The following is a 53,730-nucleotide window of genomic DNA, read 5'->3' on the forward strand; positions in this document are numbered from 1 at the left end:
AGCAGCAGGCGCACTTCGCTGAGGATGCCGGGAGGAGCGTGCGGGACCCGACGCCGGAAATCGCCGTCACGCCAGGAGAAGAGAGTCTCCAGCACGGGAACGAGATCCGATTCTGTATAGGTCCGCTCCTCCGGGCTTGATGCGGCCTTGGCCGTGGTCATGGGGCCTCCTTCACTCGCGACGGGTCCCGGCGAGTGATTCAAGTCTGTCACGATGAGTAGCTCGTAGTCCTGCCCTTGGATTTACCCCAAGTCAGTGAGAAGTGTGGTAGGCACGATGGGATGACTGGTTCTCCCCACGCGGTCCTGGCCGCGACCTTCGCGCCTGGCGATTCCGCTGTGACGGCTGCGATGAGGTTCACGCGCGAGGTGATGACCGCGTGGGCCACCGTCAGCGTGCTCCATACCGCCGAGCAGGTGGCCGGCGATCTGGCGGAGCAGGTCTCTGACGAGCCGTTTGAGGTGATTTGGAAGCATTACGGGGACTCAGTCCAGGTCGAACTGCGGCAGCGGATCACCGCGCACGGTGACCCGAAGGCTCCTTCCGTGAACGTGGAGGAGTGGGGAGTCACCTTCGCGGGCGATTCCCGTGTCCATTGGGCAAGGCTCACGCTACCCGGCTCCGTGGACCAGGTGGCCGCCGAATGGGCGGAGGAGAGCGCTCGGGGCCCCCACTGGCTCGGCTTCCTGGCCGACGCCAGCGACCTGCTGGCCGGCACCCTCGACCCCGACATGGTCCCGGCGATCATCGCCCAGATCGTCGTGCCCCGCCTGTCGAGCTGGTGCGCGGTCTACACCGCCGGCAACTCGGGCGGCCCGCTGCGGCTGGTCTACCTCTGGCACGCCGACGAGGCCCGCATCGACGGCCTGCGCGAGCAGCTCACGGACATGGACGTCGGCGCGGCCGACACCAGGGCCACGTCCGTCATCCACCTGAACGACTCCCAGGTGCTGGCCGTGCCGCTCACCGCGCGCGGCCGCGGGCTCGGGATGATGTGCCTGGGCCGGTCCGACCGCTTCCCCGACGAGGTCATCCAGTTCGCCGACGACATCGGCAGGCGCGCCGCGCTGGCCATGGACAACGCCCGGCTCTACGCCCAGCAGGCCGCGGCCAACCGGGCGCTGCAGCGCAGCCTCCTGCCGCCCAACGAGCCCGAGGTGCCCGGTCTCGACTACGGCGTCATCTACGAGCCCGCCGGCGAGGCCAACGAGGTCGGCGGCGACTTCTACGACCTGTTCAAGGCGGGCGACGACTCCTGGCGCTTCGCGATCGGCGACGTCTGCGGCACCGGCCCCGAGGCCGCCGCGGTGACCGGCCTGGCCCGCCACACGCTGCGCCTGCTGGCCCGCGAGGGCTACGGCGTCGCCGCGGTGCTCGGCCGGCTCAACCAGGCGATCCTGGAGGAGGGCGAGCGGGCCAGGTTCCTCACGCTGCTCCACGGCGACATCACGCCCGTGGCGTCCGGCCTGGAGGTGCGGCTGGTGTCCGCCGGCCATCCCGAGGCGCTGCGGCTCAGGCCGAGCGGCAAGGTGGAGGCGGTGACCACGCCGCAGTCGCTGCTCGGCGTCTTCCACGAGGTCGTGTTCGAGGCCGACACCATCCATCTCGACCACGGCGACGTGCTGCTGGCGGTGACCGACGGCGTGACCGAGCGGCGCTCGGGCGGGCGGCTGCTCGACGACGACGGCGGCCTGGCCAAGCTGCTGGCCGAGTGCGCCGGGCTGTCGGCCAGGGCGGTGGCCGAGCGCATCCGCAGGGGCGCGGCGGAGTTCGCCGCCGAGCCGAGCGCCGACGACCTCGCCATCGTGGTCCTGCGCGCGCGCTGACCGGCGTGGGAACGCCCCGCAGGAGCGCTCCCACGACGTGCGTGAGAGGTCAGCCGACGTGCACGTGCTTGCGGGCGAACTCCAGTTGCAGGGCCGTCTGCGCGATGCGTTCGGCGACCACGAGCGAGCCGCGGATGGCGCCGTAGGTGTAGAGCTCGTGCTCGCGGCCGTGCTCGGCGAGCTTGGCCACGTACTTCTCGATCTGGCGCAGCGGGCAGCGGGTGTCGTTCTCGCCGGCGAGGATCAGCAGCGGGCTCTTGATCTGGTCCACGTACGTGATCGGCGAGCAGAACGCGTACCGCTCGGGCTGCTCGTCGGGGGAGCCGCCGAGCAGGGCGCGCTGGTAGGCGCGCAGGCTCTCGGCCTCGTCCTCGTAGCAGGTCTGGTGGCAGGCGATGGGCACCGCGGCGATGCCCGCGGCCCACAGGCCGGGCTGGACGCCCAGGCCGAGCAGCGAGAGGTAACCGCCCCAGGCGGTGCCGGCCAGGATCAGCCGGGCGGGGTCGATCGTGCCCCGGTCCACCAGCGCCTGACGCACGGCGGCGATGTCGGCCAGCTCGATGTGCCCGACGTCGCCGTGCAGCGCGTCCCGCCAGGCGGAGCCGTAGCCGGTCGAGCCGCGGTAGTTGACGCGGACGACGGCGAAGCCCGCGTCGACCCAGGCCGCGACCTCGGGGGAGAAGGCGTCGCGGTCGTGGTCGGTCGGGCCGCCGTGCATGAGGAAGACCGCCGGGTGGGGCGCCGCGCCGGTCTCGGGCTTGGACACCAGCGCGTGGATGCGCCCGCCGGGCCCTTCGACGTCGAGGTCCTCGACGGGGACGCTCGGCGGCGCCGGCGGGCCGCCCGCGTTGAGCACGACCTGGCCGTTGCTCGACCGGATGACCGGCGGGCGCGAGCCGCTGGACCAGGAGTACTCGATGTGGCCGCCGGGCCGCGGCGCGGCCTCGTCGATCACGCCGTGCGGCGTGTCGATGAGGGTCAGGACGCCGCCCGCCAGGTCGTAGCGGTGCAGGTAGCTGCGGGCGCGGTGGTCGCGCACGATCAGCAGGCCGCGGCCGTCGTCGAACCACTCGGCGGCCAGGTCGCCGGGGTCCTTCAGCCAGATCTCGCGCTGCTCGTCGGTGACCGGGTCCCAGACCAGGGGCTCGTGGCGCTGGCGGCGCTCGTGCAGGGTCAGCAGGCGGCGGTCGCCGAGCACCGGGGCGAAGCGGAGGCCGTGCACGCCCTTGTCGGGGCCGTCGTAGAGCTCGCCGACGGTCTCGCCGTGCTGGTCGACGACGCGCAGCGCCGGACGCCGGAAGTCGCCGTACTCGCCGTGGTTGATGGCGATGAGGGAGCCGTCGAGGGACATGTCGGTCACCCAGGCGGCCTCGGCGTGCTCGTACAGCAGTTCGGCCGGCGCGCCGGGGCGTACCAGGTGGATCCGGAACGTGCCCTCGCTGGCCAGGCTGATGGCGGCCAGGCCGGTGGCCGACAGCGCGATGCCGCCCGGCTGGCCCGGCGGCAGGCCGGGCGCGGCCGGCTCGCTCGGACCGCCCGCGAACGGCTGGCGCCACCAGGCGCCGAACTCGTCGCCGTCGGTGTCGGCGAACCAGTAGATCCACTGTCCCGCCGGGTCGATCGCCGCGTACGCGGTGCCCTTGGGCCGGTCGGTGACCTGGCGCACGGCGCCGGTCGCCCGGTCCCAGGCGTAGACCTCCCACGTCCCGGTGGCGTTGGAGCGGTAGATGGAGCGGTTCGGGGCCTGGCGGGCCCAGGCCGGCAGCGTCATGCGCGACGCGCGGAACCTGGCCTGCCAGCGTTCCTCCGCCTTCATCCGGCGCGCCCCCTCCCATCGATGGCCCACGCCCTCTGGGTGCGGGATGCCGTCCAGTATTGCGCCTGAGTCGGGGAAATACTCGGGGAATGTGGGGGAATTTCGGACTAAATGCCCCATCAGTAACACCAGTCGCAGATGCCCGTCAAGGAACAGGTCTTGAACGGGGCTCAGGCTCGAAGATAGACAGATGAAACGCGGCTCTGACCGTAACTTTCTTCTGGCCATTCTTGGCATGTCGGCTGAAATAACCGGATATGCGGGCGGCCAGCTCGGCGGAATCAGTGTGCCACGCGCTCGGGCCCATTCCCACGACCTGGACCAGCTCGTCCGGTCCGAGCTCCATGTCGAACTCGATCGCGCGCCGTCCGGTCATGGTGAACCCCTGCATGCTGCGGGCGACCCGGAGATCCTTCTCCTCGTCCACCGAGAGCAGCCCCAGCTCCCCGACCAGCGGGCTCAGGTGCGCCGCCGCGGGGGTCGCGACGACCGCGGCCCCTCCAGGGCGCAGGATCCGCCGGAACTCGGGCCCGTTCCTGGGCGCGAACACATCGATCACCACATCGGCCACCCCATGCCGGATCGGGAGCGGCCGCCACACGTCCGCCACGAACGCCCCCAGCCTCGGATGCGCCCGCGCCGCCCGCCGTACGGCGTGCTTGGAGACGTCGAACGCCATCCCGATGCCATCGTCCACCGCATTGAGCACGGCCGCCAGGTAGTGCCCGGTGCCCGTGCCGGCGTCGACGATCAGCGGTGCGACCCTGCCCGCCGCGCCGAGACCTTCGACGGTCACCGGCCCACCGTGCGGACCGGCCTCCACTCCCGCCCCACCGTACGCTCCCGGCCCGGTTTCGTCATTCGATTCAGTAGAAGATTCACGTTTTTCTCCGGCCGCCACCCGTACGCGTACGGTTTCCGCCAGCGCCTGCGCCAGCGGGGCATAGTGCCCGGCCGCCAGGAACTCGGCCCGCGCGGCCACCATCGCGGCGCTGTCGGCGGTGCCGGGCGGGCGTGACCCGGTGAGCAGGCTGACGTACCCCTGCTTGGCCACGTCGAAGGAGTGCCCGCGCGCGCACCGCAGTGCGCCGTCGGCGAGCTCCACGTCCGCGTGGCAGACGGGGCAGATCAGGTGTTCGACGATGTCGGCCAGCATGCGCCCATTCTCCAGCGGCCTCACGCCGCCGCGCGCAGCGCCTCCAGCAGGAACGCGGCGTTGGACGGCGTCGCGCGCAGCTTGCCGACGAGCGTCTCCAGGGCCTGCTGCCGGTCCAGCCCGGCCAGCGTGCGGCGCAGCCGCCAGATCACCTGCCGCTCCTGCGGGTGCAGCAGCATCTCCTCGCGCCTGGTGCCGGAGGCCTCCAGGTCGACCGCCGGGAACAGGCGTCGCTCGGCCAGGTCGCGGGCGAGGTGGAGCTCCATGTTGCCGGTGCCCTTGAACTCCTCGTACAGGCTGTTGTCCATGCGGGAGCCGGTGTCCACGAGGGCGCTGGCGAGGATGGTCAGCGAGCCGCCGCCCTCGACGTTGCGGGCCGCGCCGAAGAAGCGTTTGGGCGGGTAGAGGGCGCGGGCGTCGATGCCGCCGGTGAGCACCCGGCCGCCGCCGGGCGCGAGGTTGTTGTAGGCCCGGCCGAGCCGGGTCAGCGAGTCGAGCAGCAGCACGACGTCGCGGCCGCCCTCCACCAGGCGCTTGGCGCGTTCGAGGGCCAGCTCCGCGACGGCGGCGTGGTCGCGGTCGGGATGGTCGAAGGTGGAGGCGAAGATCTCCCCCTGGACGGAGGCCCGCATCTCGGTCACCTCCTCGGGCCGCTCGCCCACGAGCACGACCATGAGGTGCACCTCGGGATGGTTGCGGGTGACCGCGGCGGCCAGCGCCTGCAGCACCATCGTCTTGCCGGCCTTGGGCGGCGCCACGATGAGACCGCGCTGTCCCTTGCCGATGGGCGCGACCAGGTCGATGACCCGGGTGCTGAGCGACCCGGTCTCGATGACCAGCCGCTCGTCCGGGTGGACGGGCGTCAGCTCCTCGAAACGCGGCCGGTCCCGCCACTCGGCCAGGCCGTTGACGGACTGGACGCCGGCCAGCTTGTTCCCGGCCACGGTGGCCACGACGCGGTCGCCGCGCCGCAGCCCGAGCTGCCTGACCCGCTCGGGCGGCACGCGTACGTCGCCCGGCCCGGGAAGGTGTTCCGCGCGGATGAAGGCGGACTTCTCCTGTACGTCGAGGAGGCCGCTCACCTGCCCTGCGGGCGTTTCCGCGCGCTGTTGCGGAATGGTGTGAACAGACATGATGAGCCCCTTTGGGGGAGATGCGCCGACCGGAGATCGGCGAGTGCGATGAAGAAGCCGGGCCCGGAGAAACCTGGGCGGGGCTGGAGCAGAACCAGCGGAGCGGAAGCTCAACGCTTGTGGGGAAGATACCACACGTTCCGCCCCATCAAACGCCTAGCCCTCTTGGACTATTCCCGGACGGTTCTGGTGTGTTCTGCCGCGTGTCCCGGCCCGTACGCGTGACAATGTTCTTCATCGCACCACGCCGTGAGGAAGACGCCCGGCCGGCGGTGCGACGAAGGCACACAAACCCCCATCAGCGCAGCGGCACCGTGTCAAGTGACATGCAGGACCCCTGCAACTCGGCGGGGGTTCCATGGACACATCCGAGCTCCTTGGGGGAACACCATGAACACCGTCCACTGCCCGCAGTGCCAGCACACGCTCGACGAGGGCCCGATCATGTACCGGTGCGCCCACTGCTGCCGCGCGGTCTACGCCGCCGACCTGGAGAACGAGTACGTTCCGCGGCAGCCCGTCGCCGCCTAACCTAGGCGGGATGAAGCACAGCCCCATCACCGTCTCCGGCGTCGAGGTGACGCCGCTCTGCGACGCGGTGGGCCCGATGGGCCCCGCGATCCGCCTCCCGCTCGCCGAGATGTTCCCCGGATCCGGTCCGGCGGACGATCCGTGGGTCCTGCACTTCCACTGCTACCTGCTGCGCGACGGCGCAGGCCGCCTCACCCTCGTCGACACCGGCATCGGCGGGGAGGACTCCCCGGCGGCCGGCTGGGCGCCCGTGCCCGGCGTCCTGACGGACGAGCTGGCGGCGGTGGGCGTCGCGCCCGCCGACATCGGCACCGTCGTCCTCACCCACCTGCACAGCGACCACGCGAGCGGCGCGGTCACAGGCGGCCGGCCGGTGTTCGAGAACGCGCGCCACGTGCTCCAGCGGGCCGAGGTGGACGCGGCCTCCGGAGCCATGTCCGACCTGCTGACCTCGCTCAAGGACCAGCTCCACGTGGTCGAGGGGCAGGCCGAGATCGCGCCGGGCGTCCACGTCCAGCACACGCCCGGCCACACCCCCGGCCACCAGATCGCCAGGGTCGGCGACCTGGCCATCACCGGAGATCTCGTGCTCCACCCGGTGCAACTGGCCGACCCGGGCATCCACTACGTCTACGACGACGACCAGGAGACGGCCGCGCGCACGCGCACCGAGGTCCTGGCGGCGTTGCGGGCCGAGCGGGCGACGATCGCCACCGCGCACTTCAGCGAGCCGTTCATGCGTCTTTGATCCGTTACGGCACCATTGGCTGTCATGAAGATTCGTGTTGTGGCCGGGATCGCCCTCGGCGTTGCGCTGCTGGCCCCCGCCCCTGCGTCGGCGGCCACCGCGCCCGAGCTCTCGGGCGCCGCCGTCTACGCCGACGACGGCCACCGGCTCGCCCGCTACGAAGGCGGGGAGTGGAGCACCCTCGCCAAGATCGGCGCGCTGCCGCAGTTCGCCGTCTCGCCGGACGGCAGGAAGGCCGCCTGGGTGACCGACGGCGGCGACCTCCAGGTCAAGGACGGCGCCAGGACCGTCACCGCGGCCACGAAGCTCCAGGGCGGCACGCCGTGCCTGACCCCCGTCTGGTCGCCCGACTCGACGCAGGTCGCCTACGTCGGCAAGGGCGAGACCGTCATGGCGGTCAAGGCCGACGGCACCGGCAGGCGCAGGCTCGGCACGTCCAAGGGCGTGTGCCATCTGGCGTGGGCGGCGGGCGGCCGTTACCTCGCGGGCTACACCGGCGAGGCCGACGCCGTCTACCGGCTCGACGTCAGGACCGGGAAGGCCGCCAGGGCCAAGGGCGTCAAGCTCGTCACCCACGTGCAGAGCCTGTCGCCGAACGGCCGCAACGCGGTCGTCGCGGTCCCGGCCGATCCCGCCGCGCTCGGCGACGGGAGCTGGCCGGCGGCCTTCAAGCCCGCCGTGGTCGACCTGGTGACGGGCCGGAAGCTCACCCCGGCCGTCAAGGGCCGGCTGATCGGCGCGTTCTACCTGGCCGACGGGCGGCTCGTGGTCCGCGTGGCGGGCGGCGCGCACAACACGCTGGTCGTGCTGGACGCGGCGGGCAAGGAGAGCCAGCGGATCGAGGAACCGGCCAGGGCCAGGACCCAGGCGCTGCTGCAGGTGCTGCCGTAACGTCGGCCCGGTGAACGATTTCTGGTCCACCGTCAACCGGGCCGTCACCGGAGCCGCGGCCGCCCGCCTGTTGCCCGCTCACGGCCACCGGCGGCTGCTGGCGGCCGCGCGGGCGCGGGCCTCGGGCGGGACGGCCTACCTAGCTCCCGGCGAGGACCGGCTGGTCGGCCAGGAGGGCTGAGGGCAGGAAGACCATCGCGGTCAGGCCGCCGTAGGGCGAGGGCGCGAGGGTGACCTTGATGTCGTGCCGGGCGGCCAGCCGGCCGACCACGAACAGGCCCAGCCGGTCGCTCTGCGCCAGGTCGAACTCCGGCATCTTGGCCAGCCGGTCGTTGAGCTCGTCCAGCTCGACGCGGGGCAGGCCGAGGCCGCGGTCCTCGATCTCGATCATCAGGCCGTTCGGGGTGCTCGAACTGCGCACGTCCACCCTGGTCTGCGGGGGTGAGAAGAGGGTGGCGTTCTCGACCAGCTCGGCCAGCAGGTGGGCCACGTCCGTGACGGTCGCGCCGAGCAGCGCGGTCTGCGGCGGCGGAAGGATCTCGACGCGCTCGTACTCCTCGACCTCGGCGACGGCCGCGCGCAGCACGTCGAGGATGGCCACCGGGTTGCGCCAGCCGCGCCCGGGGGCCTGGTCGGACAGGATGATCAGGCTCTCCGCGTGCCTGCGCATGCGGGTGGTGAGGTGGTCCAGCTTGAACAGGTCGGACAGCAGGTCGGGCTCCTCGGTGGCCCGCTCCATGCTGTCGAGCTGGAGCAACTGGCGGTGCAGCAGCGACTGGTTGCGCCGGGCCAGGTTCACGAAGACCTGGCTGACGCCGTGCCGCAGCCTGGCCTGGTCGACGGCGGCCTCCACAGCCGTGGACTGCACGTGGTTGAAGGCCCGCACGATGTCGGCGACCTCGGAGGTCTCCGTCCTGACCTCCAGCGGCGCGACCTCGGCGGCCGTGGGCGGCCGGGTGTTCGTGCGCAGCCGCTCGATCAGCCCGGTCAGCCGCACCTCGGCCAGTTCGGTGGCCGCGTCGCGCAGCCCGGCCAGCTCGCGGACCAGCCGCCGGCGGAAGCGCAGCGACAGCAGGATCGAGGCGAGCACGGCGAGCAGGCCCACGCCGCCGGCCACGCCGATCTTGATCAGGATGCTCCCGGCGGCCGGCGTCACCCGGGCCACGATGCCCTCCACGGCCTGGCCCTGGTCGCGTTCGAGCACCGCCCACAGGTTCTGGCCGTCCACCTCCCAGGTGGCGGCGGTGGCGGGCAGGCCGTTCATCGCGGCCTGGCCCCGGATGGCGTCCTCGGCGTCGAGGAACTCCTTGTAGACGGGCGAGGTGGCCAGCTGCGCGTACGGGCCGCGCAGGCCGCCGTCCAGGTGCGAGAGCGCCTGTGAGTACAGCAGCCGCCGGGTCGCCACCATCCCGGTGAACGCCTCCCGCTCGACGGCCTCCACCCGCCCTCTGGCCAGCACCACGACGATCATCGCGCGCTCGCGCGAGACCAGGTCCTTGGCCTCGCCGAGCATGGTGACGGCCCGCGCCTGCCGGTACAGCGACATGTCGGGAACCAGCACCATCGCGTCGTACATGCGGAAGGAGGCGTCCACGATCTGGCTGTAGCCGTCGATCACGGCCAGCGGCGCGACCGTGTCGCCGTCCACCTCGGCGCGGATGCCGGACAGCAGGTCGAGCTTGGCGTTGAGGGCGTCGAGCTGCGTGCGCATCTCGGGCGACATCCCGCGCTGGTCCTTGGCCAGCTTGCGGAAGGCCGCCACGGCCCGGTCGGTCTGCCCGCGCTGCCTGGCCAGCTTGTCCGCGCCGCGGTGGGTGGCCAGGAACTCGACCGAGGCCAGCCGCTCGTCCTGGAGCTCGGCGTTGATCCGCTCCGACGGCGTGGCCAGGTTGGAGGCCAGTTTGTTGATCTCCAGCAGGCGCAGGCCGTCGCCGCCGGTCAGGCCCGCCGCGAACGCCCACAGCCCGACCAGGGACAGCAGCGGCACGAGCAGGAGGATCAGGAGCTTCAGAGCAATGGGACGGCCACGCGTGGGGGGCATGCGACCTCCGGGTGCATGATGAGATCGCCTCGCAGATTACACCCCCCTTTGGAAGGATTTCTGTGCGTCTTCCGCGTTCCGCCGCCGGCTGGACCATCGGCGTCTTCGGCGTGCTCGCCTTCGCGCTCGGGCTCGTCGGGCTGCTGTCGCCGGACTCCCTGCTGGTCCTGCTGGGTTTCGAGGTGCTCGACGTACGCCCGTCCGGCGACTACACGCTGGTCTACATGGCGGCTTCGTCGATGGCGGCGGTGAACATGGGGGTCTATTACGTTTTCGCGGCATCCGCCGACTACACGCCGTTCTTCCGGTGGACCGTGCCGTTCCGGCTGGTGACGTTCGCGGTGTTCACGACGCTGGTGCTGACGGGGGCGGCGCCGGGCGAGTTCTTCGGCGTGGGGCTCTGGGAAGGCGTGGGAGCGCTGGTCACGGGGTTCGCGCTCGGGCGCGAGGGCAAGCTGCTGCCCTCGCGCCCATGAGCTCACGGCCTGGTGTCGTCGGGGCGGCCGCCGGCCACCAGCCGGTCGCCGTCCACCGGTTCGTGCGCGGCCCGCTCGCTCGCGACCCGTTCGTGCGCGACGCGGCCGTCCGTTCCGCCGCCGCCGCCGCCGTCGTGCGCGGCGCGGTTGCGGTCGCGTTCGAGCCGCCGTTCGAGGTCGCGCTTCTCGTCCTCCAGGCGGGAGACCCGGTCGGACGCCTCGGCGCGGACGGCCCGCAGCCTGCGGCGCTTCCTGGCGGTCCTGCGCGACCCGGCGCCGATCAGCCAGATCCCCGCCAGCAGGGCGGCCGCGACGACCGCTCCGGCGATGAACATCTGGACGTGGTCGAGCTGGTAGGTGTTGCCGAACAGGATGTACCTGGAGCTCTCCTCCGTCGCCACCAAGGCGACGGCGCCGCCGGCGAGCAGGACCAGGATCAGACCCAATAAGACCATCCGAACTCACCCCTTGTCGTCAGAGCGCGTTTCTTCTGCCCTGACGCAGACGGGGTATGCGCATGATGGCGGGTATGAGACCCGAGCCCGGCCAGGTGCTGCACTTCTCCGAGGACCCGACCATCGAGCGGTTCGTGCCCCAGGTCGCGGTGACGTCCTCGCTCGGCGAGCCGTACGTGTGGGCGGTCGGCCACGACCGCTGCCCCGACCACTGGTTTCCCCGCGCCTGCCCGCGGGCGATGGCCTGGCGCGGGCCGGACACCACCGACGAGGACGTGGCCAGGATCGCCGGCGCGGGCTGCGGCGACCGCGTGCACGCCGTCGAGTACGCCTGGCTCAAGGCCATCATGGACGTCCGCCTGTACGCCTACCGCCTGCCCGCGGCCGGGTTCGCGCCGATCGGCGACCCGCCGCACGCCGTGGTGTCGAGGGAGCCGGTCGTCCCGATCGGCCCGCCCGAGCCGGTGGGCGACCTGTTCGAGCTGCACGAGCAGGCCGGGATCCAGCTGCGCGTGCTGGACAACCTGTGGCCGTTCTGGCACGAGGTGACCGGCAGCAGCATGTGCTTCAGCGGGATCAGGCTGCGGAACGCGCGTCGATGAGCGCGGTCAGCTCGGCCACCGGCATCGAGGCGGGCGGCAGCTTCTCGCGGGCGACCCGGTTGGCCTCGCGGCGCAGCACTTCGTTGACCGGCGTGGGCAGGCCGTGCTCGCGGCCGAGCAGGACGATCTCGCCGTTGAGGTAGTCGGCCTCGATCGAGCCGCTGCCCCTGGCCAGGCTCTGCCAGGACGATCCGCCGCCACGCCGGACGCCTTCGATCGGCACGACGTCCACCTGGTGGCCGCGGACCCGGCGCTCGTCCTCGGCGGTGGAGTAGGGGATGCCCGCGTGCTCGAACACGCTGACGGCCTCGGCGCGGGCCCGGTCGGCGAGGTCGGCCATGCCGTCGGCGTGCCCGACGAGGGCTTCGACGGCGTTGCCGAGGTTGTTGAGCAGCTTGCCGTGCTTCCAGCGCATGACGTCGGGGGTGGCGCGGGCGAGCAGCCCGTGTTTGCCGAGGTCGTCGGCGATCTGCCCGGCGAGGTCGTCCACACCCCGGGGGTAGCGCCCGACGTGCAGCAGGCCCGAGTACGGCCGGCCGTAGGCGGCCACGACGCCGGGTTCGAGGTGCTGGGACGGCAGCCACACGCACATGCCGTAGACCCGCTCGGACCTGCGCAGGACGGTGCGCTCGTTGGCCACGCCGTTCTGCGCGCACACGACCGGCAGGTCCGTCGGCCAGGGATCGAGGGCGGCCAGGGTGTCCTGGGACTTGGTGGCCAGGATCAGCACGTCGTCGTCGCGGGTGGGGATCGGGCCGGAGGCCGCGGGGATGCGCAGGGTCTCGTCGGAATCGGGGGTGATCAGGCGGAGTCCGTCACGCTTGAGCGCCTCGTGGTGCGCGCCTCTCGCGACGAGCACGACCTCGTGCCCGCCCTGGTGGAGGCGGGCGCCGATGGTGCCGCCGACTGCTCCTGCTCCGATCACTATGTAGCGCATTGTCCGAGAATGTCACTTCCTACTTCGCGAGCGCCACCTCGGTCTGCGGCATCAGGGCGGTCCCGCGCGTACGCTCGCGCATGATCGTCTTCAGCACGCGCCAGCCGTCGCGCACCGCGTGCAGGTTGCTCGCGCCGTGGATCCGGGAGCGCTCGTGGCTGGGCACCTCGTGGATGACCAGGCCGGCCTGGGCGGCCCGGACGTTCATCAGGGTCTCGATCTCGAAGCCGTCGCAGTCGAGCTCCATGACGTCCAGGTGGTCACGCCAGAAGGCGTTGTAGCCGTAGCACAGGTCGGTGAAGCGGGTGCCGTACAGCATGTTGGTCAGGCCGGTGAGGAACTTGTTGCCCAGCGACCGGATGGGGCTGAGGTCGTCGGAGCCGCCGCCGGGGGCGTACCGGGAGCCCTTGGCGAAGTCGGCGCCGTCGATGAGGGTCTCGACGAACGAGCGGATCTCCTTGCCGTCGGTGGAACCGTCGGCGTCGATCATGACGATGATGTCGCCCCGGGCGGCCTGGAAGCCCTCGATGAGGGCGTTGCCCTTGCCGCGCCGGCTCTGCACGACGACCCGGAGGTCGGGGCGCAGCCTGCGCGCGACGGCGACGGTGTCGTCGGTCGAGTTGCCGTCGACCAGGATCACCTCGTCGATCCAGTCGGGCAGCGTGGCGAAGACGTGGGGAAGGTTCTCGGCTTCGTTCATCGCGGGGACGATGACACTGACACTGGCGGCGAAGGGCTGCTTGTTCATGGGTACAAGGTGCACCTGCACACATGCAGCCCACTTGACACTGCCTTGCAGTGATCCTACTTATATGCGATCTCCACCGACCAATGCCTCGTCCGCCCGCGCGAGGATCTCCTCGACGGTCTCGGCGGGGGACTGGGCGGAGGTGTCCAGCCACAGGCCGATGCGCGGCGTTTCGGCCCGCAGGGCGGCGTCGAGCTGGGCGATCGTCCAGGCGCCGTAGCCGGTCTTGGCGCGTTCGCGCTCGCGGCGCTCGACGGCGGCGGCGTCGGGGGCGAGCACGACCACCCGGAGCGGACGGGTGCGGATCCACCCGGTGAACCGCTCCAAGTCCTCGCCAAGCACCACATCTTGCACAATTGCTGTAAATCCGGCTTCGAAATACAAGTCCGCCGTTTGGGCCGCGAGCCGGTAGCGCAGCTGCAACTGGCGCACCGCCTCCTCCGACCCGGGCGTCATCTCGGCCCGGCCGCCCACGACCATGCGGCGGAAGGCGTCGCCCCGGACGTGGGCCGACCGCGGCAGGCGCTCGGCCAGCGCCTGGGCGACCGTGGACTTGCCGGCGGCCGAGATCCCGGTGACCAGGACGACGCCGTTCACCCGCGGCCGCCCCTCACCCGCCGACCAGCTTCCGCACCCGGTCGGCGCCCACCGCCATGAGCAGCGTGGGCAGCCGCGGCCCGGTGTCGCGGCCCACCAGCAGCCGGTAGAGCAGGACGAAGAACGCGCGCTGGGCCGCCTTCAGCTCCGGCGTGGGCTTGGCGTCGGCGTCGAGGCCGGCCTGGAGCTTCGGCACGCCGTAGACCAGGCTGGTGAGGCCGTCGAGCGTCCAGTCGTCGAGGCCGTCGGCCAGCAGCCGCAACGACTCGCGCTCGGTCTGGCCGAGGGAGTCGAGCAACTCCTGGTCGGGCGTCTCGCGCACGTGGGTGCGCTGGTCGGCGGGCAGGTGGTCGGTCACCCAGCGCTGCGCCCGGTCGAGCCGGGGGCGGGCCTGGTCGAGCCGCTCGACGGCGTCGAGGTCGCGCAGGATGCGCAGCGCCTGCTCGTCGTGGCCGGTGGTGATGTCGAGGATCGAGGCCAGCGTGCGGTAGGGCACCGGGACCGGCGTGGCCGGCAGCGGCCCTGCGGCGGTGCCCACGGCGCGGGCGTGGGCGGCCAGCTCGGCGGGCTGGGCCTGGCCGGAGTCGACCTTGCGGGCCAGGGCGTCCCACTCGTCGTAGAGGCGCTGGATCTCCTGGTCGAAGGCGATCTTGAAGGACTGGGCGGGCTTGCGGCGGGCGTACAGCCAGCGCAGCACGGGCGCCTCCATGATCCCCAGCGCGTCGGCCGGGGTCGGCACGTCGCCCTTGGAGCTGCTCATCTTGGCCATGCCGGTGATGCCGACGAAGGCGTACATCGGGCCGATCGGCTGCTCGCCGCCGAACACCTCGCCGACGATCTGGCCGCCGACGACCCAGGCCGAGCCGGGGGAGTGGTGGTCGACGCCCGACGGCTCGAAGACCACGCCCTCATGCGCCCACCGCATCGGCCAGTCGACCTTCCACACCAGCTTGCCGCGGTCGTGCTCGGCCAGGCGCACGGTCTCGCCGAACCCGCACTCGCAGGTGTAGGCCAGCTCGGTCGTCTCGTCGTCGTACGCGGTGACCTTCGTGAGGTCGCGCTCGCACAGCTCGCAGTACGGCTTGTACGGGAAGTAGTCGGCCACCTCCCGGCCGCCGTCCTTGGTCCGGTACGCCGCCAGGATCGCGTCGATCCGCGACCGCTCGCGCACGGCCAGCAGGATCTGCTCCCGGTAGGCGCCCGAGGTGTACTGCTCGGTCTGGCTGATGCCCCGGTAGTCGACGCCCAGCTCGGCCAGCGCGGCGGTCATCGGCGCCTTGAAGTGCTCGGCCCAATTGGCGTGCGGGCTGCCCGGCGGGGCGGGCACCGAGGTCAGCGGTTTGCCGATGTGCTCGGCCCAGGACGGGTCGACGCCCGCGGGCACCCTGCGGAAACGGTCGTAGTCGTCCCAGGACAGCAGGTGGACGCAGTCGAGGCCGCGCCGCCTGATCTCGTCGGCGACGAGGTGGGGGGTCATGACCTCGCGCAGGTTGCCCAGGTGGATGGGGCCCGAGGGGCTGAGCCCGGAGGCGCAGACGATCGGTTTGCCCGGGGCACGACGCTCCGCCTCGGAGATCACCTCGTCCGCGAACCTGGAGACCCAGTCGGCCTCTGCACTTTCCGCCATCGAGCCATTGTCGCGGCTCGCCCGGGTCATACGCGAACCGGCCGAAAATCCGGTGCGTCGCCGGCGAGCCCTGCAGTAGCCTCCCGCGCATGACGCCACCCCGTGTACGTCCGCCCTTCGTGGCCGACGAACGTACCCAGCTCGTCGGCTGGCTGGACATGCAGCGCTCGATCGTCCACTGGAAGTGCGAGGGGTTGTCCGAGGCCGACGCCCACCGGCCGGTCCTGCCGACCTCGCCCCTGATGACGGTGGCCGGTCTGGTCGCCCACATGCGCTGGACCGAGCACTGCTGGTTCGAGGTGCTCTTCCTGGGCGGCAGCGCCGAGGGCAACCCGCAGTTCCTGGAGGAGCCCGAAGACGCCGACATGCTGGTCGAGGGCGTCACGCTGGCCCAGCTCCTCGACGACTACGCCAAGCAGTGCGAGCGCTCCAACGAGATCGTCGCCGCCCACTCGCTCGACGACGTCGGCAAGCACCCCGACTTCCGGTCGGCGGCGTCCTCGCTGCGCTGGGTGCTGATCCACATGGTCGAGGAGACCGCCAGGCACGCCGGCCACCTCGACATCGTCAGAGAGCTGGTCGACGGGAACAAGGGCTACTACTGACCCGTCACACGCCCAGCACGCCCGCCGGGTCGGCGACGATCCGCTGGATGATCAGCCCGGCCGCCCCCAGCACCGCCGCGTCGGCGCCGTTGGCCGAGACGACCAGGGCGGGCGGCGTGCCGCGCATCTGCCCCAGCCGGGCCGCCAGCACGTCCCGGGCCGGGGTCTCCAGCCACGGGAACAGCGGGGCGAAGACGCCGCCGAGCACGATCCGGCCGGGGTCCAGCAGATGCACGGCCGACGTGAGCGCCACCCCGAGCGCCTCCCCGGCCCGCGCGCAGGCGGCCAGCGCGCGCCGGTCGCCCGCGGCCAGCGCGTCGGCCAGGGCGGCGACCGAGTCCAGGTCGCCGAGCAGGGCGTCCTGGCCCGCGTACACCTCCAGGCAGCCGCGGCCGCCGCAGCGGCAGGCGGGGCCGTCAGGGGTCACGACGACATGGCCCAGCTCGCCGGCCAGCCCGTACGTCCCCCGGAACACGGTCCCGTCCACAACCAGGCCGGCGCCGACGCCGATCTCGCCGGAGACGTAGAGGAAGTCCGTCGCCCGCGAGCCGAACCACAACTCGCCCAGCGCCGCCAGGTTCGCCTCGTTGTCGACCGCGCACGGCAGGTCGAGCAGGTCGGCCACCCGTACGTCGCGCCAGCCCAGGTGGGGGGCGTTGCGCAGCAGGCCGTCCTCGACCGTGCCGGGCACGGCCAGGGCGGCGCCGATGATCCGCAGCCCGGCCGCCTCGGCCTCCGCGGTGACCTCCTTCACCAGGTAGCGCAGCAGTTGCAGCACGTCGGCCGGGTCGGAGCCGCGGTTGTCGGCCGGACGGATGCGGCGCAGGCGTACGGACCGGGTCAGGTCGACCACGCAGGCGGCCAGATAGTCGATGTTGACCTCCAGCCCGAGCGCGGCCACCCGGTGCCCGCTCAGCCGCACGGCCACGCCGGGCCGCCCGCGCTCGCCGTCGCGCACCGCGCCCGACTCGCTCACCGCGCCGGCCTCCAGCAAGGCCGCGACCAGGCTGGACACGGTGGTCTTGGTCAGCCCGGTGAGCTCGGCCAGCGCCGCCCTGGTGAGCGGGCCATGCGCGTGGACGGCCTGGAGTACCACGGCCAGATTGCGGGCACGCATGGAATCATGCCGGACCCCCCTTGACGCCACCATGCATGCCTCCTCAGGATTATGTACAGATTATGGACTAAAGGTAAGGGACGTCAGCAAATGTCATCCTTCACTCCGACACCTGCCGATCGCTTCACCTTCGGACTCTGGACCGTGGGCTGGCAGGCCCGTGACCCGTTCGGCGACGCGAGCCGTCCCGCGCTCGACCCCGTCGAGAGCGTGCACCGGCTGGCCGAGCTCGGCGCGTACGGCGTCACCTTCCACGACGACGACCTGCTGGCCGTCGAGCCCGACCGGGACAAGGCGATCGCCGCCTTCCGCAAGGCCCTGGACGAGACCGGGATGAAGGTCCCGATGGCCACCACGAACCTGTTCACCCACCCGGTGTTCAAGGACGGCGCGTTCACCAGCAACGACCGCGACGTGCGCCGGTACGCCCTGCGCAAGGTCATGCGCAACATCGACCTGGCCGCCTCGCTCGGCGCGACCACGTACGTGTGCTGGGGCGGCCGCGAGGGCGCCGAGTCCGACGCGGCCAAGGACGTCAAGGCGGCCCTCGACCGCTACAAGGAGGGCCTGGACCTGCTCTGCCAGTACGTCCTCGACCGCGGCTACGACCTGCGCTTCGCCCTGGAGCCCAAGCCCAACGAGCCGCGCGGCGACATCCTGCTGCCGACCATCGGCCACGCCCTGGCGCTCATCAACGACCTGGCGCACCCGGAGATGGTGGGCCTCAACCCCGAGGTCGGCCACGAGCAGATGGCGGGGCTCAACTTCGTCCACGGCATCGCCCAGGCGCTGTGGCACGGCAAGCTGTTCCACATCGACCTCAACGGCCAGCACGGCCCGAAGTACGACCAGGACCTGATCTTCGGCCACGGCGACCTCAAGAGCGCCTTCTTCCTGGTCGACCTGCTGGAGAACGGCGGCTACGACGGCCCCCGCCACTTCGACTACAAGCCGCTGCGCACCGAGGACCCCGACGACGTGTGGGACTCGGCCGCCGCGAACATGCGCACGTACCTGATCATGAAGGAGAAGTCGCGCGCCTTCCGCGCCGACCCCGAGGTCCAGGAGGCCCTGCGCGCCTCCCGCGTGGACGAGCTGGCCCGGCCCACCCTCGCCGCGGGCGAGACCTGGCAGGACCTGGCCGCCGACGACTTCGACCCCGAGGCGGCGGCCCGGCGCGGCTTCCACTTCACCCGGCTCAACCAGCTCGCCCTTGAGCACCTCATGGGGGTCCGTGGATGACCAGGCCGCTCAGCGTCCAGCTCTACACCGTCAGGGAACAGCTCGCCGCCGACCGCGACGGCACCCTTGAGCGCATCGCCGGCATCGGTTACGGCGCCGTCGAGCCCTTCGACCCGACCGCCGACCCCAAGGGCTTCCGCCAGGTGATCGACGACCTGGGGCTCACGGTGAGCAGCACGCACGCGTACGCGCTGCTCAGCCAGGAGCCCGCCGAGGTCTTCGACGCCGTCGCCACGGTCGGCGCCGACCTGGTGATCATCCCCGGCGGCGTCCCCGAGGCCGAGTTCACCACCCGCGACGGCCTCTCGCGCACCGCCGACCTGCTGAACGGCCTGGCCGAGCAGGCGGCCGGGCACGGCATGCGCATCGGCTACCACAACCACTGGTGGGAGATCGAGCCCAGGATCGACGGCCGGCACGCCATCGAGGCGCTGGCCGACCTGTTAGCCCCCGAGGTGTTCCTGGAGATCGACACGTACTGGGCGGCCGTGGGCGGCGCCGACGTGCCCGCCCTGCTCGGCCGCCTGGCCGGGCGCACGCTCGCGCTGCACGTCAAGGACGGGCCGATGGTGAAGGGCGAGCCGCACACGGCGGTGGGGGCGGGCGCGATGCCGGTGCCCGAGATCCTGGCCGCCGCGCCGGACGCCTGGCGGATCGTCGAGCTGGACACGTGCGCGACCGACCTGTTCACCGCCCTGGCCGACAGCCACGCCCACCTGACCGGCCTGGAGGGCTCATGAGCAGCGGGCCGGTCGGCGTCGCGGTCGTCGGCGCCGGGGTGATCAGCGCCCAGTACCTGCGCAACCTCACCGCCTTCCCCGACGTGCGGGTGCTCGGCGTGGCCGACCTCGACACCGGCCGGGCCGCCGCGGCGGCCCGCGAGCACGGCGTGCCCGCCTCGGGCAGCCTGGCCGAGATCCTCGCCCTGCCCGAGGTCGAGATCGTGGTCAACCTGACGGTCCCGGCCGCGCACGCGGCCGTCGCGCTGGAGTCCCTGCGCGCCGGCAAGCACGTGTACGGCGAGAAGCCGCTCGCCCTGGACATGGACCAGGCGGCCAAGGTCATGGCCGAGGCCGCCAACCTGGGCCTGCGCGTCGGCGGCGCCCCCGACACCTTCCTCGGCCCCGGGCTTCAGGCCGCGGCGCACGCCCTGCGCTCCGGCCTGATCGGCGAGCCGGTCGGGATCACCGTCGCCTTCCAGAACCTGGGCCCGGAGTCCTGGCACCCCGATCCCGAGTTCTACTACCGGCCCGGCGGCGGCCCCCTGTTCGACATGGGCCCCTACTACCTCACCGCGCTGGTCTCCCTGCTCGGCCCGGTCGCCCGGGTCGCGGGCGGCACGCGCAGGGCCCGCGCCGAGCGGGTCGTCGGCTCCGGCCCCAAGGCCGGCACCCTGTTCCCCGTGGACGTGCCCACCCACGTCAACGCCCTGCTGGACTTCCCCGGCACGGCCACCGCCACCGCCACCTTCAGCTTCGACTCGCCCGTCAGCCGCAAGCTGATCGAGGTGATCGGCACGGAAGGAGCCCTGCTGCTGCCCGACCCCAACACCTTCGGCGGCCCGCTGCTGGTCCGCGGCCCGCACGACCCCGACTGGCGGGAGCTGCCCGTCGCCGCCGACCAGGCCGGGCGCGGCATCGGCGTGCTCGACCTGGCCCGGTCGCTGCGCGCGGGCACGCCGCACCGGGCCTCGGGCGAGCTGACGCTGCACGTGCTGGAGCTCATGACGGCCATCACCGAGTCGGGCGAACGCGCCGAGTTCCGCCCGATCACCTCGGCCGTGACGGCCCCCGAGCCCCTGCCCGCCGGCTGGGACCCGTACGCGAGCACGTTGTCCTGACGGGACGGCTCAGAAGAGCGGCTTGGCCAGCCGGATCGTCAGGATCCGGCTGGTCACGCCCGAGTCCACCAGGCGGCCGTCGGCGTCGAAGGTGCCGAGGCCGAAGTCGTTGTCGTTGGCCACGGCGAGCGTCACCGGGTCGAGCAGGGCGACGCCCTCGATCTTGCCGGGCAGGCCGGGGATCGCCGCCAGGTCCACGGCCAGTGCCTTGGTGGCGACGGTGACGTTCGACGGCAGCGACGCCTCCAGCGAGGGCGTGGTGGCCGGGTCGTCGTGCCGGCCGCCGAGCAGGTTCGTCGCCCGGCGCAGGTCGACGGTGTAGAGGCGGGCCACGGCGTCGGTGCGCTCCTGGAGCAGCAGGCGGCCGGGGCTCAGCACGTTGAGGGCGGAGATCTTCATGTCGCCCTGCTCGGCCGCCGGGTCGAAGCCGGCCACGTTCTCCATCGTGTAGGCCCACTCGCCGGTCGGGCGGCCGGTACGCAGGTCCACCCGCAGGATGCGGGCCGTGCTCGACGCCTTGCCGGTCTTCTTGTCGGGGTTGGCGAGCGGGCTCTGCACGGCCAGGTACAGGGCGCGCTCGGCCTGCGAGACGCCGAGCGCCTCGATGCCGCGGTTCTGCTGCCGGGTCGCCAGGATCGCGGGCAGCGTCTCGTGGACCGGGTAGCCGGCGCCGGTGAGCTTCAGGCCCTTGGGGACGTACCTGGCCAGGACGCGGCCGTCGCTCGCCACGTGCAGCAGCGAGGGGGAGTACTCGTCCACCAGCCAGAAGCCGCCGCGGCCGTCGGTGACGATGTCCTCGGTGTCCAGGCCGTTCGGGTCGTAGGGGAGCTGCGTCAGACCGTCCCAGGTGTAGGGGATCTCGTCGTGGCCGGACTGGTTGGACAGGCCGGTGATCGGGGTGCCGTCGGAGGTCTTCAGCGGGATGCTCTCCACGATGCGCGCGGTGTCGTGCCGTACGGCCACGCGGACGATCGCCGGCGCGAACTCCGGCACCGGGAACGTGCGCCGCTTCTCCCCGTTGATCTTGGGCTCGCCGTTCGGGCCGCGGTCGGTGACCATCCAGTACTCGCCCGCGCGCCTGGCCGGGAACAGGCCGCTGCCGAGGCCGCCCAGCTTGACGCCGCGGGAGTCCTTGACGATGTCCGGCTCGAAGGCGGCCAGGTCGGGGGCGGGCAGCGTCACGTCGGACAGGACGCGCGGCTGCCGTCCCGAGGCGGCGTCGGCGGGCGCGGCGACGGTGGTGGCGAGGGCCGCGCCGACGGCCAGCATGGCGATGAACGAACGAGACATGACGCTTCCCTTGGCAGCAAATCTACAGATAAGGGTCGAAAGGTATCCGCGCTGGATGTCCTGCCGCTGAAGGGCGCGTGAATTCGTCATACGACATCCCGCGAAATTTCACGACGATCGGTGACATGTCGTACTAGGCGGCCTTCGGGGGGCTTCCTACCGTGGAGCCGTGACCCTCATCCGGCGTACGGCCGTCGTCGCGGCGGCCGCGCTCATCTGCTCGCCGCTGCCCGCGCAGGCCGCCCGCGCCGACGGCGCCTACACCTGCTTCCTCGGCCGGATCGACCACGGCACGATCTCCGGCCAGGACTGCGAGGGCGTCGGCTACGTGAACGTCAACGTCACGATCACGGCCGGCCCCGACCCCGGCACGTACCTGTGCCGCACGGCCTTCTCCTGGAACGGCTCCCTGTCGGGCGAGGGCTGCACGGGCTGAGCCCGTCCTGGTTCCTTGCCGGCCGGTGAGGTCCCCGGTCCGGCCGTTCCCTTCCCTTCGTTCGGGGCAGGAGGGTGCTCATGACCCAAGACCCCTTCGAACCTCCCGGAACCGGGCTCATCACCTCCTGGATCGCGCTCCTCGACAACGCCCGCCACGAGAACCGGGTCATCTCGGTACGCCTGCTGAGCGGCGACTCCTTCACCGGCCACGTCACCCGCCGGGGCGACTCCGTCGTCACCGTCGAGTCCTCGGAGCGGACCTCCGGCGTACGGGAGCACAACCTGGCTATCAGCGCCATCGTGTCGATCACCTTCGAGTCGCCGCCCGGTCCCGGCGGGGCCTCGCCCGTCTGAGCACCCGCCGGAAAGCCCGGCTGTGTGCCGGAAGCGCCGGACGCGCCGGCCTGTCGCACGGGAACGCGTCGTCCCGTATCGTCCGCAGCAGCGACCCCGTCCACGTGAGGAATGATCAACATGTCCCGCGATGTGGTACGACGCGTTTTCCAGGTGGTCGACTCGTTCGACCCCGACAAGTTCGCCGAGCTGCTGGCCGAGGACGCCACCCTGGTGTTCGGCAACGCCGAGCCCATGGTGGGACGCGACGCCGTCGCCGCCGGCCTGCGGACGTTCTACTCGACCATCGGCGGCCTGCGGCACCGGATCGTCCGCGACTGGCGGGCGGGGGCCGACACGATCGCCGAGACCGAGGTGACGTACCGGCGGCTCGACGGCAAGGACGCCGCGGTGGTGGCCGTGTCGATCTGGCGCACCCGGGACGACGGCCTGATCTCGGACTACCGCATCTTCGCCGATCTAGCCCCCGTATACGAGCCGTAGCCCCTGCCCTGTATTCCTGTCGGTATTGTGGACAAACTCTCGTGCGCCGCCGGCGGCCACGTACCGACAGGAGAACCGCCATGCCCACCTACGAGCCGCCCACCCCCACCCCGACCGGCACCCCCGCCCCGAGCCCCACGCCTCCGACCCCCAGCGAGCCCCCGACCCCCAGCCCCACGACCCCGTACCCCACCCCCACCCCGACCTCCACGGCAACCCCGTCACCCACGGCGACCCCGACCCCGACCGGGACCCCGACTCCAACCGGGACCCCGACTCCAACCGGGACCCCGACTCCAACCGGGACCTCAACCCCAAGTGGGACACCCACCCAGACCCCGACCGGGACCCCGACCCCCACCGGGACCCCGGCCCCGGCCACCACCCCCAGTGCGACGCCGAGCCCTTCAGGGGTGGCTCCGGCCCCGAGCGCCACCCCCTCGGCCCCCGCCCCGGCCGCGCTCGCCCCCCAGGGCTCCGGGATGCCGACCACCGAGGTGCACGGCACCGCCTTCACCAAGGCCGCCGGCGCCTTCCTCGCCGAGCGCACCGAATACGCGACCGACACCCGCCGCATCCTCGACGCCCTCGACGCGCTGGGCGACTTCGCCGGCACCGACGAGACCGCGAACACCTTCAAGAAGAACTACTTGACGGCCCTGGAGAAGGCCGAGACCTACGTCGACGCCCTGCGCGACGTCTATCCGGCGGTGGCCGACCGCCTGGCCGACATGCGGACCAGCTTCGACGTCGCCAACTGGGCCACCATCGCCTCCCTGCCCGAAGTGTCCGACCCGCCCAAGCTCGCCCCCGACGGACAGTTCGCCTGACACCCCTGGAGCCCCCGATGACCACCCCCGAAGACCCCACCCCCTACCTCGACGACGAGATGCGCCGGCTCCTCGGCCAGTTCCAGGCCGACATCCGCCCGCTGGAGGAGTTGCAGGAGAGCCTCGACGCCGTCCGCGGCCGTGGCGAGGCCGCCGACGGCCAGGTGAGGGCCGAGGTGCTGCCGACCGGCGCGCTCGGCGGCCTGCGCATCGATCCGCGGGCCATGCGACTGGGCGCGGACGCCCTGGCCGAGGCCGTCCTGGCCGCCGCGAACGCCGCCGCCGAGGACCTCGCCGCCCAGATGACCGGCCTGATGACGACCGGTCTGACCCCTTTCGCCGACGAGGTCCGTCGCTTCACCCGGGACTGACGACGTGACCGGCACTCAGTACCGGCGCCACCGCCTGAACTGGTCCTGGCCCGCGGCGACCCCCAGCTTGGCGAGCATCTGCTGCCAGGTCGGCAACAGGCTGACCGGGTCGTCCACGACGTCGCCCGGCCGGTTGAGCGCGTTGGCGGTGGTGCTGAAGATGGTGGACCCGGTCAGGAACACGACCGCGTTACGCGCCGCCGGGTTCTTCGGCAGCACGTTCGCGGCCTTGCCGAAGTTGGCCGGGTCCACGTGGTAGAAGACCATGGCCGCCGCGAAGTTCTTCAGCATGTACTCGCCGCGGTCCCCCCAGGAGCCGGTGTCCTCGCCGCGCGCCAGCTTGAGCCCGTCGACGACCGCCTGGTCGAGCACGGTGTAGGCCAGGCTGCCCCCGACGGCGTAGATGAACCGTTTCCCCACGGCGTTCTCGAACATCTTGAGCAGCAGCCGCGCCTGCGACCTGCGCATCGCCCAGTTGATCAGCACCTGGACCTTTTTGTCGATCGCCGGCCAGCAGAAGAACATCAGCAGTTCGATCCACTGGATCATGGCCATCGTGCGCAACGTGTGCTGGGTCCGTTCCAGCAATTCCGCGTAATCCTCGACCGCGTCCGCCAGTCCGCGGATGTAGGCGGAGACGCGCGGCGGATAGGGCGCGATCTCCTGGTTGAAATACGTCCGGAACGCGTCGATGCCCGCTCCGCTGTTCGGCGGCAGCCAGACCCGGGCCGCGACCTCCTCCACGTCGTCAAGGCTGGCGTCCACGCGTCCGGCCAGTTGGCGCAGCAACTCCGCGGCCGCCCGCGCCTTCGCCGGATCGCCGTCGGGATAGGCCACGCTCAACATCTGCAGAACCACACCGCCCACCCCGACGGCGGAGAACATGAACCCCGCCATCGGCAGCGCCCGGGAAGAAGGACTCATTCGACAACCCCATTCTCCTGATATCGGCAATGATCATAGGATCATCCCACCAATGCTCTTGATGACGCCAGTCCCGGCCGGAACAAGGCGACGGAACTGAGCCTTGAACCGGCGCGCAATTGCTCAATAGCCTCAATACGGCTCATGTTCTGCATCGGAGGCACGGTGACCCCCGAATTCGCTCACATCTCCGCCGGATACCACCCCGATCCCGCACTGTCGATGTCCCTGCACGCCGACGCCTATACCGACCCGAAATGGCGCGACATCGACCAGCGGGCCATCTTCGCCCGTTCCTGGCAGTGGCTGTGTCACGTGGAACGCCTGCGGACGCCGGGCAGCTACGTGACGGGGACGGTGGCCGGCCTGCCGATCGTCGCCGTACGGGACGAGTCCGGCACCCTGCGCGCCTTCTACAACGTGTGCAAGCACCGCGCCCACGAACTGCTGACCGGTTCCGGCGTCCGGCGCGGCATCGTGTGCCCGTACCACGCCTGGAACTTCGACCTGACCGGCCGCCTGAGACGAGCGCGCAACACCGGCGGCATGCCCGGCTTCGACCCCTCCACGGTGCGCCTCGACCGGATCCAGGTCACCGAGTTCGCCGGCATGGTCTACGTCAACCTGGCCCCCGACGCGCCTCCGCTGGCGGAGCAGGCCGGGAACCTGGAGGCGGAGATCGCGGCACGGGCCCCCGACGTGGCCGGGCTGACCCTGGCCCGCCGGCTCACCTACGACATCGCCGCCGACTGGAAGAACGTCGTCGACAACTTCCTGGAGTGTTACCACTGCCACGTGGCGCACAAGGACTTCGTGTCCCTGGTGGACATGGACACGTACAAGGTCACCACGTACGGCATCTACTCCAGCCACATGGCCCAGGCGGGCAGGTCGGAGAACTCCGCCTATGACGTGTCGGGCGCGACGGTCACCGAGCACGCCGTCTGGTGGCTCTGGCCCAACACGTGCCTGCTGCGCTACCCCGGCCGGGGGAACTTCATGGTCCTGCAGATCGTCCCCGACGGCCCCGGACGCACCCGCGAGACCTGGGATTTCTACCTGGAGACCGCCGAGCCCGACGAGGCCGAGCTGGACGGCATCCGCTACATCGACGAGGTGCTCCAGGCGGAGGACATCGCCCTGGTGGAGAGCGTCCAGCGGGGGATGCGCACCCCGGCGTTCACGCAGGGAAAGATCGTCTACGATCCCGGCGGCTCGGGCCTGTCGGAACACGCCGTCCACCACTTCCACGGCCTGGTCCTGGACGCCTACCGCCGCCACCTCGAACAACGGTCATAGGACTCACACAGCCCCGACCAGAAGGCCGCTTAAGGCCGCTTCCGGAGCCGGAGGCGTCCTTCTCCGTGTTCGTCTGTCACGCCTGGAACCATCCGGACACCTGCTTGTTGTGACATACCCCTACGGAAGGGACGAGCGCGTGGGCCCACCGGACCCCCGGCAACGCTTCGAGGAGCTCTACACCGAGCACTACGCGACCGTCTCCGGCTACGTGCGGCGGCGCAGCGACGATCCTCACGACGTCGCCGACGTCATAGCCGAGACGTTCACGACCGCGTGGCGGCGCCTCGGCGAGGTGCCGCCCGGCGACCGCGCCCGGCTCTGGCTGTACGGCGTGGCCCGGCGCACCCTGGCCAACCACCGCCGCGGCGAGTCCCGCAGGGCGGCCCTCACCACGCGCCTGCGCGCCGAGCTCGCGGAATGGACCGGCCCGGCGGCGGACCCGGTGGCGGACCCGGTGGCGGACCCGGCGGCGGACGCCGTGCCCGAGACCGCCCGCGCGGCCTTCATGCGGCTGTCCGCCGACGACCGCGAGGTGCTCTCGCTCGTCGCCTGGGAGGGGCTCGGCAACGCCGAGCTGGCGCAGGTGCTCGGCTGCTCGAGCCTCGCCGTCCGGCAGCGCCTGCACCGCGCGCGCAAGCGCCTGGCCGTCGAGCTCGCCGCCGACGACCCCGATCTCGCCCGGTACGGCCCGCGGGCCGTCCGTCTCGCCCAGGAGACCTCATGAACCCGCAGCTCGACGACATCGTCAGGCGGCTCGCCCCGCCCGCCGGGCCGGGGCTGACGCCCGGCGCCAGGGAGACGATGTTCAAGATCATGGACGAGGAGCCGGCTCCGTCCCTGCCCGCGCGCGGGAGGCGGCGCGCCCTGCTCGCGCTGCCGGCCGCGCTGGGCGCCCTCGCGGCGTCGCTGGCCGTCGTCGTCACCCTCGGGCCCGCCTCGGCCTCGGCCCTCGACGTCAAGGACGAGGGCGGCTACTTCGTCATCGAGGTCAAGGACATGTTCGCCAAGCCGGAGGCGTACCAGCAGCAGCTGCGCGACGCCGGGCTCGACATCAAGCTGCGGCTGTTGCCCTCCACGCCCAGCAACGTCGGCTCGGTCGCCCCGAGCACGGTGGAACCGGACGGGATCAAGGTGATCGACCGTCAGGAAGGCTGCGAGACGGCGGGCGGCTGCCCGATCAGCATCAAGGTCCGCCGGGACTTCAAGGGCTCGGCCGAGCTCGTCCTCGGCCGGGAGGCGCGTCCCGGCGAGGAATACCAGATCATCACCGGCTTCGACGTGCCCGGCGAGCCCATGCACTGCGCGCCGTACTACAACAGGCCCGTCAGCGAGGTGCGCACCCTGCTCAGGGACCGGGGGGTGGACATCCAGGCGTTCGACGTCCTCGGTCCCGCCTTCTGGACGAAGGAGGGCAAGGAGACCGAGCCGGTGACCAAGGCGTCGGTCCCGGAGTCCATGCACGTCGTCGGCGGCTACCTGACGATGGCCGGCAAGGCGGCAGTCCAGGTCAGCGACTCGGACCTGCCCGCCGACCTCGTGCGCACGCTGAAGGAGAAGGCCGGATGCCCGCCTGAGACGTGATCGTCATCGCGCTACCCGGAGCCGACCTTGTCGTCGGAGGCCGGCGGGACGGCGGAGAACTCCGGCCTGCCGGCCGCGCGATAGAGCACGACGACCAGGGCGACGAGCACGATGAACCACCCGACGAGCAGGACGGGTGACAACTCGCTGTAGCCGTGACCGGCCAGCAGACCGGCCGTGCCCAGACCCGCCACCGCCCAGCGCAACACGTCCAGCAGGGGGACCTGTGAGCCGCCGCCCCCCGAGCGCATCCGGGTCATGAGCGCGTCCGCGATCAACCAGACGGTGACCAGGCCGCCGACCGTGGCGGCGGTGCCGATCACGTACCTGATCGGCTCGTACGTAGGCGTGCCGCCCGTGAAGACGGCCACCAGTGAGACGGGGATCATGCCGACCGCCCACGCTTGGGCCCTGGCGAAGTCGTCGCCCGGCCGCTGCAGACGCAGCAGCCCGTCGGCGCACAGTCCCCAGCCGACGGGGTCGAACAGCAGGTCGAGGCCGTTGAACCGGAGGGCGCCGAAGGTGATGACCAGCCCGGTGGTGATCTTCGTGACGGGACGCACGCGCAGTGCCCTTCTCGTGTGGGGCGGCGGTCAGAACTCGCCGCTCACCGCCTTGTTGCACGCCATCGTGGCCAGGCCGCGTTGCCAGGCGACGGGAACACGGTCCGTCCTCCCTGTCTTCTCCCACCAAGCCGGCGTCACATCCGACGAACCCGACCCCAGCCAGGTCCGGTAGGTGAATCGGATCGGCTGCGGCTCGTGCGGCGCCGCCCCACAGTCGGTGATGACGATGCGCCGGCTCACCGTGCCGAATCCGTCGCCCTCAACAGTGATCTCGGCCGATTCGCCCAGCGATTTCTCGGGAGGGAGCAGGCGCAGGCCCGGTATGGACAGTGAGATATCCGTGATGGTGAATGGGGAAATCGCCTCGTTCTCAAGCTCGATCTCGGCCCTGGTGGACATCACGCCATTGTCGTCCACCTGAGCCCCGACAAAGAAGTCGTCGATTAGCCAGTTGGTCTGCGGCGTTATCGCCCCCGCCCACGACAAACCCCCCGCCACACACGCCAGCACGAGACAACAGGACACCATGAGCGGCAATCGTCGCGTACGCGGGGCAACGCCGAATTGCTGCCATATATCCGCTGAACTCACGAGACGGAACCATATATCGTGGCGCCTTGTGACGATACCCCCGGTGATTTTCTGGGTGGCGGTGCTGGTCACCGTACTGGCCGCAGCCGTGCCCCTCAGTCAGGGGCGCCTCGACCGGTTCGCCGTCCTGACGGGCCTCACCGTCACCAGCGCCAATGGCCGCCGGATCGTCGCCTATTTCGCCGGGCTGCGCCGGTGGCGGCTGGTGGCCGTGGTCCTCGCCGCCCCTGTGGCGGGGCTGACTGCGGATCCGTTCTATCTCGTCCTGGGCTGGTGCGCGGTTCCGGTTCCCGGTGTCGTACGGCCGCCGGCCGCTGACGCCCTTTATCGACGAGCTTGGCTGCTCGCCGTGTGCGGTTCCGCCGTGACAGGTTGCTACCTTCTGATATCGCGCGGATTAACCTCGACCCGGCTGGCTCATGCTGCCCTCGTGGTCGCGGTGGTGACGGTGATATCGCGCGGCGAGCGAAAGGCCCGGCCGGAAATCCCGGACCAGACGGAGTCGGCCATTCGCCAATGGTCTGTTCGCACCGGCTATTTGGCGGGAATCGCGACAGTGCTCGCCGGCGCGCTCATCGCGCCCCGGCAGGAGCCGGCGAGCGAACCGCAGCAGTACACGATGCCCCGGCAGTTCCCGGAGCAGCAGGCTTCCTTCCGGAAAATCGGCAAGGTGAAAGGACCCACCTGCCCATGGTCCGACCAGATGGACGACCCGTGCCGCTACTGGCTGGTGGACGGCGACCCGTTCCCGCAGGCCGCGCCATACGTCCTCATGAAGGGCGGGGCGCCGAGGGCGGCGCCGTTCGTGGTGAGCCCCGATCGGCGAACCGCCGTCTACCTGGACCGGACCTCGCGCCGCATGGTTCACGAACACGCGGGGAACCGGCATGATCTCAGCGGCCGGCTCGCCGACGCGGACGTGCCCGAGGTGAGCATCAGCGACCGCGGCCGGTACGTCGCCCTGACCAAGAACGGCACCCGCGTCATCGACACCGAGTCGTGGAACGAGATCACGCTTCCCGGCGCGCTCCAAGTGCTTGAGGTCAACTCCGCGGGCGTGGTGACCACGACGGATTCCCGCCTGGTGGCCCACGACCATCGCGGCAAGGAACTGCTGAACATCGCCATCCGCGACGTGCTACTGGACTCCCACACCGCCTTCCTCAAGCCGGACCGCAGCCGGCTCGTGGTCATCAGCGATTACGGCGAACTCGTCGAGACCTACGACCTCGCCACCCGCAAGCGCATCCACCGTGTGCGTCCCCGACTCCCAGGCGGGGATGCGATCGAAGCAGGCGAGGGCTGGTCGACCAAGGGCCCCTTCCAGGTTCTCCGGGAGAACGCGGGGGCGGGGGAGCGCAGAACCTTCTTCCTCGACCTGGCAACCGGCAAGACCCGGTACGTCAAGAACGGCCTGCCGGACGGCTACCAACCCGCGAACCAGTAGAAGAACCCGACACAGACCGTCCTGCCTGGCTCCCCTTCACCGCGGCACCCACCGAACTCGCCACCTCACCCGTGCAGTGAGCCCCCCGGCGCCGCGAGTGAGATCTGATCTGGCGATGTACGCGTAGGCAGGTGGTCACACCGAGTTCTCGGGCGGCGTCCTTCGCTTTGTTCACCATGGGGACGGCGGAAACCGCAAGGTCTATGTTGAAGGCGTGGAGCTCATAGAAGAACGTGAGTGGAATGCCGGCGCGCACGGCACCGAGAGTCCAGCGCGGCGAGGCGAATGCACGTGGGGAGCACCTTGCCCGAATCAGGCGACCCGAAGCGTCCTGGTGCGTGATGCCCGCGGAGAGAGTTGGTGGGCGGTGTGCGACCGGCACTTCGCTGACTCTCCGGTCTTTCGGTAGGCGTAACACCTCGACATGTAGGCCGGGAGTGGAAGGCAGAGCGGCATGAGCGACGCCGATGTGAAGCAGATTGCCGCGTTGCTGAGGGAGCGGAACGGTGTCGATGAGAAGATCGCAGCGACTATCCAGCGTCCCATGACCGCGGGCCATCTGGGCGAGTGGATCGCAGCGCAAGTCTTCGGAATCGAGTTGGAGACGTCCGCCGTGGCCGCCGCAGTCGATGGCCAATTCACGTCCGGTCCGTTGCGTGGCCGCACTGTCAATGTGAAGTGGTATCTCAAGCGCGAGGGACTACTGGACGTCACCGAGTGGACAGTGCTCGACTACTACCTCGTGCTGACGGGGCCTGCATCACCGGCGGCCTCGTCGCGAGGCGGCACTCGTCCTTGGTGTATCGAGTCGGTGTACTTGTTCGACTCCAAGCAGTTGCTGGCGGAGCTTCGTGCGCGCGGTGTCAAGATCGGAGCCGCCTCCAGCGTTCGAGCAGCGCAGTGGGCAGCAGCTGAGATTTACCCGAGCGCAAATAGCCCGGTACTTTCAGTAACCCCCGAGCAAGCAGACCTGTTGCGACTTTTCGCACTTCGATGAGGCTGCCTGACAGTGCGATCCTGCATGGCCAACGCTCTCGACAGGCCACCACCACCAGGTCCATGATGGCCTGCCGGGTGCTACGCAGCCTGTCGCCTGGGGCGCATGTCGAACATGTAGAAGATGAGCAGCAACACGTAGAACACGAGCGCGCCAATCGCGCTGAGCGCGCCGATGACGGTCGCGACGAGATAGAGCACCGGCCCCATGCCCCAGCGAAATCGCAGCGAGCGCGCCTCGGCCGGAGTGATGTGCCCGCCGAGGTGACGGTGCCCTGACGAGGCGTACCACCACACGGCGTTGTAGAAGATGCCGCCGATCACCAGCACGATTCCATAGAAGACGGCGGCCGTCTGGGTGTCGTGGTCGGCGTGCAGCGCCTCGGCCAGCACATGCGTGGGAAACGGCAAGGAGGCGACATCCATCAGAAGGAGCACGTTGAGGGCCAGCAGCAGGCCGTCAGTCCTCTGGATGAAGTGGAACATCCGATGGTGGTTCATCCAGATCATCCCCACCAGCAGGAACGTCACCATGTAGGTGAGGTAGGACGGCCACAGGCCGATCAGGGCGCCCCCGAGGTCCTCTTCCCAGCCTTCGGGCAGCCGGATCTCAAGCACCAGCAGAGTGATTGCGATGGCGAAAACGCCGTCGCTGAACGCCTCCAGGCGCCCGGTGCTCATCACGGAAGAGTCATCGCTCACGCCGCGTATCGTAGCGAGAGGGCCAAGTCGCCCGATGACGGGCAGTTCGGTGAATTTCTACTGCTAGGCGGGACTCGGTGCCGTCTCGGCGGCACGGCGAGGCTGAACCTCGTAAGCACACCGAAGAATCTCAACCTTGGCCATCCCGTGCGGCGCGGTCAAGCAATGCGAATCGGAACCGGCTGGACACCTCGCGAACTGCGTCACTCGTTCGTCTCCACCATGAGTGACCAGGGCGTCCCCAGCGAGACCATCGCCGATCTCGCCGGGCACGCCGGCACCAGCGGTCACCGAAACGGTCTACCGGCACCAGCTCAAGCCGATGATCACCAAGGGAGCCCACACCGTGAACACGACCTTCGGTGACAAGCCAACGGGTTGGGTCCGAACGAGATGGCTCCCATCGACTTCCGGAAACGGAAAAGGGCCTGACCCGCGTTGCGGATCAAGCCCTCTACCTGGTCAAACTGTGTCGGGGTGGCGGGATTTGAACCCACGACCTCTTCGTCCCGAACGAAGCGCGCTGCCAAGCTGCGCTACACCCCGGTGCACGCCCGTCTTGCGCGTGCTTGAGAAAGTCTAGCGGACTTCGCGGGTACTCGTGACCGCCTCAGCGTCGCGGAACCAGCGTGAGCAACGTCGCCTCCGGGAAACACGCGAAACGGGCCGGTGCGTACGGCGAGGTGCCGAGGCCGGCGGACACGTGCAGCCAGGCGTTCTCGTGCCGGCTCAGGCCCTTCACGCGGGCACGGTCGATGCCGCAGTTGGTGACCAGGGCGCCGTAGAAGGGGACGCAGAGCTGGCCGCCGTGGGTGTGGCCGGCGAGCAGGAGCTGGTAGCCGTCTTCGGCGAAGCGGGTCATGTTGCGCGGCTCGGGGGAGTGCATGACGCCGAGGCGGAGGTCGGCGTCGGCGGGGGCCGGGCCGGCGACCAGGTCGTAGCGGTCGCGGGAGATGTGGGAGTCGTGGATGCCCGCCACCGCGACGTCGAGGTCGCCGATCTTGACGCGGGCGGTGGTGTTGTTCATGTCCAGCCAGCCCTCGGCGGCCATGCCGGCGCCCAGTTCCTCCCACGGGAGGTTGGGGATGTGCTGGCGGCGGTCGTTCTTCGAGGTACGCCAGAGGTAGCGGGCCGGGTTCTTCGGCTGGGGGGCGTAGAGGTCGTTGGACCCGTAGACGAACAGACCGGGACGGGACAGCAGCGGCTCCAGGGCGTGCAGGAGCGCGGGGACCGCTTCGGGGTGGGCGATCGAGTCGCCGGTGTTGACCACCAGGTCGGGCTCCAGGGCGCCCAGGGAACGCACCCAGTTGATGAGCATCGTGCGCCTGGGGGTCAGGTGCAGGTCGGACAGGTGCAGCACGCGTACGGGACGCCGCCCGCGCTCCAGCACCGGCACGTCGAAGCGGCGCAGGCGGAACCAGTTGCGCTCCACGACTGAGGCGTAGCCCAGCCCGGCCAGGCCGAGACCGATCATGGACAGGGGCACTGCGACGGCTTTCCTCACGTACTCATGATGCCTGACAACGGGCACGAGCCGTCCCGGCAGACGGCAAGATGGACCGCATGAGCGCAATGAAGGACAAGCTGAAGGCCGATCTCACGGCCTCGATGAAGAGCCGGGACGAAGTCCGTCTCCGGACGATTCGCATGGCTCTGGCGGCCGTGAACGTCGAGGAGGTGGCGGGCAAGGCGGCCAGGGAGCTCAGCGATGACGAGGTCATCAAGGTGCTGACCAAGGAGGCCAAGAAGCGGCGCGAGGCCGCCGAGGCGTTCCAGAACGCCGGACGCACCGAGCAGGCCCAGGCCGAGCTGGACGAGCAGGCGGTGCTGGAGGAGTACCTGCCGGCGCAGCTCTCCGACGAGGAGCTGGCCCAGATCGTCGACGCGGCCGTGGCCGAGACCGGCGCGTCGGGGCCGCAGGCCATGGGGCAGGTCATGAAGGTGGTCAACCCCAAGGTCGCGGGCAGGGCCGAAGGCGGCCGCGTCGCCGCCGCCGTCCGCGCCCGCCTCACCGCCTGACCCCGGTCCCTCCCCCCACCGATCGCCACACTCGCGCCGCCTTCGCACGGGACGCCTTCGCGTGGGACGCCGCCCCCGCGAGGCCCCCGCGACCCGAGCCTCGGGACACCGCCCTCGGGACACCAGCCTTGGGGGCGGTAGCGGCCCCACAGGACGACGGCAGTGGTCCACGGTGGCGGCGCTCCGGGAGAGTGGCGCTGCCGGTTCGCCGGGGGCCGCGGCGACCGGGCCGCGGCGACCGGGCCGCGGCGTCTGGCTGAGGGGCGTTGTGGGAGGTGGTCGGGGACGACCGGCTGAGGGCGTCCCCACGAAGCCTCTGAAGGCGTTGTGCGAGGGGCTGGGCGGCCATAGAGGGGCAATCGGTGGCCAAGGCCGTTCGGGGCCGCCCAGTGTCTCTCAGCGGCGGGTTCGGGCCGCCGGGGCTGTGGGCCCGAGGTTGGCCTGGCCGCCGAGCCCGTCGCCGAGCCCCCCGCCGAGCCCTCCGCCGCCGAACCCGTTGCCCGGCCGCTGCCAGTCGCCCGGCCCGCGCCCGTCCCCGCCGCCGTCGCCACGGTCGTTGTGGTCGCCGAAGAAGTTGTCGAACGGATCGCCGTCCCCGGGCCCCTCGTCGCCGCCGCGCTTCTTCTTCTTGGGCTTCGGCGCGCACTTGTCGGAGCAGCCGCCGAACCGCGAGTGGTCCACCGGCGTGAACTCCACCGGCTCCACCCCCTTGAGCGCCTGCATCATCGCCTGCTTCCAGATGGGCCCGGAGATGGAGGCGCCGTACACGTACGGGAAGTACTGGCCCCCGATCGTGACCCCGATCAGCTTGTGGGTGGAGGCGCCGCGCGGGTCGCCGAGGCTCACGGCCGAGGACAGGTTCGGGGTGTAACCGGCGAACCAGGCGGACATGTAGTCGTCGGTCGTTCCGGTCTTGCCGGCCGCGTCACGACCGATGCCGCCCACGCCGCTCATCGTGCCCTTGGTGAACACGCCCGACAGGATGCCGCTGACCGCGTCGGCGACCTCCTCCTCCATGACCTGCGAGCACTTCGGCTTGTACTGCTTGGCGGCGCCGTTCCTGTCCTTGATCTCGGTGATGGCCAGCGGCTTGCAGTACTGGCCGCGCGAGGCGAACACGGCGTAGGAGTTGGCGATCGTCACGGGGTCGACCTCGTTGACGCCCAGCGTGAACGTCTCGACCTCGCGCAGCTTGCCGCCGTCGGCCCGCTTGACGCCGAGGCGCTTGGCGAGCTTGACGACCTTGCAGAGCCCGACCTCCTGCTCCAGCTTGAGGAAGAACGTGTTCACCGAGCCCCACGTGCCGGTCTGGAGGGTCTTGAAACCGCCGCCGCCCTCGCTGGAGTTGTGCGCGGTGTGCGAGGGGTCGCCGACGTTGTCGCCCTTGCAGTCCTTGAACGAGTTGTAGCCGCTCGCGGTGAACCCGGCCGGCGAGGGGAAGCCGTCGCCGTACTTCAGGCCCTCCTCCAGGGCGGTGGCCAGCGTGTACGCCTTGGCCGTCGAGCCCTGCTGCAACCCGCGCCCGCCGCCGTGCGCGGCGTCGGCGACGACGTTGTAGCTCATCTCGTTCTTCTTCTTGCTGCCGCCGAACTTGCGCGAGGCCGCCATCGCCTTGATCTCGCCGGTGCCGGGCACGACCATGGCCTGCGCGGCCACGGGCTTGTCCTTGGGGCTGACGTACTTCTTGATGGCCTTCTCGGCGGCCTTCTGCATCTTGGGGTCGAGCGTGGTCTTGATCGTCATGCCGCCGCGCTGGAGCAGCTTCCTGCGCTCGTCCTGGTTCTTGCCGAAGTCGTCGTTGTTGAGGATCTCGTACTGGACGTAGAGGCAGAAGTACGGGAACTTGCTGGCCTCGCAGCCGCCGGGGAACTTGACGTCCTTGTAGCCGAGCTTCTCGGCCTTGGCCGCGTCGGCCTCCGCCCGCGTGATCTTGTGGATCTCGGCCATCCGGTCGAGCACGGTGTTGCGGCGCATCAGCAGCCGTTCGCGCGACTCGGGGCCGACGTTGGGGTCGGTGCGGGCCGGGTTCTGGACGGCGCCGGCCAGCGTGGCGGCCTCCGACAGGTCGAGCTCGGAGGCGGGCTTGTCGAAGAAACGCCTGGCCGCGGCCTGGATGCCGTGCGCGCCCGCGCCGAAGTAGGCGATGTTGAGGTACTTCTCCAGGATCTGCTGCTTGCTGTACTTGCGCTCGATCGCCATGGCGTACCGCAGCTCCTGGAGCTTGCGGGACATCGTCGGGGCGATGGCCGCCTGCTGCTCCTCCGGCGTCTCGGCCTTGTTGACCAGCACCTGCTTGACGTACTGCTGGGTGATCGAGGAGCCGCCCTGCATGACGCCGCCGCCGGTGAGGTTCTTCACCAGGGCGCGGGCGGTGCCCTCGACGTCGATCGGGCCGTGCTCGAAGAAGCGGAAGTCCTCGATCGCGATCAGCGCCGTCTGCATGATGGGCGCGACCTTGTCGAGGGTCACGGACTGCCGGTTCTCGTAGTAGAACTGGGCGATCTGCTTGCCGTTGGCGTCGACCAGCTTCGTGCGTTCCGGCAGCGGGGGTTCGTCGAGTTCCCTGGGCTTGAGTTCGAGTCCGTCCATGGCGGTCTTGGCCGACACGCCCGCCCCGCCGACCGCCGGCAGCGCCACCGCCGCCGCCAGCACACCCGCCGCCGTCCCGGCGATGATCAGACGCAGGACGCTGAGGAGCGGGTGGGAGCGGTCTTTGCCCTTCGCTTGCACGCTCCCAAGGGTACGTCGAAACACTGTCCTTATCGGTAACACGACACCATTTCGCCTTGACTGGGAGGGGTGACTAGTCATTCCCGGTCAACAGTCCGGCGAGAAATTGGTCCTCTGGGGTCTGTCGGCCCGAACGTGAAGTTGCGTACGTTCATCCTCTGCGGCAACTGAATACGGAGGCTCGGCGCCCGCGCCCGTCGGCCCCAAATGACGACTGACCACCTAAGGGGAGTGGGGTCGAAAAATGTGGATCACGGATTGGACCTCCCGTGCCGCCTGTAAGGGTGCGGACCCGGACGCGCTGTTCGTCCAGGGCGCCGCACAGAACAGGGCGAAGCTGATCTGTCGAGGATGCCCGGTCCGTACCGAATGCCTCGCCGATGCGCTGGACAACCGCATCGAGTTCGGGGTGTGGGGCGGTATGACCGAACGCGAACGCCGTGCGCTGCTCAGGCGCCGGCCCGACGTGGACTCGTGGCGCGACCTGCTCGAGTCCGCGAAGGAAGAGTACGAACGGACCAATGAGCTGATCGCGGGCTGATCTGGCCCGCGGCGGGAGAGCACGGCCGGCGCCGCCCGTCGGCCGTGCTTTCTCTACGCGCTCGCCAACAGGTTCCCGATCTGCCGCAGTCCGGCTAGATCGTGGACATCTCCGGACATCGCACGTACCTGTGCCACGGGCACCGTGGGATGAGCCGAGACGAAATGCTCCTGCTCGCGGCTCTCGCGAGTGGCGAGTTGCATCCGGCCGGTGTGCAGCCGCAGCACAGCGGCCGTCAACTCGTGTTCGCCCTTCGACTCCAGGTCCTCGGCCGCGGCGGCGCTGCGTGCCGCCGAGAGCGCCGAGCCGGGCGAGACGTGCACCCGGTTCACCACGAGCCCGGCGAGGGGCATGCGCTCCTCGGCGAGCCGTTCCACGAAGTACGACGCCTCCCTCATCGCGTCGCGCTCCGGCGCGGCCACCACGAGGAAGGCCGTGCCTGGCGCCTGCAACAGCTGGTACGTCATCTCGGCCCGCTGCCTGAACCCGCCGAACACGGCGTCCAGGGCGGACACGAACGTCTGCAGGTCCTTGATCACCTGTGCGCCGAGCAGCTTGGTCATCGCTCCGGCCATCAACCCGAACCCGGCGTTGAGCAGCCGGAACGCGCTGCGTCCGCCCGCCTTGGCGGGGGCGGTGAGCAGCCGGATGAACCGCCCGTCGAGGAAGCGGCCGAGCCGCTCCGGCGCGTCCAGGAAGTCCAGCGCCGACCGCGAGGGCGGCGTGTCCACGATGATCAGGTCCCACTCGTCGGAGCGGCGGAGCTGGCCGAGCTTCTCCATCGCCATGTACTCCTGCGTGCCCGAGAAGCTGGAGGACAGCGACTGGTAGAAGGGGTTCGACAGGATCTGGCGGGCCCGCTCGGGGTCGGCGTGCGCCTCGATGATCTCGTCGAACGTGCGCTTCATGTCGAGCATCATGGCGAAGAGCTGGCCGCCGCCCTCGGGCGAGCTGACCAGGCGCGGGGTGTTGTCCAGCTCGGTCAGGCCCATCGACTGGGCCAGGCGGCGCGCCGGGTCGACGGTCAGCACCACCGCGCACCGGCCGCGTTCGGCGGCGCGCAGGCCGAGGGCCGCGGCGGTCGTGGTCTTGCCGACGCCGCCGGAGCCGCAGCAGACGATGATCCGGGTGCCCTTGTCGTCGAGGATCGCGTCGACGTCGAGGGGGATGGGCTTCTTCACGCTGCTCCCCGGTGGGTGCGGAGGACTTCGGCCAGCTCGTACAGGCCGGCCAGGTCGACGCCGTCGGCCAGCAGCGGCAGCTCGACGCGCGGCAGGCCGGCCTCGGCCAGCGACTCGCGCTCGGCGTGTTCCAGCTCGGTGCGGCGGGCGTGCTCGACGACCTCCTCGGCGAGCGCCTCGGCCATCGCGGCGGCGTCGGAGGTGTCGGCGAGACCGGCCGCCTTGAGCCCGAGCGCCAGCTCGCCCACGTCGAATCGGCCCTTGACAGCCATGTCAAGAGCGGCCGGTGGAAGCAGTGATTCACGGACCATGTTGATGAAAACGCAACCTGCGGGAAGCCCGGCCGAGCGCAATTCGGCGACCCCGTCGAGGGTCTCCTGCACCGGCATCTCCTCCAGGAGGGTGACGAAGTGCACCATCGTCTCCCTGGACTTCACGACGCCGTTCACGAGTTCCGAGTGATTCTTGATCGGTCCGACCTTGGCCAGGCCGGCGACCTCCTGGGTGACGTTCAGGAAGCGCGTGATGCGGCCGGTGGGCGGCGCGTCGAGGACGACGGCGTCATAGACCCGGCGCCCGTTCTTGCCCCGCCTGCGCACGGCCTCGGTCGTCTTGCCGGTGACCAGGACGTCGCGGAACCCGGGGGCCACGGTGGTGGCGAAGTCGACGATGCCCATCTTGGTCAGCGCGCGCCCGGCTCTGCGCATGCCGTAGAACATCTCCATGTATTCGAGCATGGCCTCTTCGGGATCGATGGCCAGCGCGTACACGTCGCCGCCGGAGGGCGCGACGGCGATCTTGCGCTCCTCGTAGGGCAGCGGCGGCAGGTCGAAGATCTGGGCGATGCCCTGCCTGCCCTCCACCTCGACGAGCAGCACCTTGCGCCCGCCCGCGGCCAGTGCGAGGGCGAGGGCGGCGGCGACGGTCGTCTTGCCGGTGCCGCCCTTGCCGGTGACGACGTGCAGCCGCACGTCGCCCCAATCCGTGTCCGGAGAGTCCACGTTTCGAGGCTACCGAACGGTTACTTGTCGAAACCCGACGGCCACCGTTTGATTGCTCACATTGTGGTCACCGCCCCCCGTATGGGTGGGGTGACAGGCCGGGAAGCGGCTTTCCATGAGATCGTCATGCCATGAAGAAATGGGAGTACCTCACCGCTCCGGTGCTGATCCACAACACGAAGATGATCCTCGACAACTTCGGGTCCGACGGCTGGGAGCTCGTCCAGATCGTCCAGGGCGCCTCGCCCGAGCAGCTCGTCGCCTACTTCAAGCGGGAGAAGGCGTGAGCCCCGAGGAGCGGATCGCCGAGCTCGGGTACGAGCTGCCCCAGCCGGTGACGCCGCTGGCCGCGTACGTGCCGACCGTCCGTACCGGTGACCTCGTCTACACCTCCGGCCAGGTGCCCATGCTGGAGGGCAAGCTGCACCAGACCGGCAAGCTCGGCGTCGACCTCGGCGTCGACGAGGGCAAGGCGCAGGCGCGCATCTGCGTGCTCAACGCGCTGGCCGCGCTCAAGGCCGAGCTGGGCGAGCTGTCCCGGGTGCGGCGGATCGTCAAGGTCGTGGTCTTCGTGGCCAGCGCGCCGGGCTTCACCGAGCAGCCCCAGGTGGCCAACGGCGCCAGCGACTTCCTGGCCGAGGTGTTCGGCGAGGCGGGCAAGCACGCCCGCAGCGCCGTGGGCGTGGCCGCGCTGCCGCTGGACGCCCCCGTGGAAGTGGAGCTGATCGCGGAGGTCTCCTGACCATCAGGATGTGTCACCATGACCGAGTGATGTTCTAGTAGGAGGTCAGGTGGCCGGTCTTCCCCTTCCCGACGAGCTCGCCGCGCGAGCCAGAGAGATCATCGCCGGGCGGCTCGCCCCCGTCCCGGCGCGCGACGCCGCCACGGTGGTGATCCTGCGCGGCTCGGGCCCGCGCGGCGGGCCCGAGGTCTACCTGCTCCGGCGGAAGTCCACGATGGCCTTCGCGGCGGGCGCCTACGTCTTCCCCGGCGGCTCCGTCGATCCCCGCGACACCGACCAGGCGGTGGCCTGGGCCGGGCCGTCCCCCAAGGAGTGGGGCGAGGTCTTCCACGCCAGTGAGAACGTCGCGCGCGGGCTGGTGTGCGCGGCCGTGCGGGAGACGTTCGAGGAGTCCGGCGTGCTGCTGGCGGGGCCGGGGCCGGACAGCGTGGTCGAGGACACCACGGGCGACGACTGGGAGGCCGACCGGCTGGCGCTGATCGACCGGAGTCTGGCCTTCGCCGACTTCCTGGCCAAGCGGGGCCTGGTGCTGCGGTCCGACCTGCTCAAGCCGTGGGCCCACTGGATCACGCCGGAGATCGAGCAGCGCAGGTTCGACACCCGGTTCTTCGTGGCGGTGCTGCCCGAGGGCCAGCGCACGCGCGACGTCGGGGGCGAGGCCGACCACGTGGTGTGGCGGCGGCCGGCCGAGGCGATCGAGCTGTGGCGCGCGGGGGAGATCTTCCTGATGCCGCCCACCTCCCACACGCTCACCGAGCTGGCCGGGCACGACAGCGTGGCGTCCGTGCTGGCCGAGGAGCGGCGGATCACCGCGATCCTGCCGGCGGCCGTGGAGGTCGAGGGGGAGATGAGGTTGATGACGCCGTGAGCGGCCTGCACATCCCGCTCGGCACGCCCGACGGCTCCCGTACCGAGCACGCCGAGAACCTGCTGGCGCCCAACCCGTCCGCGATGACGCTCGACGGCACCAACACCTGGGTCATCGGCACCCGCGACGCGGTCGTGGTCGATCCCGGGCCCGACGACGAGGCGCACCTGCTGCGCGTACGCGACCATCTGGGCGAACGGCGGGTCACCCAGATCCTGCTCACGCACGGCCACGCCGACCACAGCGGCGGCGCGAAACGGTTCGCCGAGCTGGTCGACGCCCCCGTACGCGCCCTCGACCCGCGCCACCGGCTCGGCGACGAAGGGCTAGGCGACGGCGACGTGATCACGGTCGACGGCCTGGAGCTGCACGTCTACGCCACGCCCGGCCACTCGTTCGACTCGCTGTGCTTCTGGCTGCCCCAGGACCGGGCCATGCTGACCGGCGACACCGTACTCGGCCGGGGCACCACGATCATCGCCCAGGACGGCGGCCTCGGCGACTACCTGCGCAGCCTCGACCGGCTGCGGGCGGCGGCCGAGGGCCTGGGGGCGCGGGCGCTGCTGCCCGGCCACGGCCCGGTGCTGCCCGACCCGATCGCGGCCCTCGACGGCTACATCGCCCACCGGCGGCAGCGGCTCGACCAGATCAGGGCGGCGCAGGCGCAGGGCGCGCGCACGCCGCGGGAGGTCGTCGAGATCGTGTACGCCGACGTCGACAGGTCGCTCTGGCCCGCCGCGGAGGTCTCCGTGCGGGCCCAGCTCGACTACCTGGAACGGTTGTAGAGCCGGTCCATGTCGAGGATGACCACGGCCTTGGCCTCGATGCGCAGCCAGCCGCGCTGGGCGAAGTCGGCCAGGGCCTTGTTCACCGTCTCGCGCGAGGCCCCGACGAGCTGGGCCAGCTCCTCCTGGGTGAGGTCGTGGTGCACGCGCATGCCGTCGTCGGTCTTGGTGCCGAACCGCTCGGCCAGGTCGAGGAGCTGCTTGGCGACCCGGCCGGGCACGTCGGTGAAGACCAGGTCGGCCAGCACGTCGTTGGTGCGGCGCAGCCGCTGGGCCAGCGCGCGCAGCAGGTGCAGCGCCACCTCGGGGCGGCCGGTCAGCCACGGGCGCAGGTCGTCGTGGCCCAGCCCGGCCAGGCGCACGTCGGTCAGCGCCGTCGCCGTGGCGGTGCGCGGACGCGGGTCGAACAGCGACAGCTCGCCGAACATCTCGCTCGGGCCGAGCACGCTCAGCAGGTTCTCGCGGCCGTCGGGCGAGGTGCGGGAAAGCTTGATCTTGCCTTCGAGCACGACGTAGAGCCGGTCGCCGGTCTCGTTCTCGTGGAAGAGGGTCTGTCCCTTGGACAGCTGGACCTCGGTGATGCTCGTCCGCAGCGCCGCGGCGCTCTCGCGGTCGAGCGCGGCGAACAGGGGGGCCTTGCCCAGCACATCTTCGGTGTTCACTCTGCCTCCTCTGCTGCCATTGTGACTCACCCCACTCCGGGCGGCACACACAGGCTATGGGAATGCCCGGGTTAGCCCGGGATTGCCCTGTTGTGTTGCGCACTGAAGTGTATGAACAAATCGGGTGACCTGCTTACTTCCGCAGGAGGTCGTCCACGGAGGCGACCGCCGTCGCCATCGTGTGGCCCAGCAGGACGCGTACGACATGGGCCGCCGAAGGGCGGCCGGCCGGCTCCGGACGGCGGCACCGCTCGACGATCCCGCGCAGCGGCTGCGGCAGCGCGCCGGACCCGCTCGCGAACCTCACCAGCTCGGCCCAGTCCCGCACGTCGGCGGCCTGGCCGCCGCGGCCGGGCGAGCCCTGCACGCCCACCAGCACCTGGCCGCGCGTGCCGAGCGCGACGTTGTCCGGAGTGAGCCGCAGGCCGGTCACGCCATGGGCGTGCATCCTGGCCATGGCCGCCGCGCTGCCCAGCGCCAGCCGGTGCAGCGCCGCGCCGCGCAACGGTCCGCCCGCGCGGACGAACTCGGTCAGTGACTCGCCCTTGTGCCGATCGCCCATGGTCGCCGCCCTCCAAGCCGCCAGGTTGTACGCGAACGCGGCGTAGAAGGTTCAACCGTTCCCATAGTCTTGCGGCATGGCCACGAACGCGGCGGGGCGCAAGCCGGAGACCCAGCTCGCCCTGGTACGGCGGGCACGCAAGATGAACCGCATCCTCGCCGAGACCTACCCCGACGCCCACTGTGAGCTCGACTTCCGCAACCCGCTGGAGCTCCTGGTCGCCACCATCCTGTCGGCCCAGTGCACCGACAAGCGGGTGAACATGGTGACCCCCACCCTGTTCGCCAAATACCCCACCGTCGAGGACTACGCCGCCGCCGACCGTGCCGAGATGGAAGACATCATCCGCTCGACCGGCTTCTTCCGCGCGAAGACCAACAGCATCATCGGCATGGCCCAGGCCGTGTGCGAGCGTTACCGCGGCGAGGTGCCCGGCCGGCTCAAAGACCTGGTCACCCTGCCCGGCGTGGGCCGCAAGACCGCGAACGTGGTGCTCGGCAACGCGTTCGGCGTGCCGGGGCTGACCGTCGACACGCACTTCCAGCGGCTCGTGCGCCGCTTCGGCTGGACCGAGGAGACCGACCCGGTCAAGATCGAGCACATCGTGGCCGAGCTGCTGCCCCGCCGCGAGTGGACGATCTTCTCCCACCGGGTGATCTGGCACGGCCGCCGCATCTGCCACGCCCGCCGCCCGGCCTGCGGCGTGTGCCCGCTGGCGAACCTTTGCCCCTCCTTCGGCACCGGGCCCACCGGCGAGGCGGAGGCCGAGAAGCTGGTCAGGCCCGGCCCCTTCTCCTGATCCCCGGGCCGCGGGAAGTGATCGAGGCCGTGCCGTGTTGGAGGTTGGCGTGACAGAAGTGCCCGACTGGCTCGAACGGCTGGCGGCGCAGGCCGCGCGCATCACGGTCCCCCGATACCTGCGTCCCCCGGCTGACGGCGGGCGCCTGGCCGCGGTGCTGATGTTGTTCGGCGAGGGCCCGCTCGGCCCCGACGTGCTGCTCATCCAGCGCAGCTCACGCGGGCGCAGGCACGCGGGCCAGCCCGCCTTCCCCGGCGGCGGCGTCGATCCCAGCGACGGCGGCCCGGTCGGCGCGGCCCTGCGCGAGGCGGAGGAGGAGACCGGCGTCGATCCGCGCGGCGTCCGCGTGCTCGGCACGATGCCCGAGCTCTACCTCGACCACAGTGACAACCGGGTCACCCCGGTGTTCGGCTGGTGGCACACGCCGTCCGCCGTGCACGCGGCCTCGCCCGACGAGGTGGAGTCCGTGGAGCGGGTGCCGGTCGCGGAGCTGGTCGATCCGGGCAACCGGGTCATGTTGCGGCATCCCAGCGGGCTCGCCGGCCCGGCCTTCCGCGTGCGGGGCATGCTGGTGTGGGGGTTCACCGCGATGGTGCTCGACGTCGTGCTGCGCGAGGGCGGCCTCGAACGTCCCTGGGACCAGGCGCGGCTGGAGGACCTGCCGGCCGAGGTCGTCCGGCTGGGCCTGCGCGAGCGGACCACTCCGGCGCCCTGACGCAGGACGCCGGGGTCATTCCGGGGTCATTCCGGGGCTCTGAGCGAGACGCCCAGGGAGGCCCAGTCGGCCACGTCGGCGTCGTCGTCGGCGGCCAGGGTGCGCAGCATCTCCAGGCCGGCCCGGTCGGGCGGATCGCCGAGCACGTGCTGCAGCGCGTACGCCGCCCCGTACCGCACCCTCGCGTCGCCGTGACAGGCCAGGTCGATCACCGAAGGCAGCGAGCGGGGGTCGGCCAGGTGGCCGAAGGCGATCAGCACCGAGTACAGGACCATGGCGTCGTCCTCGCTGGCGGCCAGGTAGCGCAGCACCGGCAGCGTACGGTCCACGAACGGCCGCAACATGCCCATGATGTCCACCCCGAGCAGGCGCTCGGCCACGTTGTCCGCAGCGCACAGGCGGCGTGCCTCGATGAACGACTCCAGGTCGGCCCGCTGGCGCAGCTGACAGATCACGTGCCAGCGCAGCGGGCCGTCCGGATCGGTGTCGCTGAGAGCGGCCTGGATGAGATCGCGCACTGTTCCCTCGGCCGGCGGCATACCGCTCAAGATAGCCAGGCGGGTGACGCCGTCCTGGCGGAAGACGTGCACACTTGACCGTATCGCTGGTTACCTTTGAAGCGTGCGCGGTGATCTGCTTGACCTCATATTGATCGGCCTCGTGATCGCCTTCGGCGTATCCGGCTACCGACAGGGCTTCATCATCGGCGCGATGAGCTTCGTGGGGTTCGTGGGCGGCGCCGTGCTCGGCATCTTCATCGCTCCGCCGGTCGCCAAGGCCGTCGTCGACGGCGACACCCCGCAGGCGCTGCTCGCGATCGTGATCGTCTTCCTGGCCGCCACGATCGGCCAGTTCGCCTCCTCCACGGTCGGCGCGGTCGTGCGCAGCCACGTGACGTGGGAGCCGGCCAAGATGGCCGACGCGGTGGGCGGCACGTTCGCCAGTGCGCTGTCCGTGCTGGTGATCGCCTGGCTGATCGGGTCGCTGATCGTCTCCACGACGTTCACCCCGCTGGTCGACCAGGTCAAGAACTCCGCGCTGCTGACCACCGTCGACGACGCGATCCCGCAGGCCGCGCGCAACTGGCAGCAGCCGTTCAAGAAGTTCGTCGACCGGTCGGAGTTCCCGCCCGTCTTCGACGCGATCGGCGCCGACACGCTGATCGACGTGCCGCCGCCCGCGCAGAGCATCCTCCAGGGCGCCAAGCTGGGCCGGGCCCAGCGGGCCATCGTCAAGGTGCAGGGCAACGCCGAGAGCTGCAACAAGCACATCGAGGGCACCGGCTTCGTCTACGCCGACGGCCGGATCATGACGAACGCCCACGTCGTCGCCGGCGTCACCCGCGACCTTGAGGTCATCGACTACAAGAACGTGCGCCACCCGGCCAAGGTCGTGCGCTACAACCCCCAGCGCGACATCGCGATCCTCCACGTGCCCGGCCTCGACCTGCCGCAGCTCAGCTTCGAGGCCGACGGCAAGCGCGGCGCCAACGCGATCATCGCCGGCTTCCCCAGGGGCAAGGGCTTCACCGCCGAGCCGGCCCGCATCGGCGGCCGCCTCGACGCCGAGGGCCCCGACATCTACCACGGCAGCAACGTCCGGCGGAAGGTCTACGCGATCCGCGGCAAGGTGCTGCCGGGCAACTCCGGCGGCCCGCTGCTCACCGTCGACGGCCGCGTCTACGGCGTGATCTTCGCCGCCGCGGTCAGCGAGAAGGACACCGGTTACGTGCTGACCGCCGAGGAGGTCGCGCCCGACGCCGGCCAGGGCAGGAACGACACCACCGCGGCCAGCACCCAGGAGTGCGACTAGCCGGGCAGCTCGCCCAGGACGAGGGCGATCGCCTCGACGGGGTCGCTGTCCTGGGTCAGGCCGGTGACCGCCCTGCCGACGGCGTCGTAGTCGCCGCCGTACGCCTGGGCCCTGGCCGCGCCGCGGCTGAACAGGGTGACCGCGCCGCGGCCGTTGCCGCGCTGGAGGTGCGTCAGGCCGACGCAGATCTGCGCGAGCCCCTGCCACAGCTCGCGCTCCTCCTCGGGCGCGCACTTCCAGCGGCCCTCGAAGACCTCGTGCGCGTTGAACGGCAGCCCCTCGGCCAGGAAACGCCGCGCGTCGGCGAGCGCCTGGTCGGCGGTGGGGGCGTAGTCGTCGGGGACCCGGTCCACGCCGGGCGAGCCGTAGGGGAGCGGCCTGCCGTACGCGTCGCGTGGCCTGGCGTTGCGCGGCTTGCCCTGGGGGTCGCGGTCTCTCATCGCTCGCGGGGCTTCCTATCGGTCGGGCTCGGGGTCGGCCAGCCAGCCGAGCAGCTCGGTGTCGAACACGTCGGGGATCTCTTCGTGGGGGAAATGGCCCGCGCCCTCGAACAGCCGCCAGCGGTAGGGGGCGGCGACGTACCGGCTGGAGCCCTGGGCGGTGCGGGGCAGCACGCACGGGTCGAGCGCGCCGTGCAGGTGCAGCGTCGGCGCCTCGATCTCGGTACGCATGACCCTGGCGTAGCGGCGGCCGTCGGGCCGGAGCTGGGAACGGCCGAACCAGCGGTGGTACTCCAGCGCCGAGTGGGCCACGGCGGGGATCCGGAACGCCTCCCGGTAGGTGCGCGCGGTCTCGGCGTCGGGCCAGCCGGGCGCCGACCAGCCCGCCAGGATCCGGCCGACCAGGGCGGCGTCGTGCCGGGTGAGCCGGCGTTCGGGCAGCAGCGGGAGCTGGTAGCCGAGCGCGTGCCGGCCGGCCCTGAACTGGGCGGGGTCGGTCACCAGCGCGTTGCGCAGCCGCAGCGGGTGCGGCGCCGAGACCACGACCAGCCGGCGCACGCACTTGGGGTCGAGCACGGCCATCGTCCAGGCCAGCAGGCCGCCCCAGTCGTGCCCGACGACGACCGCGCCGGTCTCGCCCAGCGCGCGGATCAGCCCGGTGGCGTCGGCGGCCAGGGTGGGCAGGTCGTAGCCGCGCGGCGGCTTGTCGCTGCCGCCGTAGCCGCGCAGGTCGGCGGCGACCGCCCGGAAACCGGCCCGGGCGAGGGAGGTGAGCTGGTTGCGCCAGGTCCACCAGAACTGCGGGAACCCGTGCAGCAGCAGGACCAGCGGCCCCTCACCGGCCTCCACGACGTGGAAGCGGGTGCCGCCGGCGTGCACGGCCCGGTGTGTCCACGGGCCGTCGATCTGGACGACCGACTCGTCAGGTGCCATCACGACTCACCGGCTGGCCCTCGGGACTGGGCACGGGAAGCGGCTGCTCCTCCGGCGTCGCGATCTCCTTGAGGCCCTTGATCGACCTGGCGGTGCGCTTCATCCCGGCCAGGCCCTTCAGCCTGCGCACGCCGACCAGCACCAGCAGGCCCGCGGCCACCAGGTAGAAGACGGTCACGATGAGGAAGGCCAGCCAGTTGGGCAGCCACTGGGCCAGCACGTACGCGATGGTGAACGAGGCCAGGATCAGGCACAGGTGCGCCATGAACGCGGCGGCGGCGAACAGGCCCGCGGCCATGCCCACCCGCTTGGCGTCGAACTTGAACTCGGCCTTGGCCAGCTCGATCTCGGAGCGGACGAGGTCGGAGATATGGCTGCTGGCCTGGGCGACCAGCGAGCCCAGGGATTCTTCCTCGGGAGTCTGCGGCATGAACGTCTCCTATCGAGGCCTGGTGGCCGTGTCAAACATCCCGTACGGACGGCTGGGCGCCACCGAACACGCCGAGGACGCTGCTACTCACAGAACTACCCGATCGCCCACGATAACGCCGTCCGGTGGAGACGGCTGAGGCGCATGCCCGGTTCGGGCATGCGCCTCAGCTGACCTGCGGCCTGATCAGTCCTCGGACTTGGCCGCGGGCAGCTTCTCGGAGATGAGGTTCATCACCGTGCTGTCGGCCAGCGTGGTGACGTCGCCGATGCTGCGGTTCTCGGCCACGTCGCGCAGGAGGCGGCGCATGATCTTGCCGGAGCGGGTCTTCGGCAGCTCGGGCACGACCAGGATCTGCCGCGGCTTGGCGATCGGGCCGAGCGTCTTGGCCACGTGGTCACGCAGCTCTGCGGCGATGTCGTCGCTCTCCTCGGCGCTGCCGCGCAGGATCACGAACGACACGATGGCCTGGCCGGTCACCGGGTCGGTGGCGCCGACCACGGCCGCCTCGGCGACCTTGGGGTGGCTGACCAGCGCGCTCTCCACCTCGGTGGTGGAGATGTTGTGGCCGGAGACGAGCATGACGTCGTCGACGCGGCCGAGCAGCCACAGGTCGCCGTCCTCGTCCTTCTTCGCGCCGTCGCCGGGGAAGTACATGCCCTCGAAACGCGACCAGTACGTGTCGATGTAGCGCTGGTCGTCGCCCCAGATCGTGCGGAGCATGGCGGGCCACGGCTCGCGCACCACGAGGAAGCCGCCGCCGCCGTTCGGCACGCTGTTGCCCTGGTCGTCGACCACGTCGGCGTTGATGCCCGGCAGCGGCCGCATCGCCGCGCCCGGCTTGGCCGAGGTGACGCCCGGCAGCGGGCTGATCATGATCGCGCCGGTCTCCGTCTGCCACCAGGTGTCCACGACCGGGCAGCGGTCGTGGCCGATGTTCTCCCGGTACCAGACGTAGGCCTCGGGGTTGATCGGCTCGCCGACCGAGCCCAGGACGCGCAGGCTGGACATGTCGAACTTGGCGGGGATGTCGTCGCCCCACTTCATGAACGTCCGGATCGCCGTGGGGGCGGTGTAGAGGATCGTGACCTTGTACTTCTGCACGATCTCCCAGAACCGGCCGCGGTGCGGGGTGTCCGGGGTGCCCTCGTAGATGACGCTGGTCGCGCCGTTGGCGAGGGGGCCGTAGACGATGTAGGAGTGGCCGGTGACCCAGCCGATGTCGGCCGTGCACCAGTAGATGTCGGTCTCGGGCTTGAGGTCGAAGACCGCGTGGTGCGTCCAGGCCGTCTGGGTGAGGTAGCCGCCGGTCGTGTGCAGGATGCCCTTGGGCTTACCGGTGGTGCCGCTGGTGTAGAGGATGTACAGCGGGTCCTCGGCGTCGTGGGGCTCGGCGGTGTGCTGGTCGCTCTGGCGCTCGACCAGGTCGTGCCACCACACGTCCTTCTCGCCCACCGCGACGTCCTGGCCGGTACGCCGTACGACGAGCACGTTCTCCACCTGCGGGCACTCGGCGACGGCCTCGTCCACGGTGGGCTTGAGGGCGCTCGGCTTGCCGCGGCGGTAGCCGCCGTCGGCCGTGATCACGAGCTTGGCGTCGGCGTCGTCGATGCGGCTCTTGAGCGCGCCGGCGGAGAAGCCGCCGAACACCACCGAGTGGATCGCGCCGATGCGGGCGCAGGCCAGCATCGCGATCGGCAGCTCGGGGATCATCGGCATGTAGATGGCCACCCGGTCGCCCTTGCCCACGCCGAGCTCCTGCAGGGCGTTGGCGGCCTTGCTGACCTCGGTCTTGAGGTCGTTGTAGGTGAGCGTGCGGCTGTCGCCCTCGGGCTCGCCCTCCCAGTGGTAGGCGACCTTGTCGCCGCGTCCCTCCTCGACGTGCCGGTCGACGCAGTTGTAGGCGACGTTGAGCTCGCCGCCGACGAACCACTTGGCGAACGGCGCGTTCCACTCCAGCGTCGTGTCCCACCGCCTGGCCCAGGTCAGCCGCTCGGCCGCGCGCTCCCAGAAGGCGAGACGGTCGGCGTCGGCCTCGGCGTAGGCGGCGGCGGTCACGTTCGCGGCCGCGGCCAGCTCAGCCGGTGGTGCGAACCGGCGGTTCTCCTGCAGCAGGTTGGACAGCGCCTGGGTCTCGTTGCCAGGGGTCTCCGGGGCCACTTCGTGCTCCTTCTATGGCCAGGTTGGATAGGTCGGGTCCCACTTCACCAGCTCACGGCCTCCCCACACAAGAGGTCTAGACAGGTCTGTACCGATTCGCGTGGGTGGCCGCATGATTATCAGCTCGCATGACAAACGCAATTGAACTGTTGTCATCCTGAAATCAGGAGAATATGCGGTTCGGCGTGGCGGGAAAAAGCGGGGGTCGCCGTAGCGCCTAATCCGGCGGCGGTCCGGTCCATGGCGGGGGCGGCGTGGCGCCTCATATGGCGGTGGTCGTGGTCACTGGCGGGGCACGGCGTGGTGCCTTTTGCGGCGGGGGGTGTGGTCACTGGCGGGGCATGGTGTACCCGCCGGTAGGGTCGGTTTCCGTGAGTGACCCATTGGCCGTCATCGCGCGGTTCCCAGGCGTGTCCGAGGCGGTTGACGAGGCGCGGCAGGCCGTCGACCGGCTCTATCGGCATCGCGTCCTGCGCCGGGCGAGCCCGGCGGTGTCCACCGAGTCGTCCCTGCGCGGCGCGCGGGCCTCGGCCGCGATCGAGGGCGCCGACGTGCCGCTGGACGCGCTGCGCCGCGACGAGGTGCACGACCCGGTGGTCCAGGGGGCGCTGCGGGCGTCCGCGGAGATGGGCCGGCTCGGCGCCACCTGGCGGAAGGCCCCGAGGCAGGTGCTGGCCCGCCTGCACACCGTCGCCGCCGCGGGGCTCGCCGACCAGCCCGCATTGGGACGTCCCCGTACGGACGACTCCGCCCCCGACCCGCTCGGGCTCGGCCCCGCGCCGGGGGCCGCGGAGACCGCGACGCGGATGGAGGCCCTGCTCCGGCTGCTGGAGGGCGCGGGCAAGGCGCCCGCGATCGTGCTGGCCGCCGTGGTGCACGCCGAGCTGGCGGTGCTGCGTCCGTTCGGTACGTGCGACGGCGTCGTGGCGCGCTCCGCGGAGCGGCTGACCCTGGTCGAGTACGGACTCGACCCGAAATCGCTGGTCGTCGTGGAGATCGGGCACCTGGAGCTGCCGTACGCGGAGGCGCTGCGGGCGTACCTGACCGGGACTCCGGAGGGCGTCGGCCAGTGGGTACAACACTGTGCCTCGGCGGTAAGCCTGGGGGTGCGGGAGACGACCGCGATCTGCGAAGCGATGCAGCGGGGCTGACGGACGGGCTGGTCACATAGCTGACGGCGTCTCGTCCGAGACGCCGTCCGCCGGTGCATCACACCGGGTTACCAAGCGTGCACCTCAATCCGTCGGAGCGGGTCAAGCCCGTCACGACGCGCCTCCCGCGGCTGGTCGCACGTGGGTGCCCGGCTGATGCACCCGGACAAGTGGTCCGTAACACCTTTCTACGTCGGATCCCTCCTGATGGGAACCCCTTGGAGCAAGACCTTTACCGAGCCGTGGAGCGGCCGGGAGGGTCCCGTTGCGGCGCCCGCGAACGCCAACCCGTTATCTACCTGTGACGATTACGGACAGTGAGCACCTTTATGTGATTGTTATGGGGTGGCGAAAAAACTTGGCGAAAATGCCAGATTACTGCTCGACGAAACTCGAGTGGATCGGGCAGCATACGGTGGTATCGCCCGAAACTGGAGCGGCTGTGTGAGGGATTGCTTTGCAAGTCTCTTGCCATGCTCCGGTGAAGTGATGAAAGCTTTCTTCTGAAACGGGACCGGCTCTACCCCCCCGGAGCCGGACCGATCAGGCGACCCCCGCTCTCCCCCCCGGCGGGGGTCGCCCTTTTTCCGCCCCAGGTCGTGCTGGGCTCACCGGTTGTCCACAGGCGGCCCGCGCCTCCGCGCCGCCGTCCCCAGAATCCCGTTCGCCCTCTCGCGACGTCCGTCCTCCTCGGCAGGGTTGGCCTCCCCGCCCCCGCAAGAGGAGGACCCCGTGCACCGCCCCCTGGTCATCACCGAGGACCACGACCTCCTCGACGACCTGGTCCGCATCGCGGCCGCCGCCGGCGCCCAGCTCGACGTGGCCCACACCCCCGCCGGCGCGCGCCCTTACTGGAACCTCGCCCCCATGGTCGCCATCGGCCCCGACCAGGCCGACGCCCTCTCCGCCACCTCGCCGCCCGCCCGCGACCAGGTGCTTCTGGTGACCCGCGCCCCCGACGACCCCGACACGTGGCGAAAATGCGTGGCGGTGGGCGCCCAGGCCGTCGTACGCCTCCCGGGCGACGAACGCCACCTCGTGGAACGCTTCGCCGACGCCATGGAGCCCGAGCCCCGGTCCGGCGCGGTGACCTGCGTCATCGGCGGCCACGGCGGGGCGGGCGCGAGCGTGGTCGCCGCCTGCCTGGCCCTGCGCGCCTCAGGCGACCGCCTCCGTACGCTGCTGATCGACGCCGACCCGCTGGGCGGCGGCATCGACGCGCTGCTCGGCCACGAGGAGTCGGCGGGCGCCCGCTGGGGCGACCTCGTGGCGAGGGAGGGAAGGATCAGCTCCAGCGCCCTGCAGGCGGCGCTCCCGTCGTTCGGCGACCTCGCCGTCCTGTCCTTCCACCGTGGCGAGGTGGCCGCGATCCCGCCCCAGGCCATGCGCTCGGTCCTGGAAGCGGGCCGGCGCGGCTTCGACCTGATCGTCGTCGACCTGCCGCGCCATCTCGACCCGGCCGCCGTGGAAGCCCTCACCAGGGCGACCACGACCCTGACGGTCACCACGGCAGACCTGCGCGGCATCCTGTCCACCGTCCAGGTCCTGGGCGAGCTGCGCAAACACACTTCCGACGTGCGGGCCGTCCTCCGTCCCGGCGTCCTCGACGAGGAGACGGCCGCGGCGTCCCTCGGCATCCCCGTCGCCGCCCACCTGCCCGACCATCCGAGGCTCACCGCCACCCTCAACCGCGGCGAGCTGCCCGGGCTCGGCCCGCGCACGGTTCTCGGCACCCTCTGCGCCGCCCTCCTCCGCGACCTGCTTCCGGCATGAGCGCCGCCGAGGAGGTCTCTCCGGAGCTCGTGGAGGCCGTCCGCGTCCGGCTGGCGCGCGCCGGCGTGGAGCCGACGGCGGCCCAGGTGGCCGTGGCGCTCCGGGCCGAACGCTCGGTCTACGGAGACGCCGAGATCCTGGCGGTGGCCCGCGCCCTGTGCGC

Annotated in this window: 61 protein-coding genes and 1 tRNA gene (2 of these 62 only partly in view); 33 read left to right on the plus strand and 29 right to left on the minus strand. The window is 70.9% G+C overall.

Annotated features, from left to right (window positions below):
- Positions 1–161: the start of a HAMP domain-containing protein gene (locus ACIBQ6_RS20045; protein WP_358290600.1), read on the minus strand. The gene continues 4,030 nt to the left of window position 1, outside the view; the window shows 161 of its 4,191 coding nt (coding positions 1–161); it begins with the start codon at positions 159–161; its stop codon lies off the left edge, out of view.
- A 462-nt stretch (positions 162–623) separates the two neighbouring features.
- Here ACIBQ6_RS20045 and ACIBQ6_RS20050 point away from each other — a divergent pair, with 462 nt between their 5' ends.
- The gene (locus ACIBQ6_RS20050) at positions 624–1,826 is read left to right on the plus strand and encodes a GAF domain-containing SpoIIE family protein phosphatase (RefSeq protein WP_358290597.1); all 1,203 of its coding nucleotides are present in this window, start codon (positions 624–626) and stop codon (positions 1,824–1,826) included.
- 49 nt (positions 1,827–1,875) lie between these two features.
- Here ACIBQ6_RS20050 and ACIBQ6_RS20055 read toward each other — a convergent pair whose 3' ends face one another.
- The 3 genes from ACIBQ6_RS20055 to rho all read right to left on the minus strand — a co-directional run bounded on the left by ACIBQ6_RS20055 (position 1,876) and on the right by rho (position 5,931).
- Entirely contained in the window at positions 1,876–3,642 is a 1,767-nt protein-coding gene (locus ACIBQ6_RS20055) for a S9 family peptidase (RefSeq protein WP_397213526.1), read from the minus strand.
- Positions 3,643–3,787: 145 nt separating this feature from the next.
- Complete coding sequence (locus ACIBQ6_RS20060; RefSeq protein WP_397213528.1) at positions 3,788–4,798, minus strand: putative RNA methyltransferase; 1,011 nt, start codon at positions 4,796–4,798, stop codon at positions 3,788–3,790.
- A 20-nt stretch (positions 4,799–4,818) separates the two neighbouring features.
- Positions 4,819–5,931, minus strand: coding sequence for a transcription termination factor Rho (rho, locus tag ACIBQ6_RS20065; protein WP_397213530.1), 1,113 nt, complete (start codon positions 5,929–5,931; stop codon positions 4,819–4,821).
- Positions 5,932–6,321: 390 nt separating this feature from the next.
- Between rho and ACIBQ6_RS20070 the strand changes: the two genes are divergently transcribed.
- From ACIBQ6_RS20070 to ACIBQ6_RS20085, 4 genes are read left to right on the plus strand one after another with little or no spacing between them, the layout of a single operon-like run.
- The gene (locus ACIBQ6_RS20070; protein WP_352321299.1) at positions 6,322–6,462 is read left to right on the plus strand and encodes a hypothetical protein; all 141 of its coding nucleotides are present in this window, start codon (positions 6,322–6,324) and stop codon (positions 6,460–6,462) included.
- 10 nt (positions 6,463–6,472) lie between these two features.
- On the plus strand, positions 6,473–7,210 hold the full coding sequence (locus ACIBQ6_RS20075) for an MBL fold metallo-hydrolase (RefSeq protein ID WP_358290585.1): 738 nt from the start codon (positions 6,473–6,475) through the stop codon (positions 7,208–7,210).
- A gap of 24 nt (positions 7,211–7,234) precedes the next feature.
- Positions 7,235–8,101 carry a TolB family protein gene (locus ACIBQ6_RS20080; RefSeq protein ID WP_397213533.1) on the plus strand — a complete coding sequence of 289 codons (867 nt, stop codon included), beginning with the start codon at positions 7,235–7,237 and terminating at the stop codon, positions 8,099–8,101.
- Between the two features lie 10 nt (positions 8,102–8,111).
- Complete coding sequence (locus tag ACIBQ6_RS20085) at positions 8,112–8,282, plus strand: hypothetical protein (protein WP_397213535.1); 171 nt, start codon at positions 8,112–8,114, stop codon at positions 8,280–8,282.
- Here ACIBQ6_RS20085 and ACIBQ6_RS20090 read toward each other — a convergent pair.
- The gene (locus ACIBQ6_RS20090; protein ID WP_397213537.1) at positions 8,241–10,142 is read right to left on the minus strand and encodes a nitrate- and nitrite sensing domain-containing protein; all 1,902 of its coding nucleotides are present in this window, start codon (positions 10,140–10,142) and stop codon (positions 8,241–8,243) included. The two genes, ACIBQ6_RS20085 and ACIBQ6_RS20090, sit on opposite strands and share 42 nt — an antisense overlap.
- Positions 10,143–10,204: 62 nt before the next feature.
- Between ACIBQ6_RS20090 and ACIBQ6_RS20095 the strand changes: the two genes are divergently transcribed.
- Positions 10,205–10,618, plus strand: coding sequence for a hypothetical protein (locus tag ACIBQ6_RS20095; RefSeq protein WP_358290573.1), 414 nt, complete (start codon positions 10,205–10,207; stop codon positions 10,616–10,618).
- 2 nt (positions 10,619–10,620) lie between these two features.
- Here the strand turns inward: ACIBQ6_RS20095 and ACIBQ6_RS20100 are convergent, their stop codons facing one another.
- The gene (locus tag ACIBQ6_RS20100) at positions 10,621–11,073 is read right to left on the minus strand and encodes a hypothetical protein (RefSeq protein WP_397213539.1); all 453 of its coding nucleotides are present in this window, start codon (positions 11,071–11,073) and stop codon (positions 10,621–10,623) included.
- Between the two features lie 74 nt (positions 11,074–11,147).
- Here ACIBQ6_RS20100 and ACIBQ6_RS20105 point away from each other — a divergent pair, with 74 nt between their 5' ends.
- On the plus strand, positions 11,148–11,675 hold the full coding sequence (locus ACIBQ6_RS20105; protein ID WP_397213541.1) for a DUF6886 family protein: 528 nt from the start codon (positions 11,148–11,150) through the stop codon (positions 11,673–11,675).
- Here the strand turns inward: ACIBQ6_RS20105 and ACIBQ6_RS20110 are convergent.
- From ACIBQ6_RS20110 to lysS, 4 genes are read right to left on the minus strand one after another with little or no spacing between them, the layout of a single operon-like run.
- Positions 11,650–12,612, minus strand: coding sequence for a ketopantoate reductase family protein (locus ACIBQ6_RS20110; protein WP_397213543.1), 963 nt, complete (start codon positions 12,610–12,612; stop codon positions 11,650–11,652). The two genes, ACIBQ6_RS20105 and ACIBQ6_RS20110, sit on opposite strands and share 26 nt — an antisense overlap.
- Before the next feature lie 19 nt (positions 12,613–12,631).
- The gene (locus ACIBQ6_RS20115) at positions 12,632–13,360 is read right to left on the minus strand and encodes a glycosyltransferase family 2 protein (protein ID WP_352321313.1); all 729 of its coding nucleotides are present in this window, start codon (positions 13,358–13,360) and stop codon (positions 12,632–12,634) included.
- Between the two features lie 60 nt (positions 13,361–13,420).
- Positions 13,421–13,957, minus strand: a complete 537-nt coding sequence (locus tag ACIBQ6_RS20120; protein ID WP_397213545.1) for an AAA family ATPase — start codon at positions 13,955–13,957, stop codon at positions 13,421–13,423.
- Between the two features lie 13 nt (positions 13,958–13,970).
- A complete protein-coding gene (gene lysS / locus ACIBQ6_RS20125) occupies positions 13,971–15,584 on the minus strand; it encodes a lysine--tRNA ligase (protein ID WP_397213547.1) in 1,614 nt (537 codons plus the stop codon).
- Positions 15,585–15,673: 89 nt separating this feature from the next.
- Here lysS and ACIBQ6_RS20130 point away from each other — a divergent pair, with 89 nt between their 5' ends.
- The gene (locus ACIBQ6_RS20130) at positions 15,674–16,189 is read left to right on the plus strand and encodes a DinB family protein (protein WP_358006890.1); all 516 of its coding nucleotides are present in this window, start codon (positions 15,674–15,676) and stop codon (positions 16,187–16,189) included.
- A 4-nt stretch (positions 16,190–16,193) separates the two neighbouring features.
- Here ACIBQ6_RS20130 and ACIBQ6_RS20135 read toward each other — a convergent pair whose 3' ends face one another.
- Positions 16,194–17,306, minus strand: a complete 1,113-nt coding sequence (locus ACIBQ6_RS20135) for an ROK family protein (RefSeq protein ID WP_397213549.1) — start codon at positions 17,304–17,306, stop codon at positions 16,194–16,196.
- A 90-nt stretch (positions 17,307–17,396) separates the two neighbouring features.
- Here ACIBQ6_RS20135 and xylA point away from each other — a divergent pair, with 90 nt between their 5' ends.
- Genes xylA through ACIBQ6_RS20150 form a run of 3 tightly spaced genes read left to right on the plus strand, consistent with a single transcriptional unit; the run spans position 17,397 to position 20,388 of the window.
- Positions 17,397–18,548 (plus strand): xylose isomerase, encoded by a 1,152-nt coding sequence (gene xylA, locus ACIBQ6_RS20140; protein ID WP_397213551.1) that lies wholly within the window; start codon positions 17,397–17,399, stop codon positions 18,546–18,548.
- Positions 18,545–19,288, plus strand: a complete 744-nt coding sequence (locus tag ACIBQ6_RS20145; protein WP_397213553.1) for a sugar phosphate isomerase/epimerase family protein — start codon at positions 18,545–18,547, stop codon at positions 19,286–19,288. Before xylA ends, ACIBQ6_RS20145 begins: the two co-directional genes overlap by 4 nt.
- Positions 19,285–20,388 (plus strand): Gfo/Idh/MocA family oxidoreductase, encoded by a 1,104-nt coding sequence (locus tag ACIBQ6_RS20150; protein ID WP_358290549.1) that lies wholly within the window; start codon positions 19,285–19,287, stop codon positions 20,386–20,388. Before ACIBQ6_RS20145 ends, ACIBQ6_RS20150 begins: the two co-directional genes overlap by 4 nt.
- Positions 20,389–20,397: 9 nt before the next feature.
- On the opposite strand, the gene ACIBQ6_RS20155 is transcribed toward ACIBQ6_RS20150, so the two are convergent.
- Positions 20,398–21,678 (minus strand): esterase-like activity of phytase family protein, encoded by a 1,281-nt coding sequence (locus tag ACIBQ6_RS20155; protein ID WP_397213555.1) that lies wholly within the window; start codon positions 21,676–21,678, stop codon positions 20,398–20,400.
- A gap of 169 nt (positions 21,679–21,847) precedes the next feature.
- On the opposite strand from ACIBQ6_RS20155, the gene ACIBQ6_RS20160 reads away from it, so the two are divergent.
- The 3 genes from ACIBQ6_RS20160 to ACIBQ6_RS20170 all read left to right on the plus strand — a co-directional run bounded on the left by ACIBQ6_RS20160 (position 21,848) and on the right by ACIBQ6_RS20170 (position 22,953).
- Entirely contained in the window at positions 21,848–22,114 is a 267-nt protein-coding gene (locus ACIBQ6_RS20160) for a hypothetical protein (protein ID WP_358290543.1), read from the plus strand.
- Positions 22,115–22,194: 80 nt separating this feature from the next.
- Positions 22,195–22,470 (plus strand): hypothetical protein, encoded by a 276-nt coding sequence (locus tag ACIBQ6_RS20165; protein ID WP_397213557.1) that lies wholly within the window; start codon positions 22,195–22,197, stop codon positions 22,468–22,470.
- Positions 22,471–22,590: 120 nt separating this feature from the next.
- Positions 22,591–22,953, plus strand: a complete 363-nt coding sequence (locus ACIBQ6_RS20170) for a nuclear transport factor 2 family protein (RefSeq protein ID WP_358290537.1) — start codon at positions 22,591–22,593, stop codon at positions 22,951–22,953.
- An 88-nt stretch (positions 22,954–23,041) separates the two neighbouring features.
- Here ACIBQ6_RS20170 and ACIBQ6_RS20175 read toward each other — a convergent pair whose 3' ends face one another.
- Positions 23,042–23,182 (minus strand): hypothetical protein, encoded by a 141-nt coding sequence (locus ACIBQ6_RS20175; protein WP_358290534.1) that lies wholly within the window; start codon positions 23,180–23,182, stop codon positions 23,042–23,044.
- A gap of 184 nt (positions 23,183–23,366) precedes the next feature.
- Here ACIBQ6_RS20175 and ACIBQ6_RS20180 point away from each other — a divergent pair, with 184 nt between their 5' ends.
- Together ACIBQ6_RS20180 and ACIBQ6_RS20185 are read left to right on the plus strand one after the other, a co-directional pair.
- A complete protein-coding gene (locus tag ACIBQ6_RS20180; protein ID WP_397213560.1) occupies positions 23,367–23,783 on the plus strand; it encodes a hypothetical protein in 417 nt (138 codons plus the stop codon).
- A 17-nt stretch (positions 23,784–23,800) separates the two neighbouring features.
- On the plus strand, positions 23,801–24,154 hold the full coding sequence (locus tag ACIBQ6_RS20185; protein ID WP_358290528.1) for a YbaB/EbfC family nucleoid-associated protein: 354 nt from the start codon (positions 23,801–23,803) through the stop codon (positions 24,152–24,154).
- 15 nt (positions 24,155–24,169) lie between these two features.
- Here the strand turns inward: ACIBQ6_RS20185 and ACIBQ6_RS20190 are convergent, their stop codons facing one another.
- On the minus strand, positions 24,170–25,078 hold the full coding sequence (locus ACIBQ6_RS20190) for a hypothetical protein (RefSeq protein ID WP_358290525.1): 909 nt from the start codon (positions 25,076–25,078) through the stop codon (positions 24,170–24,172).
- 165 nt (positions 25,079–25,243) lie between these two features.
- Here ACIBQ6_RS20190 and ACIBQ6_RS20195 point away from each other — a divergent pair, with 165 nt between their 5' ends.
- The 3 genes from ACIBQ6_RS20195 to ACIBQ6_RS20205 all read left to right on the plus strand — a co-directional run bounded on the left by ACIBQ6_RS20195 (position 25,244) and on the right by ACIBQ6_RS20205 (position 27,961).
- Positions 25,244–26,377, plus strand: a complete 1,134-nt coding sequence (locus ACIBQ6_RS20195; RefSeq protein WP_397213562.1) for an SRPBCC family protein — start codon at positions 25,244–25,246, stop codon at positions 26,375–26,377.
- A 139-nt stretch (positions 26,378–26,516) separates the two neighbouring features.
- Complete coding sequence (locus tag ACIBQ6_RS20200; protein WP_397213564.1) at positions 26,517–27,104, plus strand: RNA polymerase sigma factor; 588 nt, start codon at positions 26,517–26,519, stop codon at positions 27,102–27,104.
- Complete coding sequence (locus ACIBQ6_RS20205; protein ID WP_397213566.1) at positions 27,101–27,961, plus strand: hypothetical protein; 861 nt, start codon at positions 27,101–27,103, stop codon at positions 27,959–27,961. Before ACIBQ6_RS20200 ends, ACIBQ6_RS20205 begins: the two co-directional genes overlap by 4 nt.
- Before the next feature lie 11 nt (positions 27,962–27,972).
- On the opposite strand, the gene ACIBQ6_RS20210 is transcribed toward ACIBQ6_RS20205, so the two are convergent.
- Together ACIBQ6_RS20210 and ACIBQ6_RS20215 are read right to left on the minus strand one after the other, a co-directional pair.
- The gene (locus tag ACIBQ6_RS20210) at positions 27,973–28,524 is read right to left on the minus strand and encodes a hypothetical protein (RefSeq protein ID WP_397213568.1); all 552 of its coding nucleotides are present in this window, start codon (positions 28,522–28,524) and stop codon (positions 27,973–27,975) included.
- A gap of 30 nt (positions 28,525–28,554) precedes the next feature.
- Positions 28,555–29,118 (minus strand): hypothetical protein, encoded by a 564-nt coding sequence (locus tag ACIBQ6_RS20215; RefSeq protein WP_397213570.1) that lies wholly within the window; start codon positions 29,116–29,118, stop codon positions 28,555–28,557.
- Positions 29,119–29,161: 43 nt separating this feature from the next.
- On the opposite strand from ACIBQ6_RS20215, the gene ACIBQ6_RS20220 reads away from it, so the two are divergent.
- Together ACIBQ6_RS20220 and ACIBQ6_RS20225 are read left to right on the plus strand one after the other, a co-directional pair.
- Positions 29,162–30,565: a hypothetical protein gene (locus ACIBQ6_RS20220; protein ID WP_397213572.1), complete on the plus strand. Its 1,404-nt coding sequence runs from the start codon at positions 29,162–29,164 to the stop codon at positions 30,563–30,565.
- Between the two features lie 454 nt (positions 30,566–31,019).
- Complete coding sequence (locus tag ACIBQ6_RS20225; protein ID WP_397213574.1) at positions 31,020–31,562, plus strand: hypothetical protein; 543 nt, start codon at positions 31,020–31,022, stop codon at positions 31,560–31,562.
- An 80-nt stretch (positions 31,563–31,642) separates the two neighbouring features.
- Here the strand turns inward: ACIBQ6_RS20225 and ACIBQ6_RS20230 are convergent, their stop codons facing one another.
- From ACIBQ6_RS20230 to ACIBQ6_RS20240, 3 genes are all read right to left on the minus strand, one after another.
- Positions 31,643–32,263, minus strand: coding sequence for a TMEM175 family protein (locus ACIBQ6_RS20230; protein WP_397213576.1), 621 nt, complete (start codon positions 32,261–32,263; stop codon positions 31,643–31,645).
- A gap of 472 nt (positions 32,264–32,735) precedes the next feature.
- Positions 32,736–32,809: transfer RNA gene (locus ACIBQ6_RS20235), tRNA-Pro, on the minus strand.
- 64 nt (positions 32,810–32,873) lie between these two features.
- A complete protein-coding gene (locus tag ACIBQ6_RS20240; RefSeq protein WP_352321394.1) occupies positions 32,874–33,737 on the minus strand; it encodes a metallophosphoesterase in 864 nt (287 codons plus the stop codon).
- Between the two features lie 89 nt (positions 33,738–33,826).
- Between ACIBQ6_RS20240 and ACIBQ6_RS20245 the strand changes: the two genes are divergently transcribed.
- Entirely contained in the window at positions 33,827–34,282 is a 456-nt protein-coding gene (locus ACIBQ6_RS20245) for a GatB/YqeY domain-containing protein (RefSeq protein WP_352321362.1), read from the plus strand.
- A gap of 396 nt (positions 34,283–34,678) precedes the next feature.
- Here the strand turns inward: ACIBQ6_RS20245 and ACIBQ6_RS20250 are convergent, their stop codons facing one another.
- Complete coding sequence (locus ACIBQ6_RS20250; protein WP_358290498.1) at positions 34,679–37,012, minus strand: transglycosylase domain-containing protein; 2,334 nt, start codon at positions 37,010–37,012, stop codon at positions 34,679–34,681.
- Positions 37,013–37,256: 244 nt separating this feature from the next.
- Between ACIBQ6_RS20250 and ACIBQ6_RS20255 the strand changes: the two genes are divergently transcribed.
- Positions 37,257–37,553 (plus strand): WhiB family transcriptional regulator, encoded by a 297-nt coding sequence (locus tag ACIBQ6_RS20255; RefSeq protein WP_090771382.1) that lies wholly within the window; start codon positions 37,257–37,259, stop codon positions 37,551–37,553.
- A 53-nt stretch (positions 37,554–37,606) separates the two neighbouring features.
- Here ACIBQ6_RS20255 and ACIBQ6_RS20260 read toward each other — a convergent pair whose 3' ends face one another.
- Positions 37,607–38,734, minus strand: coding sequence for an ArsA family ATPase (locus ACIBQ6_RS20260; protein WP_358290495.1), 1,128 nt, complete (start codon positions 38,732–38,734; stop codon positions 37,607–37,609).
- A complete protein-coding gene (locus ACIBQ6_RS20265) occupies positions 38,731–39,735 on the minus strand; it encodes an ArsA-related P-loop ATPase (protein WP_358290492.1) in 1,005 nt (334 codons plus the stop codon). The genes ACIBQ6_RS20260 and ACIBQ6_RS20265 overlap by 4 nt, the downstream gene beginning before the upstream one ends.
- A 131-nt stretch (positions 39,736–39,866) precedes the next feature.
- Here ACIBQ6_RS20265 and ACIBQ6_RS20270 point away from each other — a divergent pair, with 131 nt between their 5' ends.
- Genes ACIBQ6_RS20270 through ACIBQ6_RS20285 form a run of 4 tightly spaced genes read left to right on the plus strand, consistent with a single transcriptional unit; the run spans position 39,867 to position 42,130 of the window.
- Positions 39,867–40,022: a hypothetical protein gene (locus ACIBQ6_RS20270; protein WP_352321370.1), complete on the plus strand. Its 156-nt coding sequence runs from the start codon at positions 39,867–39,869 to the stop codon at positions 40,020–40,022.
- Positions 40,019–40,477, plus strand: coding sequence for a RidA family protein (locus ACIBQ6_RS20275; protein ID WP_397213579.1), 459 nt, complete (start codon positions 40,019–40,021; stop codon positions 40,475–40,477). The genes ACIBQ6_RS20270 and ACIBQ6_RS20275 overlap by 4 nt, the downstream gene beginning before the upstream one ends.
- A 49-nt stretch (positions 40,478–40,526) precedes the next feature.
- Positions 40,527–41,345, plus strand: coding sequence for an NUDIX hydrolase (locus tag ACIBQ6_RS20280; protein ID WP_358290486.1), 819 nt, complete (start codon positions 40,527–40,529; stop codon positions 41,343–41,345).
- Positions 41,342–42,130 (plus strand): MBL fold metallo-hydrolase, encoded by a 789-nt coding sequence (locus ACIBQ6_RS20285; RefSeq protein WP_387677867.1) that lies wholly within the window; start codon positions 41,342–41,344, stop codon positions 42,128–42,130. The genes ACIBQ6_RS20280 and ACIBQ6_RS20285 overlap by 4 nt, the downstream gene beginning before the upstream one ends.
- Here the strand turns inward: ACIBQ6_RS20285 and ACIBQ6_RS20290 are convergent.
- Together ACIBQ6_RS20290 and ACIBQ6_RS20295 are read right to left on the minus strand one after the other, a co-directional pair.
- Complete coding sequence (locus tag ACIBQ6_RS20290; protein ID WP_125644033.1) at positions 42,112–42,792, minus strand: Crp/Fnr family transcriptional regulator; 681 nt, start codon at positions 42,790–42,792, stop codon at positions 42,112–42,114. The two genes, ACIBQ6_RS20285 and ACIBQ6_RS20290, sit on opposite strands and share 19 nt — an antisense overlap.
- A gap of 133 nt (positions 42,793–42,925) precedes the next feature.
- The gene (locus ACIBQ6_RS20295) at positions 42,926–43,354 is read right to left on the minus strand and encodes a hypothetical protein (RefSeq protein WP_358290480.1); all 429 of its coding nucleotides are present in this window, start codon (positions 43,352–43,354) and stop codon (positions 42,926–42,928) included.
- Between the two features lie 76 nt (positions 43,355–43,430).
- Between ACIBQ6_RS20295 and nth the strand changes: the two genes are divergently transcribed.
- Both nth and ACIBQ6_RS20305 read left to right on the plus strand, forming a co-directional pair.
- Positions 43,431–44,153, plus strand: coding sequence for an endonuclease III (nth, locus tag ACIBQ6_RS20300; protein WP_352321382.1), 723 nt, complete (start codon positions 43,431–43,433; stop codon positions 44,151–44,153).
- Between the two features lie 49 nt (positions 44,154–44,202).
- Positions 44,203–44,868 (plus strand): NUDIX hydrolase, encoded by a 666-nt coding sequence (locus tag ACIBQ6_RS20305; protein ID WP_397213582.1) that lies wholly within the window; start codon positions 44,203–44,205, stop codon positions 44,866–44,868.
- A 26-nt stretch (positions 44,869–44,894) separates the two neighbouring features.
- Here ACIBQ6_RS20305 and ACIBQ6_RS20310 read toward each other — a convergent pair whose 3' ends face one another.
- Positions 44,895–45,386, minus strand: a complete 492-nt coding sequence (locus ACIBQ6_RS20310; RefSeq protein ID WP_352321385.1) for a HEAT repeat domain-containing protein — start codon at positions 45,384–45,386, stop codon at positions 44,895–44,897.
- Between the two features lie 103 nt (positions 45,387–45,489).
- Between ACIBQ6_RS20310 and ACIBQ6_RS20315 the strand changes: the two genes are divergently transcribed.
- Positions 45,490–46,680, plus strand: coding sequence for a MarP family serine protease (locus ACIBQ6_RS20315; protein WP_358290471.1), 1,191 nt, complete (start codon positions 45,490–45,492; stop codon positions 46,678–46,680).
- On the opposite strand, the gene ACIBQ6_RS20320 is transcribed toward ACIBQ6_RS20315, so the two are convergent.
- From ACIBQ6_RS20320 to acs, 4 genes are all read right to left on the minus strand, one after another.
- Positions 46,677–47,120 (minus strand): DUF309 domain-containing protein, encoded by a 444-nt coding sequence (locus tag ACIBQ6_RS20320; RefSeq protein WP_358290468.1) that lies wholly within the window; start codon positions 47,118–47,120, stop codon positions 46,677–46,679. The genes ACIBQ6_RS20315 and ACIBQ6_RS20320 overlap by 4 nt on opposite strands.
- A 15-nt stretch (positions 47,121–47,135) precedes the next feature.
- On the minus strand, positions 47,136–48,053 hold the full coding sequence (locus ACIBQ6_RS20325; RefSeq protein WP_358290465.1) for an alpha/beta hydrolase: 918 nt from the start codon (positions 48,051–48,053) through the stop codon (positions 47,136–47,138).
- Positions 48,043–48,483: a phage holin family protein gene (locus ACIBQ6_RS20330; RefSeq protein ID WP_352321392.1), complete on the minus strand. Its 441-nt coding sequence runs from the start codon at positions 48,481–48,483 to the stop codon at positions 48,043–48,045. The genes ACIBQ6_RS20325 and ACIBQ6_RS20330 overlap by 11 nt, the downstream gene beginning before the upstream one ends.
- 186 nt (positions 48,484–48,669) lie before the next feature.
- Positions 48,670–50,643, minus strand: coding sequence for an acetate--CoA ligase (acs, locus tag ACIBQ6_RS20335; protein WP_358290462.1), 1,974 nt, complete (start codon positions 50,641–50,643; stop codon positions 48,670–48,672).
- A 371-nt stretch (positions 50,644–51,014) separates the two neighbouring features.
- On the opposite strand from acs, the gene ACIBQ6_RS20340 reads away from it, so the two are divergent.
- The 3 genes from ACIBQ6_RS20340 to ACIBQ6_RS20350 all read left to right on the plus strand — a co-directional run.
- A complete protein-coding gene (locus ACIBQ6_RS20340; protein ID WP_397213586.1) occupies positions 51,015–51,794 on the plus strand; it encodes an oxidoreductase in 780 nt (259 codons plus the stop codon).
- A 732-nt stretch (positions 51,795–52,526) separates the two neighbouring features.
- A complete protein-coding gene (gene ssd, locus ACIBQ6_RS20345) occupies positions 52,527–53,567 on the plus strand; it encodes a septum site-determining protein Ssd (RefSeq protein WP_397213588.1) in 1,041 nt (346 codons plus the stop codon).
- A protein-coding gene (locus tag ACIBQ6_RS20350) for a TadA family conjugal transfer-associated ATPase (protein ID WP_397213590.1) crosses the window boundary here: on the plus strand, positions 53,564–53,730 show its 5' end (the start). Its footprint extends 997 nt past the window's final position; the window shows 167 of its 1,164 coding nt (coding positions 1–167); its start codon is at positions 53,564–53,566; its stop codon lies off the right edge, out of view. The genes ssd and ACIBQ6_RS20350 overlap by 4 nt, the downstream gene beginning before the upstream one ends.

This window comes from Nonomuraea sp. NPDC049655 (assembly GCF_044465465.1).
Taxonomy (GTDB): Bacteria; Actinomycetota; Actinomycetes; order Streptosporangiales; family Streptosporangiaceae; genus Nonomuraea.

Bases quoted from the DNA above. Each gene is read 5' to 3' on its own strand.
- ACIBQ6_RS20055 (WP_397213526.1), bottom strand. From the start codon at position 3,642: ATGAAGGCGGAGGAACGCTGGCAGGCCAGGTTCCGCGCGTCGCGCATG.
- ACIBQ6_RS20060 (WP_397213528.1), bottom strand. From the start codon at position 4,798: ATGCTGGCCGACATCGTCGAACACCTGATCTGCCCCGTCTGCCACGCG.
- rho (WP_397213530.1), bottom strand. From the start codon at position 5,931: ATGTCTGTTCACACCATTCCGCAACAGCGCGCGGAAACGCCCGCAGGG.
- ACIBQ6_RS20070 (WP_352321299.1), top strand. From the start codon at position 6,322: ATGAACACCGTCCACTGCCCGCAGTGCCAGCACACGCTCGACGAGGGC.
- ACIBQ6_RS20075 (WP_358290585.1), top strand. From the start codon at position 6,473: ATGAAGCACAGCCCCATCACCGTCTCCGGCGTCGAGGTGACGCCGCTC.
- ACIBQ6_RS20080 (WP_397213533.1), top strand. From the start codon at position 7,235: ATGAAGATTCGTGTTGTGGCCGGGATCGCCCTCGGCGTTGCGCTGCTG.
- ACIBQ6_RS20090 (WP_397213537.1), bottom strand. From the start codon at position 10,142: ATGCCCCCCACGCGTGGCCGTCCCATTGCTCTGAAGCTCCTGATCCTC.
- ACIBQ6_RS20100 (WP_397213539.1), bottom strand. From the start codon at position 11,073: ATGGTCTTATTGGGTCTGATCCTGGTCCTGCTCGCCGGCGGCGCCGTC.
- ACIBQ6_RS20105 (WP_397213541.1), top strand. From the start codon at position 11,148: ATGAGACCCGAGCCCGGCCAGGTGCTGCACTTCTCCGAGGACCCGACC.
- ACIBQ6_RS20110 (WP_397213543.1), bottom strand. From the start codon at position 12,612: ATGCGCTACATAGTGATCGGAGCAGGAGCAGTCGGCGGCACCATCGGC.
- ACIBQ6_RS20115 (WP_352321313.1), bottom strand. From the start codon at position 13,360: ATGAACAAGCAGCCCTTCGCCGCCAGTGTCAGTGTCATCGTCCCCGCG.
- lysS (WP_397213547.1), bottom strand. From the start codon at position 15,584: ATGGCGGAAAGTGCAGAGGCCGACTGGGTCTCCAGGTTCGCGGACGAG.
- ACIBQ6_RS20130 (WP_358006890.1), top strand. From the start codon at position 15,674: ATGACGCCACCCCGTGTACGTCCGCCCTTCGTGGCCGACGAACGTACC.
- ACIBQ6_RS20135 (WP_397213549.1), bottom strand. From the start codon at position 17,306: ATGCGTGCCCGCAATCTGGCCGTGGTACTCCAGGCCGTCCACGCGCAT.
- xylA (WP_397213551.1), top strand. From the start codon at position 17,397: ATGTCATCCTTCACTCCGACACCTGCCGATCGCTTCACCTTCGGACTC.
- ACIBQ6_RS20145 (WP_397213553.1), top strand. From the start codon at position 18,545: ATGACCAGGCCGCTCAGCGTCCAGCTCTACACCGTCAGGGAACAGCTC.
- ACIBQ6_RS20150 (WP_358290549.1), top strand. From the start codon at position 19,285: ATGAGCAGCGGGCCGGTCGGCGTCGCGGTCGTCGGCGCCGGGGTGATC.
- ACIBQ6_RS20155 (WP_397213555.1), bottom strand. From the start codon at position 21,678: ATGTCTCGTTCGTTCATCGCCATGCTGGCCGTCGGCGCGGCCCTCGCC.
- ACIBQ6_RS20165 (WP_397213557.1), top strand. From the start codon at position 22,195: ATGACCCAAGACCCCTTCGAACCTCCCGGAACCGGGCTCATCACCTCC.
- ACIBQ6_RS20170 (WP_358290537.1), top strand. From the start codon at position 22,591: ATGTCCCGCGATGTGGTACGACGCGTTTTCCAGGTGGTCGACTCGTTC.
- ACIBQ6_RS20185 (WP_358290528.1), top strand. From the start codon at position 23,801: ATGACCACCCCCGAAGACCCCACCCCCTACCTCGACGACGAGATGCGC.
- ACIBQ6_RS20190 (WP_358290525.1), bottom strand. From the start codon at position 25,078: ATGAGTCCTTCTTCCCGGGCGCTGCCGATGGCGGGGTTCATGTTCTCC.
- ACIBQ6_RS20205 (WP_397213566.1), top strand. From the start codon at position 27,101: ATGAACCCGCAGCTCGACGACATCGTCAGGCGGCTCGCCCCGCCCGCC.
- ACIBQ6_RS20225 (WP_397213574.1), top strand. From the start codon at position 31,020: ATGAGCGACGCCGATGTGAAGCAGATTGCCGCGTTGCTGAGGGAGCGG.
- ACIBQ6_RS20240 (WP_352321394.1), bottom strand. From the start codon at position 33,737: ATGATCGGTCTCGGCCTGGCCGGGCTGGGCTACGCCTCAGTCGTGGAG.
- ACIBQ6_RS20245 (WP_352321362.1), top strand. From the start codon at position 33,827: ATGAGCGCAATGAAGGACAAGCTGAAGGCCGATCTCACGGCCTCGATG.
- ACIBQ6_RS20255 (WP_090771382.1), top strand. From the start codon at position 37,257: ATGTGGATCACGGATTGGACCTCCCGTGCCGCCTGTAAGGGTGCGGAC.
- ACIBQ6_RS20270 (WP_352321370.1), top strand. From the start codon at position 39,867: ATGAAGAAATGGGAGTACCTCACCGCTCCGGTGCTGATCCACAACACG.
- ACIBQ6_RS20295 (WP_358290480.1), bottom strand. From the start codon at position 43,354: ATGGGCGATCGGCACAAGGGCGAGTCACTGACCGAGTTCGTCCGCGCG.
- nth (WP_352321382.1), top strand. From the start codon at position 43,431: ATGGCCACGAACGCGGCGGGGCGCAAGCCGGAGACCCAGCTCGCCCTG.
- ACIBQ6_RS20320 (WP_358290468.1), bottom strand. From the start codon at position 47,120: ATGAGAGACCGCGACCCCCAGGGCAAGCCGCGCAACGCCAGGCCACGC.
- ACIBQ6_RS20325 (WP_358290465.1), bottom strand. From the start codon at position 48,053: ATGGCACCTGACGAGTCGGTCGTCCAGATCGACGGCCCGTGGACACAC.
- ACIBQ6_RS20330 (WP_352321392.1), bottom strand. From the start codon at position 48,483: ATGCCGCAGACTCCCGAGGAAGAATCCCTGGGCTCGCTGGTCGCCCAG.